The organism is Hyphomonas sp. UBA4494 (assembly GCF_002388935.1).
Lineage (GTDB): Bacteria > Pseudomonadota > Alphaproteobacteria > Caulobacterales > Hyphomonadaceae > Hyphomonas.
Genome location: NZ_DGNK01000013.1, coordinates 73,282 through 130,952, shown reverse-complemented (window position 1 = coordinate 130,952; position 57,671 = coordinate 73,282). Strand labels below are relative to the sequence as shown.

Here is a 57,671-nt window from a genome sequence, read left to right as displayed (position 1 = left end):
GAACGGCTCGCAACGGCCATGAAATCCGGATCAGACCGCGCCATGAACACGGCCGCTGAATGCCCGACGGTCCAGAGCACGAGGCCCGGTATCCAGAGCTGGAGCCCAAGGCCGACCGCGGCAGCGAGCGTCCCGATGGCGATGGCGGCCGTGCGCGGTGCGCCCGCCATCAGGATCGGCTCGGTCAGCGAGCGATGGAGGGGGATTTCATAGCCTTCCGCCACTAGACCAGCGCTCCGCCGCCAAAGCTGAAGAAAGTCAGGAAGAAGCTGGTGGCGGCGAAGGCGATCGAAAGACCGAACACAATCTGGATCAGCTTTCGCATCCCGCCGCTGGTCTCTCCGAAAGCCAAGGTCAGACCGGTCAGCGTAATGATGATCACCGCGACGATCCGCGCGACGGGCCCTTCAATAGATTGCAGGATCTGATCGAGCGGACCTTCCCAGGGCATGCCGGAGCCTGCCGCATGGGCGGGACCGGCGATCATCAGGCCGAGGCCGATACAGGCCGCGACCTGAACCGTTCGGTTTACGGTCTGAAGGTGGGTGTAGAGGGTCATAGTGTTTCTCCATGTTGGACGAGGGACAAAGAGCGGGAGACGAGCGGCTGGGTCTGGTAGCCCTCGCCGTCAAAGCCGGTGACGCGGAGCGCCTCTTCAACGCGGCGCTGGCCGCCCGCGCGGTTCATGAACACGACGACGTCAATCGCCTCTGCGATGAGGTCGAAGGGCGCGCGCGGTGTGGCTTCCAGTGTCAGCTGTTCAAGCCGCGCTAGCGCGCCGTGGGCGGAGTTCGCATGCAGCGTGGTGATCCCGCCGGGATGGCCGGTGTTCCAGGCTTTGAGCAGGTCGAGCGCTTCAGCCCCGCGCACTTCGCCGATAATGATCCGGTCGGGGCGCAGGCGCAGGGTCGAGCGGACAAGGTCCTGCAGGCTGGTGCTGCCGCGATGGGTTCTGAGCTGGACGACATTGGGTGCGGCGCAGCGCAGCTCCCGCGTGTCTTCAAGGATGACGATGCGGTCGTCATGTAGTGAGGGCTCTGCCAGCAAGGCATTGGTAAATGTCGTCTTGCCAGAGGACGTGCCGCCGGCGATCAGAATGTTCGCATGCGTTGCAATCGCGTCCTTGAGCGCTTGGGCCAGCGCAGGCGCCAGCGCGCCCTGGGTGACATAGTCGCCGAGTTCAAACGGTGTGGTCGCAGGCTTGCGGATGGAGAAACATGGCGCGGTTGAGACGGGTGGGAGAAGCCCTTCAAACCGCTCGCCGCTGCCGGGGAGTTCAGCAGAGATAATCGGGGAGGTGCGGTTTGCGGCTACTCCCACCCCAGAGGCCACGAGCCGGATGACGCGCTCGCGGTCGGAAGACGGGAGAGTGTGTTCAGAGATGATGAGGCCGATGCCAGCCTTCTCGATCCAGACCGATCCATCAGGATTGGCCATGATTTCGATCGTATCTGGCGCTTCCAGCGCTTCGCGCACCACAGAACAGAACGCGGTGCGCAGCATTGCGCTGCGACGGTCTTCTGTTTCGCTTTGGTGCGCGGGCTTGTCCATTTCATAAGGCTCCTGTCACTCACGTTTCCGAGTGACCAAAGCCTGACAGCCCATGCGATTTTCGGGGAGTGGGACTGCGGGCCATATCCAGCAACGCCCCGCGACCTGCTGCAGATGAATGCAAACGCGAACCTGTAACTATTGCTACAGGTTGCGACTGTAAAAATCCCTCATGAGGAGAGTTTGAATAGTGATCAGATGCTCAAATTATTCCCGTAAGATGCTGTTCATGCATTAAGTAATCTGCGCGTATGAATTCAGTCTTCAATTTCAGGTTGGCACTCATCTTGCTGAATTCCCCTGTGAAGGGAGCTGATGATGAAGACTTTTACCTTGAGTTCGGAAGGCGTCCTGGCGCGCTACGATTACCTTTCGCGCCTGTCGCCTGATCGCTGGGCATGGGAATATGCAAGGCGCAATCCCGACCTCAGACGCGATGCAGAGGCGCGGTCGGACGACGATGTATCTGAAATGAAAGCGCCTTGCGCCGATATTCGTCTCTTGAAGCCCCGCAACCCGCAGCGCCTCGCTCACCGCTGGGGCCTTATGTTCATGCCCGATCCAGACCTTAATGGGTTTGAAGCCGATGCGGTCTGGAACAAGCATGTGTTTCCCGATCAGGTGGAAGTGAACTGCTCACCACGGGCGCCGGGCGAAAGCTGTGATATCTGGGACAGCACGGTTCCAATTTGCCAAATCACCCACATTACCGATTTGCAGGCCCGCGAATTTCTTCTGATCCGCGGCAAGGGCTGCGTCGTGCAGGTGCGCTGCACCGGCGTTTCGATTCTGGGGCTCGAACCTGTTCGGATGAAACTGACCATCTCTGATCTCAAAGCCTATGAGCGCAAACTGAAAGCGCAGAAAGCCGCACTTGCCCTGATCGAGGAAGGCAGCGTGCCCGAGGCGCCGCTCTGGACCAAAACCACGCAAATCCTGCGTGACGGTTTGGTCGCCCTCGATTGTCTTGAGCTTGGCATGTCACGGCGCGAAATCGCCATTGTTCTCAACGGCAAAGCGGCCGTCGATGCCGAGTGGAGCGATGAAACCGGCACCATGCGGGACGCCATCCGCTACATTATCAAAAAGGCGGAGGGGCTGCGGGATGGCGGCTATCTGGTTGAACTTCTCGGCGCACAGCTGGGGTTTAATCAGCGTGCCGCATGAGTGAAGTCTTCACTCATTGCGGGCAAGCTCTCTTAGAACGTCGCTCTTGCAGGTCTGATATGCCCGTCGCCTGAAGTCTCCGCCGCTCTTGAGTCTGGAAGCCGGTAGGATGAGTCCGCACTCGGCACGGACCGCTTCAGCTTCGATGACATCTAATGGTTGGAAAGCTTTTGGGGCCGACGCGCATCCCGCGAGCGAGGCGGCTAAGGTCCCCGTAATGAACAAGTTCCGCAAATTATTCATCGACATACGTAGACTACTTTTGTGAATGATTACTTTTCAGTTTTAGTCAGAAACACTGAGCCGCGCTGGCGGCACCAGGGCGTTTGATTGAATTCGGCACCAGAAGATCCTCAGTTTCATCAATGTTCGCGATCCTGGAACGCAAGTAGTCGCAAAGCGTTGAACACGACGATCAAAGTTGAACCTTCGTGAATGAGGACAGCGGGCCCGATCCCGAGACCGAAAAGCGTCGCGGGAATAAGAAACGCGACGATGCCGAGGCTGACCCAGAGATTTTGCCGGATAGTGCGACTGGTTGCCCGGCTCAATCCGACTGCAAATGGCAGCGTTTCAAGATCATCAGCCATGAGGGCAATGTCAGCGGTCTCAAGCGCAACGTCTGAGCCCGCCGCTCCCATGGCAATACCGACAGTCGCATTAGCCATGGCAGGCGCATCATTGACGCCGTCCCCAACCATAGCGACACCGCGGCCTTGCTTGAGCGATTTGATCTTGGTGACTTTGTCATCGGGCATGAGATCGCCGAAGGCCTCGTCCAGCCCAACGTCTCGCGCGACAGCATCTGCCACATTCTGATTATCGCCCGAAATCATCATCATGCGGGTCACGCCGATGTCGCGCAGCCGCGCTATGACGGTTTTCGCGGCTTCGCGCGGCGTGTCCATCAGACCGATTACGCCCAGATAGCGCTCACCATGGCGCACAATCATCGTTGTGCGGCCATCGGCCGACAGCGAATTGACGCGCTCTGCCAAGTCCTCGGGCACTGGCTTGCCGTCCACCTCATCAAACAAGGCCGATTTGCCGATATGCACAATCTGGCCATCATACATGGCGGAAACACCGCGACCGGTTATGCTTGTAAAATCGGTTGCGCTGTCGGGGATTGATCCGAGGCGCCTTTTCGCATCGCGCACCACGGCCTCGGCCAGCGGATGATCACTCAGCGTTTCAACAGCGGCGCTAACCCTGAGCAAAGTGTCTTCATCGACATCGCCGAAAGGCACAATATCCACTAGGCGCGGCTCGCCCTCCGTCAGTGTGCCTGTTTTGTCAAAGGCGATGGCGTCGAGCCGTCCGAGCGCCTCAAGCGGCGCGCCGCCCTTGATCAACACGCCGCCGCGCGCGGCGCGGGCCACGCCGGAGAGAATGGCGCTTGGGGTTGCAATGGCCAGCGCGCAGGGGCTTGCCGCCACCAATACAGCCATGGCTCGGTAGAAGCTTTCGGAAGCCGTCTCGTCCAAAACAAGGAAGGCCAGCGACGTAACAACCGCCAGAACAATGACGCACGGCACAAATATGCGCTCGAACTTTTTGGTAAAACTCTGGGTCGGTGACTGGCGTGTTTCAGCCTCGCTCACCATGGTGACAACGCGGGCCAGCGTCGTCTCGCCCGACAATTTGGTCACTTCTATATCAAGACTGCCGGACCCATTGATTGACCCCGCGAACACGCGGCTTTCGGCCTTCAGCGCGTCAGGATTAGCAGCTGCCTTTTCGCGGTCAGCCACGGGTCTTTTGTCTACGGGCGCGCTTTCGCCTGTAATGGGCGCCTGATTGACGGCGCTTTGTCCGCTGACCACAAATCCGTCGGCTGGCAAGCGCTCATTGGAACGCACCACAACGACATCGCCGACAACTAACTCGTCAATCGCAATGGTTTCTGTCGTCTCACCCCTACGGACAAGCGCCTCATCCGGAGTGAGATCCGACAAAGCCGAAATCGCATTGCGCGCCCGGGCCATGGCATAGTTTTCAAGGGCATGGCCAATGGCAAACAGGAAGAGAAGAAAAGCACCTTCCGCCCATTCGCCGAGAATGGCGGCGCCCGTAGCAGCCACCAGCATCAGAAAGTCGATCTGAAACTGGCCTTTGAGTATTTTACCCATGGCCTCACGCAGCGCGAAATAACCGCCGAAAAAGTAAGCCGCGAGCAGGAAGCCAAATCCGATGGGGTCCGGTAGAAACCCAAGTTTGGGTCCGAGCCAGCCTGCCAGCAGGCAAAGTCCAGCTAGCCCGGCAAAGATGATTTCCGCGCGCGGGCCCACTATACGGCTAATGACATCGCCATGGTCATGACCATGACTGTCAGTGTCATGATCATGATTTGAGTGTTTCGGGGGTGACATAAGCGTCTCCAAAAAAGTGACGCCTTGGCGGATTACACCGCCAAGGCGGAGTGATTTATTCCGCTGGCACAGTTTCGGGGTTGTGCCGTGTTTCCAGTAGCGAATGATGCGAGTCAGGTTTTGGCGAGAACCACCGATGCAATGCCGGCATCACGAGCAGCGTCAGCAGAGTTGAAGAGACAAGCCCGCCTGTGACGACAGTTGCCAGAGGCCGCTGTACTTCGGCGCCGACGCCAGTCGCAAACAGCAAGGGCGCAAGTCCCAAAGCGGTTGTCATCGCCGTCATCAGAACGGGTCTGGCGCGCATCCCAGCCGCATCGATTGCGAGCGCATCCCGGTCCCGCCCGGCGCGGGCGAAATCATCCATGAAGCTCACCAGGACCATCCCGTTGCCAAGTGCGATACCAAACAACGCGATGAAACCAACCGTCGCGGGAACCGAGACAGGCAGGCCTGTAATCCAGAGTGCGAGCGCGCCTCCGGTTAACGCCAGGGGGATGTTCAGCAGTATGAGAATTGCCGATTTAAGCCGTCCGAATGTCAGTAGCAGGATCAGCAATACAATGCCGAGCGTGATTGGTATCACAACTGCGAACCGAGCATTGGCCTGTTGCTGCAATTCAAACTGACCGCCCCAGACAACGCGGTAGCCTGCAGGCAGGTCAAGATTGGCGTCCGTCAGAGCTTGCGCCTCCGTTACAAAAGACCCGATGTCACGGCCCCGCACATTGGATTGGACAGTGATAAAGCGCTCGCCATCCTCTCGCGTGATCTGGCGCGGACCAATCACGGTCTCGATAGTGGCCACGCTTTCCAGCGTGACACGTGCGCCGGTCGGCGATTCCAGCACCAAACGGCGGATGGCTTCGGCTGTATCGCGGCTCTCTTCATGAAACCGCACGACGATCGGGAATTGCCGAACGCCTTCAAACAGAGCGCCGGCTTCTGCGCCGCCGACCGAGGTCCGCAAGGCGTCAAGCGCGTCCTCAACATCGAGACCATACCGCCCGAGGGCCGCGCGATCGACACGCACCACGAGTTGTGGCGCCCCTGTAATCTGGTCAGCCTGAACTTCAGCTGCCCCATCGACCTGTTGCAAGATGGCCTGTAGCTCTTGTGACTTTTTCAACAGGACATCACTGTCCGGCCCGAAAATTTTCACGGCAAGTTCTGCGCGCGTCCCGGTCAAAAGCTCATCAACAGACATCGCGATAGGTTGACCGATATTGACGACAATACCGGGCACACCTTCGAGATTTTCCGATATCGCTGTGCGCAAGTTCTCCGGCGACAAGCCTTTGCGCCACTCCGACCTCGGATTGAGTTCAACAAAAGCTTCCGCACTATTGGTCGGGTCGGCGTGGGCCCCGACCTCACCGCGACCGATTCGGGTCACGATAGACTTGATTTCCGGAAAGGCCGTCAGAAGCCTTTTCTCAACGCGGGTGGTCGTTTCCGCCGCTTCTGTCAAAGAGATAGATGGTGCCATGGTCACGCGGAGTAGAACATCACCTTCTTCAAGCGAAGGAGTAAATTCAGACCCGAGGCGCGATCCGGCCAGTCCGCCCGCTACGAGGAGGATGGCGGCCAGAGCAATCGCCGCCAAACGCTGGCGAACGAAGAATCCGGCGGCTTGGCTGACCGTGCGGGCAATCCATCCCGGACGGTCCTCACGCGGCTTTTTGCTCCGACGCATGACCCCATTTGCGAGCGATGGCGCAATCAGCGCGGCGTAGAACAATGACCCCGTCATGGCGAGCGCCGCGGAGGCTGCCAGAGGCCGGAAGGTTTTACCTTCCACGCCTTGCAGCGAGAAAAGCGGCAGAAAGACGACGATCACCACCGCAACGGCCGCAATTAGCGGCGCTATGACTTCCGCAGCCGAGCGCGCCACAACATCTCTCTGATCGACAGACGGATCGCTTTCCCGGAATCCCCGGTCGACATTTTCTGCGATGACGATAGCCCCATCCACCATCATGCCAATGGCAATGGCCACGCCGCCCAGCGACATGAGGTTGGCACTGATGCCGAGCCATTGCATCGCGATGAAGGCAAAGCCCACGGAAAATGGAATAGAAAGGACAACAACCAGGCTTGGACGCCAGCCGCCCAGAAAGACGAAAACGACCAGTGCGACGAGTAGCGCGCCCTGCCACAGCGCCGTTGTCACCGTGGCGGCAGCTTTGTTGACCAGTGTTCCCTGATCATAATAGGGCACGGCGTTGACGCCTTCCGGCAGGTTTTTGTTGATTTCCTCAAAGCGTGTCTGAACGCGCGCAATCACATCGGACGTATTGGCGCCATAGAGTTTGAGCACCAGTCCCGCGACCACTTCACCTTCGCCATTGGCGGTGGCCAGGCCCTGGCGTACCCCGCCGCCGACAATGATTTCACCGAGGTCGCGTACCCGCACGGGGCGGCCATCATCGACATTGACGACAATTTCCGCAAGATCTTCAACCGATCGCGCCAGTCCGACGCCGCGGACCGTATATTGCTCGGCCCCGATTTCGAGAAATTGTGCGCCTTCGGTCTTGTTGCCGCGCTCAAGGGCGGTCATCACATCACCAATCTGGATGTCGTAAGCCAATAGCGCGTCCGGATCGAGCCTGACCTGATACTGCTTTTCATAACCGCCAAGTGACAGCACTTCGGTGACGCCGGGCACAGTCTGAAGCTGGTATTTGATGATCCAGTCCTGGATTTCGCGCATTTCTACAAGATCGCGCGCGCCGGTCTCATCTTCGAGACGGAAATAGAGAATAATCCCTAGACCTGTTGAAATCGGCCCCATTTGCGGGTCACCAAAGCCATCGGGGATATTGCCGCGCGCTTCGGCGAGGCGTTCACCAACAACCTGGCGCGCAAAATAGACATCCGTGCCGTCTTCAAAATAGATGTTAACGACGGACAGTCCAAAGTTTGAGACCGAGCGCATATGGTCTAGCTTTGGCAAGCCGGACATGGCGGTCTCGATTGGATAGGTCACGTAGCGCTCCACCTCTTCTGGGGCGAGGCCTTCGGTTTCTGTGAAGACCTGAACGAGTGAGGGTGTCACATCGGGAAAGGCGTCAACGGGTAGCGCCTTGAACGCGAATAATCCGCCAAGGGTCATGGCGAGCGCCGCGATGGCGGCGAGCAGCCGCCCTCCGGCGATACGGTGCATTAAATTTATCATATCAAATGTCCTAGTGGCCGTGGCCATCGCCAAAGGCGTCTTTTTCGAGTTGAGCTTTGAGGGTGAAGGCACCGTCTGTCACGACTGCCTCACCCGCCATTAGGCCGGAGCGGATTTCCACAAACCCGCCGGATTTGGTGCCTGTCATCACTGCGCGCGGTGCATAGCCGCCCTCGACAGGGACGAACACGGAAGGTCTGTCTTCAACCAATTGAATGGCTGCTTCCGGTACGCGCAAAACCTGCTCAGATGTGCCAACACTGAGATCGGCCGTGACATACTGACCAGGTCGCAGTGTGCCATCCGGGTTGTCAACGATCACGCGGGCCGTCGCGGTGCGTGACGTTTCGCTGATGACCGGCAAGACAAAGGCAATTGTGGACTGCGCAAGGATTTCACCGCTGTCGGTTTTTAGCGCGACAGGAGCGCCGACGCGAATGCGGGCGATGTCCTGTTTGTAAACGGCAATATCCGCCCAGACGACACTATCGTCGACAAGGGTGAACAGCGGATCAGCGCCGGCATCCCCGGCTGAGACCGTTTCGCCCAGCATGACCGTGCGGCGCACCACCGTTCCGGCAATCGGCGCTGTCAGATAGGCATTGGCATTATCGCCGTCAGCCGCCGTGGAAATGCGCTCCAGTGCGGCATGACTGACACCTGCGGCATGGAGCTCATTTTCAGCCGCGTCACTATCGGCTTTCGCAGCTTCAAATTCCGCCCGCGCGGCTTGCAAATCGGCTTCCGAGGTGATCTTGTCCGCAAACAGTTTTTCCTCGCGGGCCAGCGCCTGACTGGCCAGAGCTTTGCGCGTTTCCGCCGTGAGCCAAGCGGCTTTCAGACCTGCGAGTTCACGGCTCTTGATCAGCGCCAGCGTATCGCCGCGTGCCACGTGATCCCCTTCGCTCGCATAGAGTTTGCCAATTACGCCGCTGACCTTGGGCGAGACATTGGCAACACGATCAGCGTCAAAGCGGATTTCGGCCGGAAGGCTGAGAGATTGCGCAATCGCCCCCTCTGCAACAATTGCTGTTTCAATACCGGCCTCAGTGGCCGCGTCCTGGGTTAGTTTTACAACGTCGCCTTCGGATTCACTATGATCATCATGGCCGTCAGGCTCGCCGTCACTTTCCGCATGATCGTCATGCTCATCATCTTGATCGGTCTCGCCATGGTCATCGTGATCCGCTTTTTCTTCGGCATGATCATCGTGATCATCGTGATCAGCGGTCGCGGCGGAGGTTTCGCTAGCGACCCGATTTGTATCCGGGGTTGCATTGCCGCATCCCGCCAAAATCACGGCCAGAACCATCATGGTCGTTGGCAAAATATGTGTCTGTTTCATTGGAAGTCTCCATTAAACGGGGCGGCACCGATCAGGCTTTTGAGACGCATGAGGTCCGCATTAAGGGTACGCCGCGCGTCAATTACGCTGACGCCTGCCTCGATCAGCCCTTTACGGGTATCGAGCGTTGATGTGAGGTCAAACCGGCCTGCCGCGTAGCCTTCAACAGATGCGTCGTAGGCGGAACGGGCCGCAGGTAGCGCCTCCTGTTCGAGTAGCGTCAGCCGGGCCTCGGCGGCGCGCACCCGCGCGGCGGCGGCCTGTTGCTGCGACCGCAATCTGGCCTCAACGGCGACGGCGCTGATACGTTCGGCATCGGCGCGATAACCCGCTGCGCGAGCGGCGTCGCGGTTACGGTCAAAAAGCGGAATCGGCACGGTGACCCCGACCAGGAGCGCATTGTCGCCGGTCTCTTCAAATTGGCGAACGCCCGCACTAACCGTGACATCAGGAATACCGGCCGCGCGGGCGGCGTCCTGCTCAGCGTCGCGGGCTGTTGCTCCAGCTTTAGCCGCGGCGAGCGCCGGGTGCTCGTCAAGCCCGCGCGTCTTTGAGAGTATTTCACTTTCATCAGACAATATGGCGCGCGGGGGCGCAAAAACCGGCGTTGAGCTTCCCCAAAGCGCGGCGAGTTCATAGCGGCGTTGATCAATTTCAGCGTCTGCGGCAAGTGCGGCGGCTTTGAGTGCAGCCGCATCTGCCTCGGCGCGCGAGCGCTCCGGCGGGGCGGCCGCGCCGGCCTCAACACGTTTCGCAACGGTTTCAGCCAAAGACACGGCGAGATCCGCCGACTCCCGTGCCAGCGCTGCGAGTTCTGTCGCGGCGATCAGGTCATGATAGAGCAGCGCTGCTTCTAGCTCGGTCTCTCTTAATATGACGCGGCATTCAGCGTCGGCGAGCGCTGCCCGCGCCCGCGCGGCACGCTCGCGCTTGGCTCTTTTACCTCCAAGCTGGAATGTCTGCTCAATGGCGAGCGTGGTTTCGGTTTGGTCAAACCCGTTGAGCGGTCCGGTGCCTGAGAAGTTTTCAATTTCCAGTCCGATTGACGGATTAAGACGGCGCCCAGCCTGATCGGCTTCGGCTGCGCTGGCGCGCGTCTCCAGTGCGGCCCGGCGGACATCCGGGGACGCATGACGGATTTGCATGAGCGCCATAGTGAGGGTTAGCGGCGCATCGGGCACGATGGTCGGCGCGCTGCCTGTTGGCCCGTTGCACGGGGCCGCGACCGCTGTGCCTGCAAAGGCAGCCGCGATCAGGACGCAGAGTGCGCCCTGTTTGAATTTTGGCATGGGATATTCTTCCTTGTGATAACCTGAATCGACATCAAACCCACGCGCAAAAGGCGCGGATTCAGAGAGTCAGGTTAGGCACGCGGAGGACGATAAAGACCGTGAGGACCAGCGCGCGGAACGTGCTGGTCTGCGCCGGGGCGAAGCCCCGATGTAGCTGATAAAGCGTAAGAGAAGGTCAGGCTGTTCATACCCACCATATGCAAATGGCATGGCCCGCAGCTATGAGTATGATGTTTGTGGGCCGGACGCTGCTCACTATCATCATTTTCAGTGTCACCGATTTCGGCGGCATGATGCGCTTCAGCGTCTGCGGTCATACAGGCAATCTCTTCAGCGTCCACAGGATGAATATCGGCCGCCGTTGCACCCATACCAAGGGTCACGCTCAACATGAGCGCAAGCCAAAACCTGACGGTGCATATGACGGTTACAATTTTCATTCGCTCAACGACTATCCTATTTCATTGTCAAAATCATTAAATCTATTCATTTATTTAGTGCGGCTCAGTGTCATGACCCGTCTTTATCGCAATCTCGCTGCATTTAATGCGTTCCCGAATATCGCCCTTGGCATTTCGGGTGACAAATCTATCAGCGTCCAATGTCATAATACTGAGTTCAACAGCGGGTTTTGATTGCCCGCTGGGATCGAGCGGAAAGTCATTATGCGTCATGGCCAGCACGTCGCCGTTGCGGTCCCAACTGCCAATCGCATGGACCGGCCCTTTGGCGCTGAGGAGGACAAGCACGACCCCATCCGATGAAAAATAAGTAATCGGAGCGGTTTCACAGGCGTCACCGTCGGTCCCGCTGGCCCAGGCCCCGAGCGGTTGTAGCGTCTCAGTGAGCGGATCGGCAAAGCTGGCGCAGCTTGCTACGAGCGCTGAGGCGGCCATTGCGAGGCCAACGCGAAGTGAATCGAATTTGATCATGTCGGTTTTATAGCCCCTACAGTGGCTGTAGGGGCAAGCGAATTCTTACATCGACAACTATTAAGCATGGGCCAGATTAATCAGCCGCTATTTTTGTTCAGCATTATCCGTCCGTCGTGGCTTCGTGAGTAACTCAGAGATCAACAGTAAGCCGACACCGCAGACAATCGCGCTATCGGCGAAGTTGAACGCGGGCCAGTGGTAGTTATTGATGTGAAAATCTAAAAAATCGGTCACCGCTCCATGTCGCACGCGATCGACTATGTTTCCGAGTGCTCCACCTGTAATCAGCCCGAGTGCGGTTGCGATCTGGCGATCAGCGGTGCGCCATAACCAATAGAATAAAACCGCGACGATCGATAGAGCGGCTAGAGTAAGGAGCCAGGGAGGCAGGCTGCCTAGAAGACCAAAGCTGATACCATTGTTCTTGAGCCGCACAATGTTGAAGAATGGAAGGACCGTCACACCGTTATCCAGGGCATCAATATTGAGGATAAGTGCTTTAGTGAGTTGATCTATCGCCAGAACGCCCAGACCAATGATGAATCCAATCTTCTGAATGGTCATATTGCGGCTCTGAGGTCGTTGCGTGCATCGCGAATTATTGCCCATGCAGAATGCAGGAATAGCCCGGCGATCCCGACTGCAACCACGAGATCGGGCCAACCGTGACCGAGCCAGGCGACCAAACCTGCTGCCACAATTACGGCCGCGTTCCCGATGGCGTCATTACGTGAAAACAACCAAACCGCGCGGACATTAGCGTCGCCTTTTCGGTGAGGGAGTAGCGGTAAGACGGCGATGACATTTATGACGAGCGCGATGAGCCCGAACATGCCCATCAGGGCAGCGTCAGGTATCGTTTGATTAAGAAGACGCCACACCGTATTCGCGAGTACGCCGAAGCCAAGCAAAGCCAGGAATACGCCTTGAATCATGGCTGAACGAGCGCGCCAGGCAAGACTCCAGCCGATTGCGAGCACGCCGAGGAATGTAATGAGACCATCACCGACAAAATCTAACGCATCAGCTTTTAACGCCTGTGAACCGGCGAAAAAACCCGCGATCATTTCCACAATTCCATAACCAACGTTCAGGAAAATTACGATCCAAAGGGCGCGTAAATACTCCGGATTCTTTTGGGTTTGTGAGGCGGCGGGGCCATCATCGCCTGGCGCAATTCTCTCGAAGCCGTAACCGGTTTTGGCGACGCCAAGTTCGATTTCTGGAAGTTGGGACTCTGAAACCCATAGCGTCATAATATGTGTCGCAGCCGAAACTTTGACGGCTTTTGGGGCGACACCAGCCGATTGAGCCGCCCGTTCGATTTCGGCAGCATCTCGCGCGCAATCCATTCCTGATACCCGGTAACGAAACGGGAGCGAAGTGTCGGAGCCTGCTGTTGGGGAGGTAGATGTTTTGCTCATGACAATGCTCTCAATTGAGAGACTACACGTATGCTTTGTCGTTGTTCCATTCAGTCTCGCCCATCCAAATTTATCGGGAGGTGCTTTCAATAATGGAAGAGAATTACCATCTACAGTCACTGTAGGGTCAAGCGGTTTGCTCAAAAGGTCGAAAGCCGCTCATGCGCATCTGCGATGCATTCGCTATGATCATTGAGCGTTGAAATGATCCGACACGTGTCAACCCGGCCGCCCTCGCAGCACGTAATCATCCGTTTGAGCTCCGCCTCAAGCGCTTCAAGCTGCGTCAGGCGTTTGCGCACATCTGCAAGCTGTTCACGGGCTATCGCGTCCACGGCCGTGCAATCCTGATCCGGCTGAGTTTGCAGATCAATCATTTCACGAACGGCCTCCATCGGAAAACCAAGATCACGGGCATGCCGTATGAACGACAAACGCTGCACGGCCTCATCGCCATATAGCCGTTGGCCGCTCGAACTTCGGTCCGGCTCGCCCATCAAATCAATCGATTCATAATAGCGTATGGTTGTCACTTTCACGCCCGCCGCTTTCGATAAACGACCAATGGTCATCTGCGTCATTCCGGGCTCCAAAGAAAAGTCTTGCCTCTATAGTCGCTGTAGACTGTAGGGTTTCTTCGAGAATCGTCAATGGGGAATAGGATTAGAAGATGTCGGGTTGCTGTGAGGACAAAACATTTGATGGGGTTTCGCCTGCTTATAAGCGGGCTCTGATGGCCGTCATCGCCATCAATGCGGTCATGTTCTTTGTTTGAAATGACGGCGGGGATAATGTCGGGCTCTCAGGCCCTCAAAGCCGACGCACTCGACTTCGCAGGCGATACGGCGACCTACGCGCTCAGCCTCTTCGTTATCGGGGCGAGCCTGAGGACGCGGGCGCTTGCATCGCTGATCAAAGGCGCCTCGCTCGCAGCGATCGCGATCGCCGTCCTCGGCATGACCGTGTTGAGGGTCATGAACGGCGCGCCGCCGGAAGCCGCAACCATGGGAGTGGTCGGCTTTCTGGCACTGTCCGCCAATGTCGCGAGCGTGCTGATACTGCTGCGCTGGCGCGACGGCGACAGCAATGTGCGTTCGGTCTGGCTCTGCTCGCGCAATGACGCCATCGGCAATGTCGGCGTGATCGTCGCTGGCGGGGTTGTCGCGCTGACCGGAACGGCCTGGCCGGACCTGCTTGTCGCCGCCCTTCTGGCGGGCCTGTTCCTGAAATCGGCGAGCGCCATCACGCTGCAGGCCCTGCGGGAACTGAACACAACCGGCGCGTCGCATGCGACTCCGGTCGAATCGTCCTCATGAGCCTGCGCATTCCACCTCTTGTTCAGGTCCTGATCTGCGGTGCGATCGGCTGGGGACTGTCCTCTGTCACGCCTTTTCTGGCGTTCGAAGGCGTGTGGCGTTCTGCGGCGGCGTTGCTTTTCATCGCTGCTGGCATGGCCATTCTGGCGCTCGCGCTCGGCGCATTCATCCGCGCCCGCACAACCGTCAATCCGCTCGCCCCTGAAGAGGCTGCCACGCTGGTCACCACAGGGCTTTACCGCATCAGCCGCAATCCGATGTATTTGGCCATGGCGGCCATTCTGACAGGCGGCGCGTTTCTGATGGGCAATTTGTCCGCTTTCGTAGCTCCAATTCTCTTTGTCTGGCTGATGACTGAGTTTCAGATCAAACCGGAAGAGCGCGCGCTGCAGGCGAGATTCGGTGAAGCGTTTGACGCCTACCGTATCCGCACGCGGCGCTGGATTTAGGAGGCGCGCCTGTGTTCAATACACCCCTATGGATGGAATGGCTGGCGTTCGGATTGTCAGTGTCCGGAGCGGCAGCGATCTTTTCGCTGTGTGCGGTATCGCTGTTCCGACGCGATTTTCAGTTTTTTCCGCCTCCGGAAAAACGGAGCTGGCAATACCGGACGTTCTGGGCCTTTTTTCGTTTGTTTCTATACCCGCTTGTTGCGCTCTCCATCCTCGTTTTTGAGCCGGCGGAGGATGCGGGGGCCATGGCCCGGCAAGGTGTCGGCGGCGTGCTGGCGGTCACGGGTATTGGCCTTGCCTTCTGGATCTCAATCCAGATGGGCTGGCGCAATGCCTTCGGCGAAGCGCGGGGGCTGGTGACAGATGGCTGGTTTCGTTTCAGCCGGAACCCGATCTATGTCGTGACCTGGCTTGGTCTGCTGGGCTGGGCGATCATCTTGAACGATTTGCGCGTAACGTTTCTGCTGTCTTTATGGGCAGCGATGTACTGGCTCGCTCCGAGGATAGAAGAGCCCTGGCTGGAACGCCAGTATGGGGATGAGTATTGCGCCTATAAGCAGCGAACGCGGCGTTTTTTCTAAGGGCGGTGTTCGGCTGTTCGACCAAGGAAAGGGCGCCCCGGCCTTCGCCGGCCGGGCTGGCGTGAACCAGGCCATCGCTGCGCGCCGTCCCGGCCCTTCGGGCTTTCATCCCTGGCGCAGTTTTTAAGCAGTGTTGTGAAGGATTCGGTCGGCGCTGGCGCGCCGGCATGTTTGCTTCTTTTTTCCCTCTCAGGCGGGGGCGGAGGCGCGCATGCCAGATGGCGGCGCTCCCGGAAGGGGGGCGGCGTCTTGAAGATCGTCTATGTGCCTGCGGCCTCCTACCTGACCCCTTCCGCTCACGCCTGACGCCATCTGGCCAGCGGCCTCTCACCGCCCCCGCCTTGCGGGAAAAAAGCGGGGGTCAGAGGAGGCAGAGATGGCGCAGCGCCGCAGACAACGAAACACGCGGAAAGACCTTTATTCAGAGGTCACGGATAACATCATCGCGGAACTGGAACAGGGGCGCGCGCCTTGGGTGCAGCCTTGGGGCGGGGTGGAGGGGGCTACTCCGCTTGGCTTGCCCGAGAATGGCGCGACGGGCAGGCGCTATTCCGGAATCAATATTCTGCTTTTATGGGGCGCGGCGATTGAGCAAAGCCGTTCCTGTCAGACATGGCTGACCTTCAAACAGGCGCTGTCACTTGGCGGGTGTGTTCGCAAAGGCGAGCGCGGCACGACGGTTGTTTATGCCGACCGCTTCACCCCGAAAGCCGAACGGGAACGTGTGCGCGAGACGGGCGAGTCGCCGGGCACGGTGCCGTTTCTCAAACGCTATACCGTGTTCAATGCAGACCAGTGCGACGGCCTGCCCGAAGACCTGACCGCCAACGCGCCCGACTTGCCGGAGCGCGAGATTATCCCCCGCGCCGAAGCGCTGATTACAGCGACGGGCGCGGATTTCAGGATTGGCGGCGACCGCGCCTACTATGTTCCGTCCAGGGATTTCATTCAGGTTCCGCCGCAGCCTGCTTTCTTTGACCAGATCAATTATTACCGCACCTGCTTTCATGAGCTTGGCCACTGGACCGGGCACCCGAAACGCCTCGCCCGCGACCTGAAAGGCGCATTCGGCACCAAAGATTACGCCCGCGAGGAACTGGTGGCGGAACTCGCCAGTGCGTTCATCTGCGCGGACCAGTCCATCGCCCCGACCGTGCGGCATACGGATTACATCGGTTCTTGGCTGGAAGTATTGCGCGAGGACAAGCGCGCCATTTTTCGCGCCGCGTCGCTCGCTTCCAAGGCGGCTGATTACATTCTCGCTTATGCCGCGCCGGACCCCTGCAGCGCTGCCGCAGCGATGGAAGCGGCGCCATGGTGAGGCAGATAAACAAAAGGTCCGGGGGACATTTTGTCTGCCGAACGAATCCGCCCTTTCGCATCAGCCGACTCGACGCGGCGCTTGCATCGCTTGACGCCGAAGACATTGGCGCATGGGCCGTGCTGGTCTGCGGCTGTTTCCACATTTTCGAGAGCGAGGGGGCGGCGCATCGCGCCTACCGCCTCTGGCTTGAAAACCGCCCTGTGCGCTGACGCACGGGGCATCCCACCAACTGCACATCATGAAGGAGGCAACGCCATGCAGTTAAAACATATCCCTATCACCGACATGAAAGTGTCCCGGCTCAATATGCGCCACGGGCGCAAAGCGCCCGACATTTCCGACATCTATCCGTCGATAAAGTCGCGCGGCGTCTTGCAGACCATGCTGGTCCGCAAGGAAGGTAGCAAGTATGGCGTTGTCGCCGGACGCCGCCGTTTCTTCGCCCTCAAACGCCTCGCCAAGGAGACAGGCAAGGCGCAGAAAGCGCCCTGTCTCGTTATGCAATCCGGCGATGACATTGCCGCGCTGGAAGCGACCCTTGTCGAGAACACCACCCACCTTCCAGCCGACGAGTTTCTGCAATATGACGTCTTCGCCCGGCTTGCTTCAAAAGGCGAGACCGTCACGGTGATTGCAGAGCGCTTCGGCGTCACCGAACTCATGGTGCGCCGGGTGCTGGCGCTGACGGCGCTCACCGATGATATCAAGGCGCTCTACAGGGCCGAAATCATCGACAAGCGGACGCTTTACGCCCTGACGCTCGCCACAAAAGAGCAGCAGGAAGACTGGCTGACCCTGTTGAACGCGGAAGACGAATACGCCCCGCGCGGCGAGCAGTTGAAAGACTGGCTCACAGGCGGCGGCCGCATCACCACCGACAAGGCGCTGTTCGATTTGGAAGCCTATGACGGGACCGTGCTGACCGACCTGTTCGGCGAGACTGCCATTTTCGGGGACGCTGACCTGTTCTGGACTTGCCAGAATGAGGCCATCGCCGACATGGCCGAACGCTACCGGAATGAGGGCTGGGCCGAAACCGTCGTGCTGGAACGGGGCGCGCACTTCCTGACATGGGAGCATGGCAAGCGCAGCCGGAAAGACGGCGGCAAGGTCTATATCGAGACCCGCCATGACGGCTCTGTCACGGCCCATGAAGGCTATCTGCCATCAAAGGACATCGAGAAAATCGAGCGTATCCTTGGCCGGGGCGGCGATGGCGAGAACGGCAAGCCCGCCCCAAAACCGGAAATGTCCGGTCCCTTGGCGGAATATGTCGCGCTGCACCGTCACGCCGCCGTCAGGGCGAGTCTGTGCGATGCGCCCGGCGTCGCGCTGCGCCTCGCCGTCGCCCATCTTGTCACCCGCTCGGATAACTGGCGGCTGGACGTTGAGCAGCAGCGCACACGGAAGGAAGCGACCGCGGAAAGCCTCGCGGCTTCGGCAGGGGAAGTGAAGTTCGCCGCGCACCGCGCCAAGGCCAAGGCGCTGATTGGGCAGGATGACCAAGACGGTTCGCTGGTGGCGGAGAATGCTTTTCCCGCCGACCCTTGCGAGACCTTCGCCCGGCTTCTGGCGCTCAGTGATGAAGAGGTGCTGCATGTTCTCGCCGTCGCAATGGGCGAAACCCTGCAGGCAGGTTCGCCCGCCGTCGAAGCCGCCGCACATGTGACGGACACGGATTTTGCCGCGCTGTGGTCGCCCGATGAGGCGTTCTTTTACTTGCTGCGCGACAAGCGCGTCATCAATGAAGTGGTCGCTGAAATCGCCTCGCCATCCACGGCCCGGTCTGTCCTGACCGATACCGGAAAGGCGCAGAAATCCGTCATCCGCAACCGCATCGCCGGGCATGGATGCGACCCCGACCCGGACTGGCGGCCCCGCTGGATGCGGCAGTCGCCATCCTCTTATCTTGACGGCGCGCCATGCCCGCCCGCCGAAGCGTGGGAGGCCGTCAGGGGTCTGTTCGAGGACAGCGAGGACAGGGCTTCGCTCGAAACCCCGGAAGCAAAGACAGCCATCGCCGCCTGACACGCCTCCCGTAAGCGGCATGGTTCGGGACCGTCCGGCAGTTTTGCCGGGCGGTCTTTTCCTGTTGGTGGCGCGGAAGCAAGCTCGCGAAACGACATGGGTGGTTTCCTTACCAACTGCCCTGTTTGTTCCTGACATATTGGCGTGCCTGCCAGTTGCAAACACCTCTGGCATTGCACGAAGGACGCCCCGAGCGGCCCCGTTTCCTTGCCTGACCTGGACGACCGCCTGCGGGCCATGAAACCGCCCATCGCCAGAAATTTCCTCTGCTGTTCGGTCTGAAGAAGACCGAACGCGCATTCACCGCGAATCAAATTTCCGCCACCGGGCGGTGCTCCGCTTTGCTGCGCCCGCTTCGCGGTTCAGACCTGCCGCCCGCCGTCCCTTTAGGTCAGCGTCAACGGAGCCATCGGGGCGCCCGCGACACGAAGCCAAAAGGAGATATGAAAATGGCTAACGCACTTGGATATGTCAGCGAAACAGACACAGGCTTTGAAGGCGCACTTGCCATGATGAGCCTCAACACGCCGATCCGCATCATCAAAAATGACGAAAAGACCGCCGACAAACAGCCCGATTTCAGGGTCTATGCCGGAGAGAAAGGCTCCGATATTGGCGGCGGCTGGGTCCGCACCGCGAAGTCTTCGGGCCGCGAATATGTCTCGCTCACCCTCGCAGACCCGATGATCGGCCCGCGCAAAATCTATGCGAACCTCGCCCCGGTCAAGGATAAGGATGGCCGCCACGTCATCCTCTGGAACCCGCAGGGCTAGACGCCGAAACACCAACCATAACGCCGCCCCGGAGGCTTTCTCCGGGGCGGTTTTTTTATGCTTTTTCCTTGGTTAAAACGTCGGGGGAAAATTCATGTGATCCATTTTCCCTCTGCAAAATCCCGCAATCTCCGCCAATCCTTTCGTCTCAAAAGTGATGAAAGGACACTGTGTACAATGACGAAAAACAGACGAAATGATCGCCGAAACGATGGCTGGCCGGAGCTTTTGAGTGTCGAGGAAGCGGCAGAATTTCTGAGGCTGAAACGCTCAACGCTTGACCATTATCGCTGCGAGGGACGCGGGCCGATTTACCGCAAACATGGCGCGCGGGTCTTCTATCCGAAACCCGATCTCATCCGCTGGTCAGAGCGCAATTCCTATGCGTCCACATCCGAACGCCTGCAGAAGCCGGAATGAAAAAGCGCACGCTTTGGATGACAGGATTTAGCGCCGGTCTTGTCTTTTTCGGTCTGGTTCTCGACCCCGCAGATCGCTTGATCTGGAACCGGACCGCGAGCGCACCGACAGGGCTTTACTGGCTGAGCGACGCGCCCTTCACCCCTGGCCGATGGGTCGTCGTCTCCAGCCAGAGCGTGCAAGCGAACTGGGCGCAGGAGCATGAATTTGTTGGCGAAGACTGGCCGTTATTGAAACAGATTGCCGGGGGTCCCGGCGATGAAATCTGCCGGACCGGACGCGACATTCTGATCAATGATGAAGTTGTGGCGGAAGCGCTGATTGTCGATTCCAGTGGCCGAAACCTGCCTGTGTGGGATGGCTGTGTCCGGCTTGAAAGCGATGAGCTTTTCCTGCTGACGCCGCATCCGGCGTCGCTTGATGGCCGGTATTTCGGTCCCGTAAAACAAACAGACCTGGATGGCGTCGCCATCCCCGTTTTCGTGGCCCGGGACAGACAGGGCGCAAGCGGATGCAAAGCGATACATGCGGATGCAAGGGAATCAGAAGCGAACCCGGTAGGGCAAGATTGAAGCTATGGCACCACATGGCGCCTAACCCCTTGTCTGCACATCTGTTTTTTGGCGCCCTTTGCACAGCATTGTGGTGCATGCGTTTCTCGAAACGCGTTGAAATTACTGAATATTCCTTGGTGCACGGATTGAGTGACCTCCGATGAGCGAGGAAAGACCCTTCACGCCGCGGCTCGGACGTATACGCGATCAAGGCGCGCCCGCAGGCAAGCGCTTGTCACGCCAGCTGAATAAGGCCGGAGCGAGACTTTCCAAAGCCTCTCGCAAGTCTGCCTTTACAGGCGCGCGTTATGGCACGGGCGGCGCGGCCCGAACCGGTGGTTCTCGCCATAGGCATTTGTCTCGCCAACACATGCGCCGCGTCATTGTCAAAGTGCATATCGCAAGAGCGCGCGGCGCAGGTCCCGGACTCTTTCGCGCCCATGTCAGCTATCTGCAGCGCGACGGTGTCGATCGCGAGGGAGAAGGAGGCATTCTTTATGATCGCGATCAGGAGGGGATCAGCCCCCGCGAATTTCTGGAGCGTAGCGAGCATGACCTCCACCAGTTTCGGATCATCGTCTCGCCGGAAGATGGCGCACGTATGGGGGACCTCAAACAGGCCACGCGCGAACTGATGGCGAGAATGGAAAGGGATGTCGGGCGGCGTCTCGATTGGGTCGCCGTTGATCACCACAATACAGGCCATCCGCATACCCATATTGTTGTGCGGGGTCGCGACGCCCGGATGAAGGATGTCGTCATCGCGCGGGACTATCTCACAAAGGGCCTCCGAGAAGCTGCCGAAGAACTCGCCACGCAACGGCTCGGACCGAGGCGAACATTGGAGATCGCGGGTGCGCGTCAGAAGCAGGTGGATCAGGACCGCTGGACAGGGCTCGATTCCGAGATCGAAACGCGATTGGAGAACGGCGCATTCAGGCTAGGTGATGCAAGCTCGAGCAAAGAGCGGTTTGATCGGTCCTTGCGCTTCGCGCGCATCAGGCACCTTGAATCTCTTGGCCTGGCTGAACAGGACGGCACGCTCTCCTGGCGAATGAAACAGGGCTGGCAAGAGCAGCTAAAACGCAGAGCACGGCGCGGCGATATCATCCGCACACTTGCCGCTGAATTCGGCGAACGAGAGTCCGACATTCGATTTGTTCAGGACCGCGCGAAAGACGCCGCCCCCATTCGCGGGGTCGTGAAGGCTTATGGCCCGGAGGATGAACTTCGCGATACGCGCTATCTGCTTATTGAAGATTTTGACGGTGGCATCTGGCATGTGCCTTCTGCAGCGGTCGATGTTCACGCCCGCCCGCCGCAAGGCGCAGTGGTGGAGCTCTCCCGCGCGCGAGCCGTGGCGCGTTCCTCGGACAAGGCCATTGCTGAGGTCGCAGAGCAAACCGGCGATATCTGGTCGGAAGCCCTGCACGCCCGCCACGATCCCGGATCAAAACCAGCCTATCATCTGACACTGAAGCGGCGGCTCGAAGCTTTGCGGCGTGTGGGTATTGGGGAGCGCCTTGCGACCGGTGAATGGCACATTGGCGAAGACTTTCTGGAGCGCGCAGCGGCATATGAGGCGGGCCGATCCGGCGGCGTCAAATTGAGTGTCCTGTCCTGGCTTTCACCGAAGATGCAGATCGACCGCCTCGGCGAAACATGGATCGACGACCTGTCAGAGGATGCAGCAGCGCAGCAGCAAACCTTGAAGGACTTGAAAGCAAGTCGGCAGATCTGGCTCCGCGAACAAGGCTATCTGGGTGCGGGCCAATCAGAACTCATGGAAGAGCAGAAAAGCAAGCTGCGCGCTCTGGAACTGAAGCGTGAGCGGGACACCATCGCAGTCGCTTCAGGCCGAACCTCTGTTCAGCTGGCGAAAGGGGATCGGTTTGAGGGCAAGCTCGAAGGGCATGTCGACCTTGCAGCCGGGCGTATGGCGATCATTGGCAACGCAAAGGAATTCGCGCTGGTGCCATGGCGTGGCAGTCTTGGTCGGCAAATGGGACGAGAACTGACCATAAAACGCACCGCGTCGGGTATTGGCTGGAGCATGGATATGGGGCGTTCCAGAGGGCTGTCTCGCTAGACGGCTTGGATGGCTTTGCAAGGCGCTGCGGGAATTGGCGCAGAATCCCGCTGGTCCAAGACCAGTCTCAGCAATCATTCTTGGGAGACGACAAATTGCTCTTTCAAGGAGGCACGCCATGACCGGCACAAAGATACTCATTGGCCAGATCATGGTGGTGTTCGCGCTGATCATCGGAGCGGTCTGGCTCGCCACACAAATGACCGCTGACGCGCTTGGCCATCAGGCAGCGCTTGGCGCGCCCTGGTTCATCGCAGGCGAAACACCAATCTATAAACCGTGGCGGCTGTTCCAATGGTGGTACGCCTATGAAGCCTATGCGCCGGAAGTGTTCGCACGTGGCGGGCTGATCGCGGTCTCCGGTTCGGCGCTCGGCTTTCTGGCGGCGATCATTGGTTCTGTCTTGCGCAGTCGCCACGAGCGCCATGTCACCACTTACGGCTCGGCGCGATGGGCCAGCGCACCCGATTTGAAACGCGCCGGATTGTTTGCGGATAAAGGCGTGTTCCTGGGGCGTTGGCAAAAGCGCTATCTGCGTCATGACGGCCCTGAACATGTCATGGCGTTTGCACCAACGCGTTCAGGCAAGGGCGTGGGGCTGGTTGTACCAACCCTGTTGTCCTGGACCGGCAGCGCCGTCATCCACGACATCAAGGGCGAGAATTGGGAGCTCACGTCTGGCTGGCGATCCGGATTTTCCCGATGCGTGCGGTTTGATCCAACCGACCGGCGATCCCCGAAATATAATCCACTTATGGGCGTGCGCCGCGGCGAGCATGAAGTACGCGATGTTCAGAACATCGCTGACATACTGGTTGACCCTGAAGGCTCGCTGGAGCGCCGAAACCACTGGGAGAAGACCGGACATGCCTTGCTCGTCGGTGTCATCCTGCACGTGCTTTATGCAGAAGCAGACAAGACACTCAGCGGCTGCGTGCGGTTCCTGTCCGATCCGAAACGCTCCTTCGCCGTCACACTCCGTATCATGATGACAACGCCTCATCTGGGGGAGAGAGGGGTGCATCCGATAGTTGCGCAGGCCGCTCGAGAACTTCTCAACAAATCAGAGAATGAGCGCTCCGGGGTTCTGTCCACGGCTATGAGTTTCCTGTCGCTTTATCGTGACCCCGTGATCGCAGAAATCACCAGCCGGTCGGACTGGCGCATTGAGGACCTGGTCGAAGAGGAGAGCCCGCTATCGCTCTATCTGGTCGTCCCCCCGTCAGACCTCTCACGGACGAAACCGCTGATCCGGCTGATCCTCAATCAGATTGGACGCAGGCTGACAGAAGACTTGCCCGAAAAGAACCGCCGAAAACTCCTCTTCATGCTGGATGAGTTTCCAGCGCTCGGACGGCTCGACTTCTTTGAAAGTGCGCTCGCCTTCATGGCAGGCTATGGCATTCGGGCCTATCTGATCTCGCAATCCCTAAACCAGATCGAAAAGGCTTACGGGCCGAACAATTCGATCCTCGATAACTGCCATGTCCGAATTGCCTTTGCGACCAATGATGAGCGCACAGCCAAACGTGTCTCTGATGCCCTTGGCACGACTACCGAGCTTCGTTCCCAGAAAAATTATACCGGCCATCGGCTAGCGCCTTGGCTCTCCCACATGATGGTTTCGCGACAAGAAACTCAGCGCGCTCTGATCACGCCGGGTGAGGTCATGCAGCTGGCTGCATCGGATGAAATTGTCATGGTGTCAGGTGCGCCGCCCGCACACGCGCAGAAGCTGCGATATTTCAAGGACCGAAATTTCACCAAACGCGTCTTGTCACCAGCGCCAGTCGAATGGAGCGGCCAAGCATGTGACGCCGAATGGACATCCATTGTTGCGGCCCCGCCGTTCCAGGAGCCGGAGGCTAAGAAAGATATCGGACAACCCGATAGTGTGTCACTGAAACGGACGAGAGAACCTGAGTACACGAATGATGATACGCGTGAAAAATGCGTACGCGAGCCAAGTGCTGACGCCAACATAGACGATGAGATTGATCCGACCAGCGATCAAAATCTGGAAACCGTAAGACGCGCCGTAGCGGCAGATCGCGGCGATCCTGACGTCCTTCCGGGGTTCTGAGTGGATGGGAAAGCCGCGCGTCAACATACGGATTTCGACAAAGCTCTATGCGCAACTGTGTGAGGCAGCTGACAAGCCAGGGGTGACAAAAACGGCGATCGTTGAAGACGCACTGAGAGCATGGTTCGATCCAGAAGCGCGTTCAGTGCTGGAAGAGCGTTTGCTCGCCCGCATGGACGCCTTCGATCAGCATCAGGCGGATATGGAAAAGGACCTAGCCTACACTTACGCCACGCTGTCGCACTTTGTGTACTATTGGCTTACGCGGACCGAACCTATTCCTGAGGGGGAGCGTGATATCGCGCATGCGCTGGGGCAGAGGCGATTGGAGTATTTCAATGAGCAGGTGAGCAGCAAAATGTCTGCCGCGCCTGAGCCGGCCGCCTAGACGGGAGAAATGGACCCATCATAATTCTCGGTTCAGAAGTCTTGATTCGGAAGTATGGATACATTTCACACGAGCAGGCGCTGGCTCGATGGTTTCGTTGCGGTGCGAGTTCCGTACATGCCCACCAACCGAGACAACAATATTACCGTATACAGAACACCAATGACCGCCTCGAACGCGGCGGCGGCTTGAGGGTAATGCCCTTGAGGGGTGATATCGCCATATCCGAGTGACCTAGCCCCCTGAACTGCAGCCATGTTTTAGTTATAGAACTAGGCTGTTCAGGGGGCTAGGTCATCTGGTCGGACGATCGCGGATGTCGGGCATGGAAGGATTTGAGCAGGATAAGGCCCTCTCGTATCGCGGAATGACGATCTGTTGGCGTGAACTGGTATGACTCTAACAGAGCCATCTTTCACCAGAGTTCATAATCTACTTTCGCGTCCTTGTGCATCATAGCGGGAACGGAAACACGGAGCACAAAAGGGCTCTTGGGAGGATATATATGAACCAGAAGTTTAGACTCAATTTGAGCGGCGCAGCAATTTTGCCGATCGCCATTGCCCTTGCCACGCCGGCCTATGGGCAAGTGGCAGATGTCCCTGCCGAAACAGAAGCGGAGCGGGAAGCAAGACTGACAACAGTGACTGTTACGGCACGTAAACGGGACGAGACGCTGATCAATGCGCCGGTGGCCGTGACCGCCGTTTCCGGAGCAGAGCTGGAAGCGCAAGGGGTCACGAACCTTGAGCAGATTTCCGCGCGCGTGCCGGGCCTGCAGGTCGGTCGGGGAGCGCAAACCTCGAACATCTTTATCCGAGGTGTCGGATCTGGTATCAACAAGGGATTCGAGCAATCGGTTGGCCTTTATGTGGATGGCGTTTATCAGCCGCGCAGCCGCCAATTCTCACAGTCCCAGTTCGACCTGCAGCAAGTCGAGGTTCTGCGTGGGCCCCAAGGCGTTCTATTCGGTAAGAACACGGTTGCTGGCGCGATCAAGCTTGAAACGGCCTCGCCAGAAGTCGGAGAGGAACTCAATGGTTGGGTCGGTGTCACCTGGGAACCAGAATTCAATACGCAAAGCTACTCGGGCGTCTTTTCCGCGGGCTTGGCGGATAATTTGGCAGGCCGGTTGGCAATTCGTTATACGACAACTGACGGATATGTTGAGAACCGTGTCTTTGATCGCGACGAAGCCGAGCGCGAAGACATGTTCGCCCGGGCGACGCTCGCCTGGCAACCAACGGAGAGTTTAAACGTTGAGACGAAACTGAGCTATCTTGAAATGGACGGGGTCGGTAAGGAGCTTACCATTAATGCGATTGATGATCGCCTGCCGACGCCTAGCACGATAGCGCTCTCACAAATGCTTCATCCAGACTTTGGAGTTTCTACTGGCGATACCGCTTATGTCAGCTTCAGCGGCAATCCCGCATTCCGTGTCGGCGATCCTCCAATCTCCGACACGGAGACAACCGAATCATTGAGCGGATCTGTGAAGGCAGAATGGGAGTTCGATAACTTTACCCTCACTTCGATTACTGGCTACTCCTCTTTCGATTTCGCTCAACATCACGATGTGGATTTTCTGCCTGTCAGCTTCATTCACAATCTTGATGAAGAAGAACTGGACATGTTTAGCCAGGAACTTCGCATTGCCACAGACTGGGATGGGCGCATAAATTTCTTGGGCGGGCTGTATTATGAAAACCAGGATGCTTATATTGAAGAGACAACGGCGTTCAATGGCACATTTGGCGTTTTGCCAACATCGATTTTGCCCGGCGGTATTGTTAACGTTGCTCAACGCACTTTCTTCGATCAACAAGCCGAAACGATTGCGCTTTTTGGCGAGCTTGGCATTGACCTGACCGACAGCGTCACACTTGAACTAGGTTTGCGTTACTCCGAAGATGAGAAGAGCATCGATAAGAGTGTTGTTGTTGGAGCCGGCACACCCCGAGACTTCGTTGGCCTTGTCACACCCGCAGACACGATCGGGTCTGCCGATCTAACCGAATATCTAACCGCCGCCGCTACTGTTGGGGGTGCAGATGGATTGAACTCTGCAACGACTTTTGCCGCATTGCTCAACCGCTTTGCTGCTGACCTCAACGATACGCGAACAGAAGATCATCTTGATCCATCTGTAAAACTGCGCTGGCAGTATGCTGACAACGGGTCGGCCTATATTTCCTATTCCACTGGCTATAAATCTGGTGGTTACAATTTCAGTCCTGACACGGCGGAACCGGATGGGAGCCCGCGTCCGGGTCATGAATTTGAGGATGAGAAAGTCACGGCTTGGGAAGCTGGTATCAAGCACCAGTTCATGGGTGACCGTGCTCGCATCGGGGCAATCATTTTCCGAAGCGAGTTAGAAGACCTGCAGGTAACCTCGTGGAGTGGGACAAGCTTCGTGGTTGGGAACGCGGCTGAACTTCAAGTGCAGGGGCTGGAACTTGATGGCCAGTTCCTTCTCAGCGACGAAATCGAGATTGGCGGTGCGTTCGCCTATCTCGATCACGAATTCCAGTCCTTCCCAGGGGCAGGGTGTTCAGTGATCGAAACGGGCTTGGGCACATGCCCGGATTCTGCAGGTGTGGGTACCAAGGACCTTGCCGGCGAACGCGGGGCCTTTGCGCCCGAGTTCAGTGGTAACGTCTATCTCGCCTTCAATCGCAGTTTCGAGAATTTCGATCTGAATGCCCGGATTGGAGCCAACTTCAAGGACGAGATGTTCCTGGATGGCGACCTCGACCCGAACGCGTTTCAGGAAGGATATACGAAATTCGATGCTCATGTCGGGGTGGAGTTTGGCCGCTACGAATTCCGTGTATTCGGTCGCAACCTAACCGATGAAGCCACCTATACCGCCTCGGTCGACGCGCCACTCAGCCCGGGCGTGTATGTTGGCTGGATCGAAGAGCCGCGCGTGATTGGTGCCGAAGGCCGTATAAATTTCTGATCGTCTTGTAGCAGCCTCCTTTCCATCGAAGGGAGGCTGCTCCAGACTTGAGCAGTTGAAAGCTGACAATAGCAGGTCAGGAGCTTGCGAACATGAAACTCGATGGAAAAGTCGCTGTGGTTACAGGTGGTGCCTCTGGACTAGGCGCTGCTGCGGCGCGCAGTTTTGTTGAGCAGGGCGCACGCGTCGCGCTCTTCGATCTGAGCGAAGTCGCAGGAAACGCGCTCTGTGGCGAACTTGGAAACAAGGTCTGCCAGTTCTTCAAGGTCGATGTGACCGATGATCAATCGGTTGCGGATGCGGTGACAAATACCGTCGAGAAATTCGGGGCCATTCAGATTGCTGTCAACGCGGCAGGCATTCCGGCACCGACCAAAATTCTCGACCGGGACGGCAACCCTTGTCAGCTCGACAAGTTCACCAAGGTGATCATGGTCAACCTCGTCGGCACGTTCAACGTCATGAGTAAATGCGTCGCCGTCATGGCGAGGAACGCACCAGACGATCTGGGCGAGCGGGGAGTCGTTATCAATGTGTCATCCGGTGCCGCCTATGAAGGGCAAATAGGTCAGGCCGGCTATTCAGCGTCCAAGGCGGGTGTGATCGGTATGAACATGCCGGCGGCGCGGGAACTCGGAGCCGTCGGCGTCCGTGTCAACGCGATCGCACCGGGGCTGTTTTTGACACAGATGGTGAAGAGTCTGGGTGAGAAGGTGGTCGTTTCACTGGTCGACACTGTCGAGGCGCCACGCCGCGCCGGAGACCCCATGGAATTTGCACACGCATGCCAGTTCATCGTCGAGAATGGATACTTGAATGGTGAAACAATTCGCCTCGATGCGGCAACACGTTTGAGGGCGAGATAGTGGGGATTGAAACCGGCATCACCGAGCTTGAGAGGATATTCACCCTGCAGCGTTCCCTCACGCGAGAGCAGGTGTCCTGCAGCTATGAAACCCGGATGGACCTGCTGGCTCGTCTTGGGAAAATGTTCGAGACGCATGAAGACGAACTCATTAACGCGGTTACGGCTGATTTCGGAATACGCAGCCGGTATGAAACCATCCTGACAGACATCATGCTGGTTCTGTCGGATGTGAAATTTGCACGGCGCCATTTAAAACACTGGATGAAGCCGCGCAGTGTCAAAACTGACACGTTTGGATTGCCGGGATCTTCGCGGCTAATTCCGCAACCCCTTGGTGTCGTCGGCATTCTCGGAACCTGGAACTATCCCTATGGCACAGTATTCGCCGGTGCGGCGGGTGCGTTGGCGGCTGGCAACCGGATTATTGCCAAGCCAAGTGAAATTTCGGCTCATTCAGCTGAAATTTCGCAGCGTCTTGTTCGCAAGTATTTTTCAGAAGAAGAGATGGCAGTGGTAATCGGCGGCCCGGATGTCGCGCAGCAGATGACGTCTCTTCCATTCGATCATATTCTCTTCACCGGTTCGCCCAATACAGGTAAAAAAGTCGCCCAGTCGGCCGCAGCCAATTTGACACCAGTGACGCTTGAGCTTGGCGGCAAGTGCCCCATTATCATTGATAAAAGTGCTCATTTTCCAGAAGTCGCGCAGAGCCTTGTTTTCGGCAAGCTCCTCAACGCAGGACAAACGTGCATCGGTGTCGACTACGCATTCGTTCCAGAAGGGAGTGTAGAAGACTTTGTGTCAGCGCTCGCCAGGCAGGTGCACAAGTGTTTTGGCGAGATCGAAGCCAATCAGGACTATACAAGCATTATAAATCACCGGCAGTTTGACCGTTTGCGGGGACTGGTTGAAGACGCCCGCGCAAAAGGTGCCGGAGTGACCAATCTCGCAGGCAGTGGCGATGGCATGTTCGAGGCTGCTCATCGAATAGCCCCGCTGGCTGTGACCAATGTTGCAAGCGATATGGGGCTGATGCAGGAAGAGATTTTCGGGCCGATTCTGCCGATCCTGACCTATCGTACGGAAGACGAAGTAATCGAGTACATCAATGCTGGCGAGCGGCCACTGGCACTTTACTATTTCGGTAAAGACAGTGCAGGTCGACGAAAAATCCTTGGCGAAACCCATGCTGGCGGCGTGACCCTGAACGGCACGGTGATGCACGTCTTCCAGCGCCGTCTTCCATTTGGCGGCATCGGGCAAAGCGGGATCGGATCCTATTTGGGGCCGGGAAGTTTCGAGCGGTTCAGTCATTTGAAGCCGGTGTTCTCACAATCGAAGATCAGTGTGCTTAGCCAATTGCTGCCTCCCTATTCTTCGAAGACGGGCTGGTTGCTGAATCTATTTAAAAAGCTGCTTTAAATCGATCCTGTACGCAGCAATCTTAGGGTGGTGTAGACAAAAGGGAGGACAGTCTCTGTGTTCGGAATTTTCTCAAAAAAGCGCAATGACCGTGAACTGATGCCTGTTGACGTCGCTCCAAGTTCTGCTGCAGCATTGGTTTCGACAGAAGGCGGGCGGGTAAATTACAGCCGTGTCATGCAAGGGCTCGCGGAATCCTTCGGAGATCGTGAGGCGATTGTGAATCTTGAGCGTGGCCGCCGGCTGAGTTTTCGTGACTATCACATCATAACCAATCAGATTGCACATATTCTCAATGGAAACCTGAATCTCGGCGCGGGCGACCGATATGTCTGTATGCTGCAAAATGACAATCTCTCCCTGTTCCATTGGGGGTCAGCTGCAAAAGCTTATGCAACATGTTGTCATGCCAACTACCTCGACAGCCTGGAAACGCATCTTGGCCAGATCGACATCGTCAAGCCCAAAGTCGCGTTCATCGAGAATGACCTCCTAGCCTCCCATGCTGGCCCGCTTACCGAACGCGGCATTCAGATTGTTGTGATGGATGCTCTGGTCAAGCCATATTCAGGCGTGTTGGCCCTTCCCGATCTTTTGGCGAACGCGTCGACAGAGAACACAGATATTGAAATCGATGATCGAACGCACGTCGTGCTCATGCGCTTTACAGGAGGCACGACTGGTGACAGCAAGTGCGCGAAGTATTCAATCGACAACATTCTGGGGTGCCGCGATAGTTTCCTGACACTTCCAGACCCGGATTTCTTCGATGGCTGCCGCATGCTGCATATAGCTCCCATTAGCCATGGCAGCGGTATGATGCTTTTGCCGGTTCTGTTCAGCGGTGGTTGCACGGTCACAATGAACGAGCCCAGTCTGGAGAACTGGTGCCGCTATATCCAGCAAGAGAAGATTTCTCACGCCTTCATCGTACCGACTCTGGCGTACCGCCTTTTGGAAATGCCCGAAGCACGAGAGTATGACCTATCCTCATTGCGCACGGTGTTGTATGGCGCGGCCCCCATGAGCCCGGCCAAGGCCAAGCTCCTGGTTGAGCGATTCGGTTCAATATTCACACAAGTGTACGGCTCCACGGAACATCTGGCGGCAACCCTCTGCCTGAGCAAGAAAGATCATATCGTGGACGCCGAGACTGAAGGCCGACTCGCGTCCGCGGGTCGACGCTCAACCGGGATCGAACTGTCGGTTTGCGATGATGACGGTAATCCAGTTCCTGTAGGCGAACTCGGCGAGTTCTATTTGCGATCGCGCTCAACCTGTCTTGGCTATGAAGGCAATCCAGAGAAGACGAAGGAGGAATTCGTCAACGGATACTGGAAGTCAGGGGATATCGGATATACGGACGAAAACGGATATTGCTACCTGGTTGATCGGAAGAAGGACATGATCATCACGGGTGGTTTCAATGTCTATGCGACTGAGGTTGAGGCCGCAGTCAACTCCCATCCTGGCGTTTTGATGTCAGCGGTTGTCGGTGTTCCCCACGAAGAATGGGGCGAGGCTGTACATGCGGAAGTCATCCTTAACGACTCTGTTGAGGTGGCCGAATCTGACCTGATTGCCTATGTAAAAGAGCAGATCGGATCTTTCAAAACACCAAAATCCGTGTTGTTCGTGGAGGAACTGCCTCTGAGCGTCGTTGGTAAGGTGTTGCGAAAGGATGTACGTAAGAAATACTGGGGCGGCCAGGTCCGCAGTATTGGCTGAAGCGTGTACAATCCTGTTCAAAAATTGGACAAACCGTCATGAACCGATAAAGCTTGTCATCGAAGACGGTCGTACAGGACAATCGATATTTGAACCACACATCATCAGGTAAGGCGCAACCAGAATTGAGTGAGACGCGGTCAGTCATTGCATCCTGGCTCATACAGATTGTGGCCATATTGGACGAATTTGACTTTTCCATTGATGTACCAGATCTACTGCGGCGTGCGGAAGTTGATCCTGATATTCTCCAGGACCCGAATGCCAGGGTGCGGTCTAGACGATTCAGTCGCTTCATTGAGCTCATCGTAGAGGCGACAGGTGATGAGACGATCGGGCTGAAGCTGGCCGAGCGAAATACGCCCGGCTCAATGCATGCGCTTGGGTATTCATTGTTCTCAAGCCGAACGCTGGAAACATTCTTCCACCGGTTTGATCGTTTTTTCAGGCTAATTTCTCATTCTGCTGAGACAAGGTCTGAAATCAGGAAGGGGTGCCTCATTCATTCCATTGAACTCAAGGAAGACGTGCCGCCGGTCCGCCAGGATGTTTTTTTGGCGACGGTGCTTCGCTTCGTCAGAATGGTTTACCGAGCGGACTATTCTCCTGTTTTGGTAAGAATGCGTCGTCCGAAACCTGGTAAGGTCGCGATGGATGAATTTGATGCCTTTTTCTGTTGTCCGATCGAATATGGTCACGACAGTCTAGAGCTGCATGTGGCCGAGAAGGACTATACGCGCGTGCTGCGCGGCGCGAATTCCGACATTGTTCGAAGGAATGACCAGATTGCGATGGAATACATTGCCCGGTTCGATGAACAACAAATTATTCCGCGGATCCGGGCGGCGATTGTCGAAATGCTACCGGATGGAGCTGTCTCCCTGGAGTCGGTTTCAAGAGAGCTAAATACAAGTAACCGAAGTCTTCAGCGCCAATTGCAGGATGAGGGCACAACCTTCAACACCGTGCTCGACGATGTTCGCCAGCATCTCGCTATCGGCTATTTGCGGACAGGTCGTCGGTCCATCAAGGAGATATCGTATCTGTTGGGATACAAGGACCCCAGCAATTTCTCCCGTGCGTTTCGCCGGTTAACGGGGCAGTCCCCGCAGGAATTCCTCGAGAATGAGCGCCAGCTGGACGATAGCTGACATCGCTAGAGCTCTGCATTGCCTTGGGAGGCTCGACTGACGACGCTTTGGCGCACGGTGACATGCGTCTGATGTTCAATAAGTTTTCTGGCCCGATAAAGTGAAGCCTCATCTGGAACGGGCCAAGTTTTGGAGCGAACGCGGCCCAATGCTTGGAATTGGACAATTGTCGTTTGAAACCCTGAAATTTGAGGCGGAAGATTCGTGTGCACGAATTACCCTGACGCGTCCGAGCAGCATGAATGCACTGTCCGCTCTAATGGTGAATGAACTTGCGCAATGTGTGAAAGATGTTGCCGAGCGCGATGAGATTCGAGTGCTGACTATCACTGGGAGCGGGCGCGCCTTTTGCTGCGGTGCTGACCTGAAGGGCGTTTTGGGGGAAGTTCAGGCTGGTGACAATACCGGGTTTCTTGGCTTCCTTCGCGACATTCAGAACGTGTTTTTGGCTATTCGTGCTTTGCCGAAGCCGACAATTGCAGCGCTCAATGGATTGACTTTGGCCGGCGGACTGGAGCTAGCCATGACCTGCGATGTCGTGATGGCGGCGCGCAGTGCGCGGCTGGGCGACGCCCATTCCAATTTTGGTGTTCTGCCGGGCGGCGGGGGATCTCTCTTGCCGAGGTATGTTGGCGAAAAGAAAGCGAATTATCTCCTATTCTCCGGCGATCATTGGTCGGCGGAAGCGTTTCGTGAAGCCGGATTTGTAAGCCAAGTTGTTGAGGATGACGACTTGTCATCGGTTGCAGAGGCGCTTGCTGCAAAGCTGGCGGAGAAAAGCCCGCTTGTACTTCAGCGTATGAAGGAGATGGTTGCCGGAAGCGCACACTTGTCCGCGCGCGAAGCCATCGCGTTGGAAATGCGCCATCTCGAAGCGCATGCAAAATCCGCTGACTTCCTCGAAGGGCTTTCAGCCTTCAGTGAGAAACGAACACCGAAATATTCAGGCCAGTAGCGGCCATCTGTAGATGGGGAGAGAGTCTTGTCGGATAGTAAGATTTATATTGTAGGCGTCGGCATGACGCATTTCGGGCGGCATCTGGAAGCAAGTATTTCTGAATTGCTGGACACCGCCATTTTGCGTGCGGCGGATGATGCAGGCTGCACCAAGGCCGCCGTGGAGGCAGTTTACCATTCCAGTGCGACCCAAGGGTTCTTGCAGGGACAAACCTTTGTTCCTGGCCAGGTTGCGCTCAGCAAGATCGGGCTGACAGGTATTCCCGCATTCAATATTGAAAACGCCTGTGCGTCCAGTTCATCCTCCTTTCACCTTGCTGTTCAGGCGCTTAAGGCTGGTATGCAGGACGTTGTCCTGGCGGCGGGTGTCGAGAAAATGAACGTGCCTGACAAGGCGAGGATGTTCGCTGTGTTCGATGGCGGTTGGGATGTTGAGACACCTGAGGAGAATGCCAAAAGGCTTCTCCAGTTGGGCGAAGGTGTTGCCGAACCGGAGGGATCGGAATCTGAACGCCCTTATAGCGTATTCATGAAAATCTACGCAGCGTTCGGCCGGAACCATATGAAGCGCTATGGCACGACTCAGCGCCAGATTGCTGCGATAGCCGCGAAAAATCATCAGCATTCAGAGCACAATGAGTATTCGCAATACCGTCAGCCTTACACGATTGATGAAATTCTTTCAGCACCTCCCATCACTTACCCTTTGACGCTGCCAATGTGCTCACCGATCTCGGATGGTGCTGCAGCGGTCATCCTTTGCAATGAGGAAGGCTTGAGGAAGATTGGTGCCACTACGTCACGAGCCGTCCAGGTTATGGCCAGCGCCGTTGCAAGTGGAAACCCCGCGCGCAGCGCCGATGCACCGGAACGCCATGTTGCGCGAATTGCCGCTGAGAGGGCGTATGAAATGGCCTGCCTTTCACCAGAAGACATGGACGTTGCCGAGGTGCACGATGCAACCGCGATTGGTGAGTTGATGCACGCCGAGAACTTGATGTTAGTTCCGATCGGTGAAGCAGGCCCGGCAGCGGAACGCGGGGACTTCACGATTGGCGGCTCAATCCCGATCAATCCGTCTGGCGGGCTGGAGTCCAAAGGCCACCCCATCGGCGCAACCGGGCTGGGGCAAATTCATGAGCTTGTCACCCAATTACGCGGCGAAGCTGGAAAGCGCCAGGTTGATGGTGCCCGACACGCTATCCACGAAAACAGCGGCGGCCTAATTGGCATTGAGGAGGGTGTTGCTGTGGTCAACATTTTCAAGAGGGCAAATGCATGATTGGGGGATTAGATATTTTCTTTGACAAGGCTGAGCTCGCCGCAATCGAAAGCCTGCGTCGCTATCTTGATGAGCAGCTGGAGCCGGAACTGGCTGCGCATGGGGAAGACTTCGTTCCAAAGGACAAAATGCAAAGCTGGACGCAAAAGCTGGCAGAATTTGGTCTCGTCAACGCCCCACAGCCGGAATCTGCCGGCGGGCTGGGGTTGTCCTGGAAGCTGCACGTTCAACTAATTGAAGAGCTTGCCTATAGTTCGGGAGACTTGGCGATAGCCGCACTTGTTAATGGCAGCGCAGCGTCGATGCTGGTCAAACTCGCGCCGGAGCACATCAAGACACGTTACCTGCCTAGATTGTTGGCGGGGGAACTTTTTGCGTCTGTCGGCATTTCCGAGCCGGATGTCGGTTCGGATGTCGCGGCGGCGAAAACCAGGGCTGTGCGAGATGGTGACCATTGGGTGATTTCTGGTGAGAAAACATGGATCACCAATGGTGAGTACTCAGATTTTTTCATCTGCACCTGCCGAACTGGCGAGAACGAACTGACCCATATCCTGCTCGATCGCAATGAGCATCCTTATGAAGTCCGCGGTATTCCAAAGATCGCGCTCAATCGACAATCAACATCACAGGTTTTTCTCGATGATGTGCGCGTTCCGGTCGAGAATACTATCGGTGAAATAGGCTCGGGTCTGAAGAACACGCTCACCCTGTTCGAACGCGCGCGAGTTCACGTCGGGTCGTGGGGCTATGGCATGGCGCGGCGCGCGCTTGATGAGTCAATAAAATATGCAATCGACCGTTCGCAGCATGGCAAACCAATTGCCGGCCACCAGCTCATTGCAGAAAAGTTAGCTGTAATGGCCACAGAGATCGATGCAGCGCGCCTGTTGTCTTTGCGCGCAGCGGGCATGATTGACGCCGGACAGCGCTGCGACAAGGAGTGCGCAATGGCAAAATGGTACGGTACCGAAATCGCTGTCAGTGCAACGCGCCAGGCAGTACAGATTCACGGCGGTAATGGCGTCACGAAGGAGTTCATTGTCGAGCGCCTCGCCCGCGAAGCGATGATCGCACCCATTCCGGATGGAACGACTGAGATCCAGAAACTCCTTATCGGGCGGAGCCTGACGGGCGTCTCGGCGTTCAGGTGACGTCCCGTGTCTAAAGGGCCTCTGCAGGGCATTCGGATTGTCGAAATCGAGGGCATTGGGCCGGCGCCCTTTTGTGGCATGCATCTGGCCGATCTGGGCGCGGATGTCGTTCTCATAGAGCGAAAGACCAAGGGCTCCGATCCGGGATCGACTTTGCCTGTCGGCATTCTGAAAAGAGGCAAGCGCTCGATCGCTCTGGACCTGAAAGACTCTGAAGATCGCGCGGTCGCGCTGGATCTGATTGCGACGGCGGACGCCCTGATCGAGGGCATGCGGCCGGGAGTGATGGAACGCCTGGGCCTTGGTCCGGAAGTTTGTCTGGGGCGGAACCCACAGCTTGTCTTTGGTCGCATGACGGGCTGGGGGCAGGCGGGACCGCTCGCCCAGGCGGCTGGACATGATATCAATTATGTATCCGTCAGTTCAGCTGCCTGGTTTGCAAGCCCAACTGGAACGCGATCACTGCCGCCACCAGGCTTGGTCGGGGACATTGGCGGCGGTGCGAACTATCTGACGATTGGCATTCTCGCGGGCATTCTAAAGGCCAGAGCCACCGGTGAGGGCGATGTGATTGATGCAGCGATTGTCGATGGGTCGGCGCATATGATGAACCTCATCTTCGATTTGCTGCCCAGCGGCATGATGCAAGCCGAGCGCGGGCGCGGCTTTCTGGATGATTCCCCTTGGTACAGTTCCTATCGCTGTGCAGACGGGCGTGACATCACGCTTGGCGCGCTAGAACCGAAATTTTACGCAGAACTTCTACAGCGCCTCGGTCTTACAGGCGATCCCGACTTCGAAGACCAGTATGATCGTGATAGCTGGTCGAAGCAGTCAGAGAAGTTTCGTGCTCTTTTCGCAACCGAACCATCTGCATACTGGCAAGACTTACTAGAGGGGACCGATGCATGCTTTGGCCTTGTGGAAAGTCCGATCAGTGCACCTTTGCACCCTCATAATCTGGCGCGCGGAATCTTTGAAAACAGCCAGGGTTATGTTCAGGCTGTTCCGGCCCCGCGTTTCCAATCGAACGTGCAGGCAATCCCCGGTCCAGCACCTGAGCATGGTCAGCACCAGCAAGAGCTGCTCAAGGAGTTGAAAACCCGCAACTAGATCCGTTGCAAGTAGGTGTCCCAGGCTTTGTCGCTGGCACAAAATGACGGAACATTGGCGTTGCGCGGGGCTTGAGAAACTTCGCCGTTCCAGTGCAATCTTGCTTGGTATGAGAAAAAATCCAGAACCTCATCCACTGGGGTGTCCGGGAGGACAAAATGAACGGCAAAAAAATGCCCGCTACAGCGCTGAAAGTCATTCTGACGGGCGCTACGATCGGTCTTCTGGCTGCCTGTGGAGGGGCGGTCGACTCTGGCGACGCTTCCACACAAGCCTCCCAGGGGATCAATGAGGAACGTTTGCTCAATGCCGCAGGCGAACCACATAACTGGCTTACTCATGGTGGCACGTTTTCAGAAACGCGGTTTAGCGCGCTTGACGCCATTAATCTGGAAACAATCGACCAGCTGGATCTTGCCTGGGCGGCACCGCTTGGCAGCTATCGTGGCGTAGAGGCAACCCCGATCATTGTTGATGGTGTCATGTACACTACGGGTTCGTGGAGCGAAGTGCTGGCGCTTAATGCTGCCACAGGAGAAATTCTTTGGCGCTACGATCCGGAGGTTCCCCGATCAAAGGGCGCACATGCTTGTTGCGATGTCGTCAATCGCGGCGTGGCTGTCTATAACGACAAGGTCATATTCGGGTCGCTGGATGGTCGTCTGATCGCTCTTGATTCAAAGTCAGGCGAACAGATCTGGGAGACCCGTACTGTACCGCTCGAAGAACCCTATACGATCACAGGGGCGCCTCGCATTGTGAAAGGCAAGGTCATCATCGGAAATGGCGGTGGTGAGTTCGGCGTTCGCGGATTTGTTGCAGCCTATGATGCTGAAACAGGTGAACAGGCCTGGAAGTTCTACACTGTGCCGGGAAATCCGGATAATGGATTCGAAAACGAAGCCATCGAGATGGCTGCTGAGACCTGGACAGGCGAATGGTGGAAGCTGGGCGGTGGCGGGACTGTCTGGGACAGCATGGCATTCGATCCTGAACTGGACCTCCTCTATATCGGCGTTGGAAACGGCTCGCCCTGGAATCAGAAAGTACGAAGCCCGGACGGCGGCGACAATCTGTTCCTGTCATCAATCGTCGCGTTACGTCCAGACACAGGAGAATATGTCTGGCACTATCAGACGACGCCGGGCGAAACTTGGGACTACACAGCTACGCAGAATATCATTCTAGCTGATCTTGAGATCGAGGGAGAGCTTCGTCAGGTGCTGATGCAAGCGCCGAAAAACGGCTTCTTTTATGTCATCGACCGAATAAGCGGCGAACTTATTTCCGCAGAGCCATTTGTTCCCATTAACTGGGCCACACATATCGATATGGAGACCGGGCGTCCTGTTGAAAACCCCGAGGCGCGCTATCTGTCTGGTGGACCTGCGCTCGTCAAACCCAGCCCATTTGGTGCCCACAACTGGCACCCCATGTCATTCAATCCGGAAACAGGGCTGGTATATATTCCCGCACAAGATGTTCCTTTCCTCTATTCCGATCAGATCGAGGGCGAGATTGCCCGCTTTGACCGAGACGCATTCAATATCGGTGTCAGCCTGACAGACGCATTACCGGAAACAGAAGAAGCACGTCGCACACTTCTGCGCCAACTTGTCCAAGCACATCTTGCTGCCTGGGATCCGGTAGCTCAGAAAGAAGTCTGGCGTGTTCAGCATGAGCGAATGTGGAATGGAGGTACGCTGACAACGTCTGGAGATCTGGTATTCCAAGGCACGACGAGCGGCGTTTTCAATGCTTACAACGCCAAAACAGGCGAAGAACTGTGGTCGTATCCGGTTGGTGTCGCAATGGTCGGTGGACCTGTGGCGTATGAGGTCAATGGCGAGCAGTATGTTGCTGTATCAGCTGGTTGGGGCAGTGGTGCCAATTTGCTCGCCGGCTTCTATGTCGGGCAGACAGGAGGCCCGGTTGAAGGCCATGTACTTGCCTTCAAACTTGGCGGAGAGGGCGAGCTAAACGTCGCCGCGCTTCCGCAGAAGGCAACGCCTGAGCCAGCGCGACAGCCGCATTCGGCTGAAGCGGTTGTACGGGGCACAGACCTCTACGGTCGATTCTGCGGTGTCTGCCATGGCGGCGCGGCCATTTCGTCCGGAACGCTCCCCGATCTGAGGCAGTCAGCGACTCTCGGGATAGACACTTTTGATGCTTTCCTCCTTCAAGGGGCCGGCGAAGCGATTGGCATGCCCAACTTCGCCGGCCGCCTAAGCCAACAGGAAGTCGATGATATTGAGGATTTCATCCTCTCTCGAGCCTGGATGGCGTTTCAAGACGAGCAACAGTCGACGTCTCAAGCTGAATAGTATTCTGACAATTCGCTAAACCAGTACAAATCTGTCACTCTGGGAGACAACAAATGAAACCTCATATCGCTGCTGCTGCAGTCGCAATCGTAGCCGTGCTTGGTGCATGCTCCACTATCCCAGTCTTTGATGCGTCGGGTCCGGAGTTTCCTCCAATGAACCCAAATCTGGTGGACAGCGAGCTTGCCACCACGCATTTTAATCCGGCTCAACAGGATTCCCTTCCGTTTGCTGGGCCGGTCGGTATTCACGAGATTGATGATGAGGGTATTCAAAGGGTCCCGGCAGGGTTGGTGAACCTCACGCTTATGCAATTACCAACTTATCCTTCAGGTGAGCAGGTGGCCATCTCCGCCAACAATAATCGTATCTCCAAAATCCTGATTAGCGATGGCAAGTTTCAACTGATCAATGCTCTGCCTGTGGAAGGTCAACCCTTCATGTCTGTCGAGGATGCTGAACGTATCGCCGTCGAAATGGATAGTACGGCCTCAGAAGCTGAACTGCTTGGCTATCTCAATCGGAACTATCCACGTTATGTTGAGCGGGTCGTCGCCAGAGCAGCAATCTATAATGTCGTCGACCGCAATGGTGACTTCTACACTGTCGTCAACAACGATGTCGTCGTTTATGGTGATGCCGAACCCGGCAATCCGCTGTCACCACTGGTGGAAAAGCGCCGCTTTCAGCTGCCGCGCGAATATTTCAATCCAACACTGGAAGACCCTGATGCTGTGTTCGGATTGAATCTGACTTATGATGGCATGCTGGCGCTGGTGACGATGGGCGGCGTTGTCGTCATCGTAGACCGAAATTTTGAACAGGCACCGATCATTCATGAGTTGGCTGACGATGAGCAGGTTACGAACTCGATCGCCATTGATGAGGGTGGTGGCATTTATGTTCTCTCAAATAGGAGGCTCCATAAACTGGTTTGGGACGGGGAAACACTTCACTCTAGAGGGTATGGCGCGTGGTCATCAGAATACGATTCCTTCACCGGCAAACTTGGCGGCGTGAGTCTCGGCAACGGATCAGGCTCTACGCCCTCACTTATGGGCTTCGGAGACGAGGAAGACAAACTTGTTGTCATCACGGACGGAGAGTTGATTATGAATGTCGTCGCCTTCTGGCGCGACGATATTCCAGAGGATTTCGTCCAGAAGCCAGGGACCAAATCGCGTCGAATTGCCGACCAGATTCAGGTTAGTTTCGGAAAGTCTGACCTTGAGCGCGCCCAGTCTGAGCAATCCGTTGCGGTATATGGCTACGGTGCCTTGGTGGTAAACAACACATTGCCATCGCCATTGCCAACAATGCTGGAGAATGTTGTCATGTCTGGTAGACTACGCAAAGGACCGACGGGTGCTGAAAAGTTTGAATGGGACGTTGAAGCTGACCGCTGGGTGCGTGCCTGGGCAAATCCCACTGTATCGAGCCCATCAACCGTCCCCATGATTTCTGGCGGCGCCCAACAGGTCTATGTCAATGGTTTCGTAGACGGAAAATGGGAGGTCACAGGTCTTGATTGGGAGACGGGTGAAGCCGTTACACGGCTTCGCCTTGGTGATAGCCACATTTACAATGGCGCTTACTCTGTCATTCACCTCCTGCCGGGCGGCGATATCGTTCTTGGAGGATTGCTGGGCATGATGCGGATATCGGTCGAGCGCTAGGTGTTGACTTTAGTATGATGTGTTGAGTTTCGGCGCTCTGTGCATTGTAGTTAGCGGTGAAATCTAGTTCTATAGATCAAGCTTGATTTGGCAGGGAGTACAATCCGCGTTAACTATGGCTATCGGTGCCGGTGAGCGGCGTCGAACTCAAGCGGTCTACAAAACTGTGGACCAAAATCAGACCGAGCTGAGGACCAAGAATCGATTACACTTCCCGTAAGTGATTGAAAAATATGGATAAAAAATATGGAATGTGGCACGTCACTCGCGCCATTTCTTTCAGGGTGACGCCTGACACCTCCTTTGAAATCATTGAAAATACTTGGGAAAGCTCAGGCGCTCCAGGCCTTTTGCTGATCGTGCACTACAATTTGCCCCACAAAATGCAAACTCGTTGCACAACAAACGGCGATGAAGCATTTCTCACTTGGATCAAGATTTCTGAAGGATCGCAGCGGTTGGTGTCACTATGTCCGGCGTGTCCCGACCCGCTTCAAAGATCTCGACAGACGCGGCGTGATCCAGGTCGCCCTGCGTACCCGATCTCTGGAAGTTGCCATGATACCCCGCAACGGTCTGGCTGAAGCGGACGAGGCGTTGTGGAGCAGTCTCGCGCTCCAGGCTGAAGATACTGATGAAACAGTCTAAGCTGAAGCCTCAAAGACGGGCCAGGAGTCCACAATTTCTCCGTCTTCGTAAACGGCGATATCCCCGAATTGCAGGAAGACTGCTTCGCTCTGGTGCGGACGAAGAAATACGAACTCGTCTGGCGCGATTTGCAGCTCCGGCCCACCATTCAGCATTTCCTGGTTGGAGGAGCGTCCGAACGTCGAATTGTATTCCAGGCCGGGCGGATCAACCGGGTCGGCGAGCCAGTGGCCTCCATAAATGAATATGGTCTTGCTGTAGTTTGGATCCCACACCCGTTTGGTTTTGTCGGCGAACTCGAGGCCGGGCATCCGTGTTTTGGCGACAGATTTGATGACCGGTGTTGCAATGAAGCTCGCGGGCGTATGGGGCTCCAACAATTCAGTGTCAAAATGCGTTGGCTTCATCAGGCACGACCCTGCAGAGACTTCATTCGCAATCGAAGTGTACTCGTAGTAGCGATAGGTCGGACTGCCTGCTGCGTTTCGGGTGATTTGCTCTATGGCTGCCTTGCCAAACACCTCAGCGGCTTGATCAAGCGCCGCCCTGTATGAACGCCAAGCTCCTGCGAGCGCCTTGTCGCGCCAGCCCAAGCTTGTGGGCAGGCTGGGAATATGCGGTTCGTAACCCATGAAACCCGCAAATTCCAAACTCGGATCCAGTTCTATTTCGTGCAACACGCTCCCCAACTCGGAACCTAGTTCGAAGCCGCCCCTGTGGAGTCCCACATCCAGTTCCAGATTAATATTCAGGGTGCGACCAACATCCTTTGCGAGATCCTGGTACTGCTCAAGTCGCTTCGGAGTATCTATGAGCCATTGGACGCGGCCTGCCGCATCAGAGCGCTCGGGCGGTAGTTTGTGAAAATATTGGCGCGCAGCCTGAATGGGCAGGGGTTTGCCAAGCAACTGGCTGGCTTCGGGCATTTCTGTGCTCAGTGCCAGCAGCATGGGTAAATTGAATGTCATCAACCGATCCGTGCCGGTTCGCTTGCGAATATGGTCAATCAATCGAAGCGATGGCAGGGACTTGGCGACAATACGATATCCCATGCCCTGCGGCAGGTGGTGTTTCAGCGTATCAATATTGGCGTTGAGCCGTGCGCGATCGATCACCAGGGTCGGTGTTGCGATCCCTGCATCGGTGAGAGCTTTTTGCATTTGCAAGAAATAAGGATCTCTTGGTCCGCTCTTGTCACTGGGTTTCGACATGAGAGTTGCTACTCCTGCTAAAGCTGTTCCTCCGATCAAGAGTGTCCTTCTGCTAAGTTCAGGCATTGAAGGGAACTCCAAACACATCGGCGAGATGGGGGTTCAGGAATTTTCCAGTCGGATCGAGCGAACGGCGCAAGTCTGCGAACTTGGTAAAGTCCGGATAGAGAGCTTCCAAATCTTTGCGTTGCAGGCTGTGGTGTTTGCCCCAATGGGGGCGGCCGCCATACATTTTGAAAACTGGTTCGAACTCGCTGAAGAAATAATCATAGGCTTCGTCGACTGCCGCATGGATCGCGATGGATATTCGGGGGCCACCAAGGAACGGGCTAAGCCAGGCATCGTCGGGAGCGGTAAACCGGACCTCCATGGGAAAGAAGACGTGCTTTCGCTGATCCATCATTTTGATGATCTGCCTCAAGGCCTTGAGACCATCGTCCCAAGGGAGGTGATACTCCATCTCATTGAACTTTATCGGGCGGGTCGTGGCCAGGAGCTGGAGTGAGGTATCGGTGACATCTTCAATCGTGCCGCTGGGAAGAGCAGATTGCGCAATGCGTTTTCGCAGCCAGGGCCACCACCCGAATTCATTCCGTAACTGTTTAAGGCCCTCCAACATTTCATCGTCATCGTTGGAAGGTTCCAGACCGGTCGTCTCTCCGTGATGCAGATCGTGAGTGATACTGGCAGCGAGTCCCGTACCTGGAAGATAATAGAATTCGAAATTTCGATATGAGCTGGCACGGGAAAAAGCGTCATCGAGTACGGCATCTATGGGCTCTGCACTGACGATACGCCTCAGATTGAAGGAGGGGATGGTCTCAACCGTGTACTCGCTGATCACGCCCAGCGCACCGAGAGAGACTTTGCCCGCAGAAAACAGATCGGGGTTGGAATCGGCCGTGACGTCCAACAGACTGCCGTCGGCAGTTACCAGTTTGAAGGAGTGGATGTAGTCATGAAGTGCGGTCAGGGTTTGGCCTGTGCCGTGGGTGGCGGTCGAGAAGGATCCCGCGAGTGTTTGGTCGACGATGTCGGGAAGGTTTGGAAAGGCCCGATCAATCTCATTCAATTGGGATGCTGCCTGGAACAGAACGGTTCCAGCGCCAAAGGTCGCGCGCTGAGTTACAGGGTCATAGGCTTTCAAGCCGGCGAGCTGCCCAACATCCAGAATAACTCCTTCACTGGGTACGAGCCCCGAAAAAGAATGGCCGCTGCCTCTTGGGCGGATGTGTCCTAGCGTAGTTCGGATGATTTCCGAAAGTTCGGCAGCTGACGCTGGAGACTGAAACTGTTTGGGCGTAGCAGTTTGCGCGCCTGACCAGTTCCTCCAACTCTCTTCGCCAATAGGTGGCTCAGGATAATCTGGAGCGTAGTCTTCGCGGACATAGTCTCTCGTGCCCCACGCTACGTGTTGAACTATTGGAACGGCAGATACTGCCGTGAGTCCAAGGCCAGCTTGAACCACTCTCCGTCTGGATACTCCCATTGCGCCAACCTCCCCAAAATGGTAGCGATGACTATCGATAGGCAGCCGTCCTTGAACTGTCAATGAAGTACGTTTGAGTGATGACAACGAAGATCGAACCCAACACCACAAGACGATCCGCGCCTAACCAGCAGCGAAGTCGAGACACGCTTGAGCAGATTTTGATCGCCGCGGCTGACTTGATTGAGGAGGTCGGGTTCGAGAAGCTCTCGACAAACATGATCTGTAGACGAGCTGAACTCACGCCGCCGGCATTGTACCGTTACTTCCCGAACAAATATTCGGTCCTGAAAGAACTGGGCGAGCGACTGATGGCTCAGCAGAATATTTTGATGGAGAATTGGAGCCTCGACGCAGGTGACTTGAGCAATCTTGAGGCCGAAATCGAAACGCTACTCTTCGAGACAATACGGGTAACTCGACAGACCAAAGCAGGCGCGTGGATTATGCGGTCCATGCATGCCACGCCTGTATTGGCGGGTGTCAGGGTTGAGTCTCACCGACATGTTGCGCGATTGTTGGCGGAACGGATAATCGAAACACGACCTGATCTTGATCATGGACGTATCCTGCCATCAGCGAGGCTGAGTGTTGAGATCGGGTATGCGGTGGTCGAGATGGTGTTTGATGAACGGTCGATTGATGAAGGCGAGATCCTTCGGCAGACGGCTTCCATGTTGGCCTTCAGTTTGCGACAAGCGATGAGCCATCAAGCTTAGTGCGATAGCTGGCGGCGGACGTCGCCCTTGTGATGTGCTGTTGACCCAAGGTCGAACTCAAATCTCTCAGACGTTATTTGAAGGCGTTGCCGCTCCGTATGCCGATAGCCTTGAAGACCAGTGCGGCCGGACAAAAACCGGTAAAGGCGGCCTGAAACATGTTAAGCCCCGCAAAAGCAGTCAGCAGGAACCAATAGGGGGATACCCAGTATCCCAATGCGAGGCTGATCAGAACGACCAATCCGGCAAAGGCGAGTACGGCACGATCAAGATTCATATCTGTTTCCTTTCGTCAGATACTGTCAGGCGCTGGTTTTCAGAATATTCAGGCTATTCACCCACTGGATGATTGTGGGCGCAGTCATTACACCAGACCGCTGATCAATCACGCTGCCGTCCTGGAACAACAGGAGGGCAGGAATGCCGCGAACATTCAATGCGGCTCCACCTTCCGGATGGGCTTCCGTGTTGAGTTTGAAGAAGCGAAGATTGCCATCAAAGTGCTTTGCGGCCTCAGCAAATGAAGGCGCCATCATCCGACACGGTCCACACCAAGGGGCCCATACATCCAGGAGAAAACTGCCTTCGTCACGGGACATGAGTCGGTTGAGAATCTTCGTGTTGATCTCGACGGGAGCATCGCTCGCAAGGTCACCCTTGCACGATCCACAATGGCCTCTCGCCAAGCTACTCCCTATGGGCGCACGATTTACGGCGCCACATTTGGTGCAAACAATATGCTGGTGATCAGGCATCAGGAATGGTCTTTCAATTTATGAGTCTTCAGCAGACCCAACGCTGCATTTTCATAGAAGGTTTCAGACTGGCCTGTACGCAGCTTGTGTAGGAAATACTTTTCGAATCCCGCCTTGGCCAAGTGTACCCATCCCCCGGAAGCCGACCAGTTAACATTGCGAGGGGGGATCTGGGGCTGCGCAACGAAAGCTACGCCGCCATCGCCGAAGTCAGCGAGACAGATCGCATTCCAGCTCGCCTTGTGTGTTGGCTGGGTTCCTTCGATCAGCTGCGCGATGTTGCGGGCGGTTGCTTCCACCATGGATTCGATCATGAAGCCTGTTTTGGGTACGCCAACTGGCACGGGCGTTTCCCCCATGGGCGGAATCGCGATGCAGACGCCGATACCAAAGATATCCGGCCATTCTGGATTACGCTGGAAGTCGTCCGTAATCACGAAACCCTTGGGGTTCACCAAGCCCTCGACATCACGCACGGCTTCGACCCCCCTGAAAGGTGGCATGAGCATAGTGTACCGGGTCGGCAGTTCATGCGTTTGCTTGACAGAGCCATCTTCGTTCAACTCCTCAACACTTACCATGTCGGCTTCGGCGCCAAGAACTCTGGCGTTGGTTACCCATTTGATATGGCGATTGCGCATCTCGCTTTCGAGCAGACCTTTGGTATCGCCCACACCATCGAGGCCGAGGTGACCGATATAGGGTTCGGGGGTGATAAAGGTGATCGGCACCTGATCGCGAATCTTGCGTTTGCGCAGTTCGGTCTCAATGATCATCGCGGTTTCATAGGCTGGCCCGAAACAGGAAGCCCCTTGTGCCGCTCCAATCACGATTGGGCCCGGGTTCTTGCAAAAGGTCTCAAAGGCCGAGGCTCCTGCTTCGGCATGGTCGATGTGGCAGACCGATTGAGTGTGGCCGTTCGGGCCCAGGCCTTCGACATCATCGAAGGCGAGTTCAGGGCCCGTGGCTATGACCAGATAGTCGTATTCTACCTGCGACCCATCCGGCATACGCACGCATTTGTTCGCGGGATCAACTTTTTCTGCCCTGCCGACAATCAAGTTGACGTTTCGCTTGCGGAGGGGTTTTGCCAAGTCGACCGTGATGTCCTTGCGGTCCCGCCACCCCACCATCACCCAGGGATTGGAGGGTTGGAACTGGTAGTAGTCCGTTTCGCTGATGATCGAAACCTGATGGTCCCGCCCGAGGGTCTTTTTGATTTCGTAGGCGGCGATCAATCCGCCTAGGCCCGCGCCGAGAATTACAATGTTCGCCATGACCAATCCTCCTTGCCGGAAACATGTTGTATATTAGCACTTTCGCAAATACGCAACATTACCTATATAGGTCACGATGGCATTGAGCTAAATCAAAGACCGACTGCGCGAATGCGACGGGTGGCTTGGCAGAGGAAAAAATCATGGCTGATAAATATGACCTGACACCGCAAAGTGTCTTTACAGACCTCAAGGCTGGCAAGATCGTATTGGTGGACGTCCGCGAGCCTGCAGAATTCGCAAACCAACGCATTCATGGCGCATTGCTGCACCCTCTATCCACGTTTGAACCCAAAGCGATTCCTGTGGATGGAAGCAGGCGGATCGTGTTTCAGTGTGGATCTGGCAAACGGTCCAGAATGGCGCTCAACACTTTCATGAAGGAAACAGGCGCAGACGCGGCTCATCTGGCGGGAGGCATCGCGGCCTGGACGTCGGCAGGGCAGCCCTGCATTCGGCTGGACCCGGCGACGGGTGCGATCGTTGACAAGGGAGACTATTGAGATGATCGCCCGACATATCGGTGGTCTCATTGTTGGCTTGGCGCTGAGCATGACTGCCACCGCGCAGACACTGACCATTCAGGAGTCCATCATCACGGATTTTCGTCCGGTTGTGGGGCGTATTGAGGCGAGTGATACAGCTATGGCGCGGTCTCGCCTTCAGGGTGTCATCACACAGTTGAGCATCGATGAGGGCCAAACGGTCAAGGCTGGTGAGGTGCTCGCCTTCGTGGCTGACGACACGATAGCGCCGCAAATCAATGCACTCCAATCTCGCGTCGATGGATTGACGGCGCAAATGACACAACAGGAAGAAGACCTCGCCCGCGCGAGCAAACTGTTAGCAGATGGATTTTATCCCAAAGCCCGGTTCGAGCAGGAAAAGGCCGCTCTGGATGTTGTGAAGGCCAATCGAGCCTCCGCAGAGGAAGAACGCCGCAGTCTGATCGCCCGTCGGGCGGAAGGGTATGTCCGCGCGCCAGTTGACTCACGAGTGACAGATGTACTCGTGGTTGAAGGCAGTGTGGTATCTCCGGGGCAGGTCGTTGCCAACCTCGCGACGCTCGACGGGCTGGTGCGATTGTCCTTGCCGGAGCGGCATCTGAACTTTCTGGCTGAAGGCGGAGAAGTTTCGTTACGCCTGCCCGCGCGCGACAATGACGTGCGCACAGCACGCATTGAGAAGATTTATCCAGCGCTGCGAGACGGTGCAGTGGTCGCGGACGCAGTTGTGGATGGCGGATTGAATGCGCTGGTGGGCGAACGGGCCGATGTGCTCGCCCCGGTGGGTGATCGCCGCGCGATCATTCTGCCACAGGAATACGTCACCACGCGCTATGGAGTAGACTTTGTGCGCGTAAAGGTGGGTGATCGCTTCGTTGAGGCCCCCGTCGTGCTGGCGGAGCCATTGGTTTCCAATGGGGTCTTTGAGGTGCTCTCCGGACTGAGACCGGGCGATGTGGTCACATTGCCGGGAGCGGAGAACTCATGAAGGCCGATGTTTCCGGCTCCATCACCCGAGCCACGATCCGTTCACCGCTAACGCCTCTGGTTCTTCTGGCAGCGCTGGCTGTTGGTCTGATCGCCCTGTTGACTATACCGCGCGAGGAAGAGCCGCAGATATCAGTGCCGATGGTGGACATTCTGGTCCAGTCGCCCGGGCTGCGAGCGGCTGATACGGTCGAGCAGGTCACTGAGCCGCTGGAAGAAATCATCAAGGCGATTCCCGACGTAGAACATGTCTACAGTCAGAGCCGCGATGACGGCGCTATCGTCACGGCGCGGTTCATGGTCGGTACCGATGCCGATGACGCAATTCTGAGAATTCACGAAAAGATTCGCGCCAATATCGACCGCATCCCACCTGAAGTTCAGATGCCGCAAGTCGTGGGGCGCGGTATTGACGATGTTCCCATCGTTACATTGACGCTGTCCCCGGAAACGTGGACCGGAAATGTCTGGAACGATACCAGCCTGCGGATGCTCGCTGATGAGGTTCTAAAAGAACTCTTGAAGGTGGAGGATGTCGGCCTGACTGACGTCATTGGGGGACGTAGTCTCGAGCTCCGTATCGAACCTGACATCGAAGCGCTGTCTTCCTATGGCGTCTCGCTTCAGGCGCTGGTCGATGTGACGGCGCAGGCCGTTCAGGCGCGTCCCATTGGTACGGCTCGCGGCTCTGGCGACTCGATCATCATTCAAGCCGGTGACCGGATTGCCGCCGTGGGCGATCTGGAACGGCTAGAAATTCAAGCTCCCGATGGTCGCATGGTATATCTTTCCGACGTCGCGCGGGTTCGTGTCGCTGGCATTGAGACTGAAGCGCGAGCCTGGACGCTGGAGCGGAGTGCTGAGCGTTCGGAGTTCGAATCATTTCCTGCCGTTACGCTTTCACTGGCGAAACGACCAGGCGCCAACGCGGTGGTCGTTGCGGACCAGATCCTCGAGCGTCTTGAGCTATTGAAACGTGAAATGATACCTGAAGGGGTCCATATTGCCGTCACCCGCAATTATGGTGAAACGGCAAACCACAAGGCGAATGAATTGCTGTTCCATCTTGGGCTAGCGACCGTTTCGATTGTTGTGCTGATCGCGTTTTCCATTGGTTGGCGCGAAGCCTTGGTTACCCTTATTGTCATCCCCACGACCATCCTGCTGACCCTGTTTGCGGCACTGATGATGGGATACACGATCAATCGGGTCAGCCTGTTCGCGCTGATATTCTCAATCGGCATTCTGGTTGATGATGCGATCGTCATGATTGAAAATATCTCCCGGCACTGGGCGATGAAGGACGGTCGAACACGCGCACAGGCCGCCATTGATGCGGTATCGGAAGTGGGAAATCCCACTATTGTGGCTACACTGACCGTTATTGCAGCCCTCTTGCCCATGATGTTCGTGTCGGGACTCATGGGCCCTTACATGGCGCCCATTCCAGCAAACGCGTCGGCCGCCATGCTGTTCTCTTTCTTCGTCGCGGTAGGAATCGCGCCTTGGTTGCTGATGAAGATTGCCGGGCAGGCACCTGTCAGTGGTCATTCGAAGCATGAGGAAACCCGCCTGGGTCGCTTCTACCGATCTGTTGCCGGTCCGATTGTTGCCAGCCGGAAAAATGCCTGGATTTTCCTGGGCCTTGTCGGTGTTGCAACGCTGGCATCACTCACTCTATTTGCCACTAAGGCTGTTACCGTCAAGCTGCTGCCCTTTGACAACAAATCGGAAATTCAGATCGTGCTGGACATGCCCGAAGGCACGACGTTGGAAGAAACTGAACGCACGCTGTTTGCCCTCGCTGCGACGATGTACGATGTAGAGGAAGTTGAATCGGTTCAGGCATATGCTGGCACAGCCGCGCCGTTCAATTTCAATGGGTTGGTACGTCATTATTTCTTGCGCACCGCACCCGAATTGGGGGATTTGCAGGTCAACCTGCTGGAAAAGAGCCACCGAGACCGATCCAGCCATGACATCGCTCTTGTCTTGCGGGACCAGTTACATGTCGTTCCATTGCCCGAAGGGGCGAGTGTGAAAGTGGTGGAAGTGCCGCCCGGTCCGCCAGTCCTTTCGACACTGCTGGCCGAGATATACGGCCCGGATGCCGAAACGCGGCGCAAGACGGCCGATGTGATTGAGCAATTGTTCCGGGACACGGAGTACATTGTCGATGTGGACAATTCCTTCGGAGGACCGCAACCGCGTCTCGTCCTTTCCGTGAATGAGACGATTGCGGCTGATCAGGGCGTCGCTGAGCAGGATATACTGGATTCGCTGGCGTTGATCTATTCGGGTCAGATTGTAGGTGTGGCACCCCGCGGCGAAGGACGTGACCCACTCTCCGTATCGATCCGTCTACCGAAATCTGCGCAGGTCTGGTCCGAGCGCACGGCCAGTTTGCCGGTTCCCATACAGTCGGGCGCGCAAGCTGTCGAACTGGGCACGCTCGTGGACGCCCGGATGGAAGCGGGGTCATCGACGATTTTCCGGAGAGATGGCTACTTCGCTGACATGGTCATGGGTGAGCTCGCCGGTCGGTTCGAGGCGCCGATATATGGCATGCTGGAAATTCAGGATCAGGTAGAAGCGTATGATTGGGAAAGCGCAGGGCTGGAGCAGCCTGCCATCCGACTCTATGGTCAGCCATCTGATGAATCGAAACCTTCCTTGCTCTGGGATGGCGAGTGGGAAATCACCTATGTCACCTTCCGTGACATGGGTGTGGCGTTTGGGGTGGCTCTGGTCGCGATATACATTTTGGTGGTCGCCCAGTTTGGCACGTTCCGGACACCCCTCGTTATCCTGACACCTGTGCCGCTCACTCTTATCGGTATCATGATTGGGCATTGGCTGTTCGGCGCGGCCTTTACGGCGACCTCCATGATTGGCTTTATAGCCCTTGCCGGAATTATTGTTCGAAACTCCATTTTGTTGGTCGACTTCGTTCGGCATGGTCAATTTGCGGACAAGCCATTGAAGGAGGTTCTGCTGGATGCCGGCGCGATCCGTTTCAAACCAATCCTGCTCACGGCCTTGGCGGCGATGGTTGGTGCGGCGGTGATTCTGACAGATCCAATCTTTCAAGGGCTCGCGATTTCGCTTCTTTTCGGGCTTGCCTCCTCAACGGCTCTGACGGTGCTGGTGATTCCGGCCATCTATGTGGCGCTCAAGGGCCCGGATTGGGTGGCGCCAGCGGTTTCTGATGGCAATGATGATCTTTCCACAGAAGGCCGGACGGCATGAGCGGGCCTGCTGACCCACGTCCCGATCCTGATTTGGTTGAGGCGCTGTCAGATCAGGTATCTGAAGTTTGTGCGACACTGCGGGCGATGGCCAACGAGACCCGTCTGCGCATTCTCTGTGAACTGTTTGACGGTGAAATGCCGGTAAACCAGATTGCCGAGGCAGTGAACCAATCGCTATCAGCCGTGTCGCAACATTTGTCGAAATTGAAGGCCGAGGGGCTGGTTGCGTCGCGACGGGACGGTCAGGCGATATTCTACCGTTCGACCGGAGGCGTTGGCACGGCAGTCATAGAGACTTTGTGTAAGTTCTACGACCAGTAATTCCCATGGGAGCCGAGACGGACCTAATGGAGTTGCTTCGTTGCTTCTGACAATCGGTCCAGGATTTCCTGAGGAGCAGAAGATTTTTCGACAACAGCGGCATATCCAGCCTTGAGCGCGCGGTCCTTAAGCGTTGTAGAGTAAAAGCCAGTGATGAGGATTGCGGGTGTCGTATCACCAGCCAGCCTCATTTTCTCGAGAAGATCCACACCATCAAATCGCGGCAGCTTGTAATCGATCAGCAGGCAATCAACTTGCAAACTTGGTTGATTCATCAGGATTTCCATGCCGTTCCGATAGGAATCTACGGCAAACCCGCGCGATCGCAGGAGCATCATGAGGGAGTAGCGTACCTCCTCATCATCCTCGACAAGTGCAACCCTCAGCAGGTCGGGCTGTGAAACGGACTGATTCATTTAGGCGTGGTCTCGATAGTTTCGGAGTCACACATCTATGATCGCAGGAGTATGACGTCTCTAAGTAGACCTACTTAGCGCGCCTCTTTGCGGCCTCGTTCCGCCATGAATGCAACGCGCAGCGCTGCAGACAAACTGTCGGCTTCAAGTTTTTCCATCAGATTTGCACGATGAATCTCTACCGTACGTGGGGAGATCGATAATTTTTCGGCGATGGCCTTGTTGGTCATGCCCTCAACAAGGCAGTCGAGCACCTCGGATTCTCGAGTCGTTAGCCGGGTCAGTTTCGCGACCGCCTCATTTTTCAACCCTCTTTGGGCCTCGTCGTCGGAAATGCGGCTGAAACCGGTTTCGATGGCTTCAAGCAGAGCCTTTTTCTCATAAGGCTTTTCCAGGAATTCGATGGCGCCATTCTTCATGGCCTGAACGGCGACCGATACATCTCCATGCCCGGTGAGCACAATGATGGGCATCTTGTTGCCGCGTTCGGACAAGGCCTGCTGTACAGTCAGGCCATCCATCACCGGCATGCGAACATCCAGAAGTATGCAGGCGGAGTCGTTCGGCTCATATGCGTCCAGGAAGCTCACGCCATCCGGATAGGTCTTCACCGTGTAGCCGGCATGCCGCAGCATGAAGCTGGCGGAATGCCGGATGGCATCATCGTCATCTACGAGGAAAATGGTCTTCGTCATCGCATGCTCACCCTGCCACGTTCGTGGCTACTCTTAAAGTAAACGTAAACGATGCTCCAGCACCAGGTTCGGACGAAACCGCGATCGTGCTGCCATGCGCCTCGATTATGGTTTGGCAAATCGACAAGCCAAGCCCCATGCCACTGGCTTTGGTTGTTTGAAAAGCATCGAATGGGGAATGGAGCAACTCCTCTGAAAGCCCCGGGCCATTGTCCTTGACCTCGATCGTCACTTCCTCGCTGGAAGACTGCGTATAGATCCAGATCTGAGGTGTTTCTGTTCCCGAAAGCGCCTCAATGGCATTCCTGATGAGATTGGCGAACACCTGTCGCAACTGGAGCCTGTCCGCCATGACAATGATCCCGGGATCTTCCATTCGAAGAATTACACGGGTGAGGGGGCCTTCGATGCCGACCTTGGCGATGGCCGCAGCGTCGTCAATCACACCCTTCAGGGGAGCGGGCCTGAGATCGAGTTCCCCGCGTGAGACGTAATCGCGCAACCGGCGAACAATCTGGCCAGCCCGGATTGATTGTTCTGCAGCGGCGGACACCGCTTCCTGAACCATGGCTAGGTCATTCTCGCTCGGTTCATCCAGCAGGTCACGTGCGGCTTCGAGATAGTTTGCGACGGCTGTGAGCGGCTGATTGAGTTCGTGAGCCATGGCGGAGGCCATCGTGCCGACCGCGCTCAGCCGCGAGAAGTTTCCGAGTTCCGCCTGGAGCTCCCCGATACGATGCATGTTGGCCTGTTTCTCGGTGATATCACGGATGAACCCCGTAAACAGCTTGCGGTCGCCAATACTGGCTTCGCCAATCTTCAATTCGACCGGTATGGAATCGCCATTTGCGAGACGCGCTTCAACGATCCGACCAATACCGATGATCTGGCGCTCTCCCGTGGTGAGGTAATTACGGATGTATTGGTCGTGGTGCGCTTGGTCAGATTGAGTCATCAGGCATTTGATGTTCGTACCAACGACATCTTCCGACTTGTAGCCGAACAAGTTTTCAGCCGCCCGGCTGAACGCCATAATGACTCCCGTGTCATCAATCACGATCATGGCATCTGGGACCGACAGCAGGATGGATCTCAGAATCGACTGGAGCGAATCCGAATCCTGAAAGTCGGTATTCTTCAAGCGCCAGAGGTCAGACAGGGGATTCGGCATGATCCCAGCACTGTAGGTGCGGCTGGGCATTTAGGAAAGAACAGACCTCGTGCGGAGACGTGAATGACGCAGGTCGTTCAACAGGAGCGCACCGAAAGCCAACAGCCCGAGCAGAAGCACGTAGCATCCCCAGCAATGCGTCAATTGTGCGCCGGCGCTTTCAATCGGAATAGTCACAGACTTTCCAAAACAGGTCGGCAGGATGAGCGTGGATTGCGCAGAAGCCTGCAAGACCATCTTGGTGATGCCCGCAAACACCAGCGCGGCGGCGGTGGCATAAGAATGAATTCGTTTCACAGGCAAGACCCTCCAATTTCCGCCCTCGTTTAAGAGAGGCGGACGAACTGTCCCATACGGGAAAGCCCCTATACGCGCCGCAAAGCGATCACCGTAATCAGGCCCCATACGACGCAACCGCAACGCTCTGCGGAAGGGGCTAAACAGAATGATGATATCACGAACCAATTCATCGAATGCCAGCGGGGGGAGCATCGCAAGTGTCTCCGCGCTGGTTGCGATCTTCGGGGTGCTCGCCCTGATCATCGCAGGACGCACGATTGATCACGCCATGGGCATCCAGGCGATGACGTTCATCGCGCTGGCCACGGCGTTCCTGGTGGGCACGGGTTTGTGGGCTGGCAATTTGCTCGACCGCAATCCATTCGATGAGTCGCGCTATGAAGACACGCTGGTAAAATATGGTGTGTTCGCGTCCATGTTCTGGGGTATTGCCGGACTATTGGTTGGCGTCATCATCGCGCTTCAACTGACCTTCCCGAACATCTTCTACTTCCCTGAACTGGGATGGACGAATTTTGGGCGATTGCGGCCGTTGCATACCAGCGCCGTGATCTTCGCCTTTGGTGGAAACGTGCTGCTAGCGACAAGCTTTTATGTCGTCCAGCGCACCTGCCGCACGCGCATAGCGGGCGGTATGTGGCCCTGGTTTGTTTTTTGGGGCTACCAGATATTCATTGTGCTTGCGGCGACTGGCTACCTGATGGGGGTGACCCAGTCGAAAGAGTATGCAGAGCCTGAATGGTACGTAGATCTGTGGCTGACGATTGTGTGGGTTGCCTACCTGCTCGTGTTCCTCGGTACGCTGTGGAAGCGCAAAGAGCCGCATATCTATGTAGCGAACTGGTTCTACCTTTCCTTTATCGTGACCATCGCGATGCTTCACATCGTAAACAACTTGTCCATTCCTGTGTCATTGACGGGCACAAAGTCAGTGCAGGTATTTTCGGGTGTTCAGGATGCGATGACGCAATGGTGGTACGGTCACAATGCGGTCGGCTTTTTCCTGACCACAGGCTTCCTCGCCATCATGTATTATTTCATTCCGAAGCGAGTTAATCGACCAGTCTATTCCTACCGGCTGTCCATTGTTCACTTCTGGAGCCTTATCTTCATCTATATCTGGGCGGGGCCGCATCACCTCCATTACACGGCGCTGCCCCAATGGGCGCAAACGCTTGGGATGACCTTCTCGATCATGCTCTGGATGCCCAGCTGGGGCGGCATGATCAACGGCGTCATGACCCTGTCTGGTGCCTGGGACAAGCTGCGCACGGATCCAGTGGTTCGCATGATGGTCGTGTCGTTGGCGTTCTACGGCATGGCGACGTTCGAAGGTCCGCTTATGTCAGTGCGTGCCGTCAACTCACTCAGTCACTATACGGAATGGGGAATCGGGCATGTTCACTCCGGGGCGCTCGGCTGGGTTGGGTATATCAGCTTCGGGGCGCTCTATTGCCTCGTGCCGTGGCTCTACAAGAAGAAGGCTCTGTTCTCGAAGTCTCTTGTCGAATGGCACTTCTGGATCTCCACGATCGGCATCCTGTTCTACATGATCTCCATGTGGTTTGCCGGAATCATGGAAGGCCTGATGTGGCGTGCCTATAACGAGTATGGCTTCCTCGAATACAGCTTCGTGGAAACCGTCGAAGCCAAGCACATCAGCTACATGATCCGTGCGCTGGGCGGCAGCCTTTACTTCAGCGGTGCCTTGATCATGGCCTACAACCTTGTGCGTACCGCACTTGGCCATGGCGCTGCCGAGCCGGTCGAGGCCAAGCCCGACCCATACGCAACTCCCGAACCACGCACGACGCTGGTTCCGGCTGAATAGGAGCGAATCCATGAGTATTCTGAACAAACATGGATTGCTGGAGCGTCACTCGCTTCTGCTCACCATAGGTATCTTGATTGTGGTCTCCATCGGCGGACTGATCCAGATGGCACCGCTTGCCTATATGGACAACACGATCGAGAAAGTGGACGGGATGCGTCCCTACACCCCGCTCG

52 protein-coding genes and 1 pseudogene (1 of these 53 running past the window's edge) are annotated in these 57,671 nt (G+C 56.5%); 31 read left to right on the top strand and 22 right to left on the bottom strand.

What is annotated here, in order from left to right:
- The 3 genes in view from B2P82_RS05640 to trbB are tightly spaced (each overlapping or abutting the next) and all read right to left on the bottom strand, a layout consistent with a single transcriptional unit that may run on beyond the window.
- Window positions 1-224, bottom strand: partial view of a VirB3 family type IV secretion system protein gene (locus tag B2P82_RS05640; protein WP_035549555.1) — the 5' portion only. The gene continues 31 nt to the left of window position 1, outside the view; only the first 224 of its 255 coding nucleotides appear in the window; its start codon is at window positions 222-224; the stop codon falls past the left edge of the window.
- Window positions 224-559 carry a TrbC/VirB2 family type IV secretion system protein gene (locus B2P82_RS05635; protein WP_035549557.1) on the bottom strand — a complete coding sequence of 112 codons (336 nt, stop codon included), beginning with the start codon at window positions 557-559 and terminating at the stop codon, window positions 224-226. Before B2P82_RS05635 ends, B2P82_RS05640 begins: the two co-directional genes overlap by 1 nt.
- Window positions 556-1,551 carry a P-type conjugative transfer ATPase TrbB gene (trbB, locus tag B2P82_RS05630; protein ID WP_290495700.1) on the bottom strand — a complete coding sequence of 332 codons (996 nt, stop codon included), beginning with the start codon at window positions 1,549-1,551 and terminating at the stop codon, window positions 556-558. The genes B2P82_RS05635 and trbB overlap by 4 nt, the downstream gene beginning before the upstream one ends.
- 315 nt (window positions 1,552-1,866) lie before the next feature.
- Between trbB and B2P82_RS05625 the strand changes: the two genes are divergently transcribed.
- Window positions 1,867-2,718 carry a DNA -binding domain-containing protein gene (locus B2P82_RS05625; RefSeq protein ID WP_034827835.1) on the top strand — a complete coding sequence of 284 codons (852 nt, stop codon included), beginning with the start codon at window positions 1,867-1,869 and terminating at the stop codon, window positions 2,716-2,718.
- Between the two features lie 362 nt (window positions 2,719-3,080).
- On the opposite strand, the gene B2P82_RS05620 is transcribed toward B2P82_RS05625, so the two are convergent.
- The 9 genes from B2P82_RS05620 to B2P82_RS05580 all read right to left on the bottom strand — a co-directional run bounded on the left by B2P82_RS05620 (window position 3,081) and on the right by B2P82_RS05580 (window position 13,848).
- Window positions 3,081-5,090, bottom strand: a complete 2,010-nt coding sequence (locus B2P82_RS05620; protein WP_290495699.1) for a heavy metal translocating P-type ATPase — start codon at window positions 5,088-5,090, stop codon at window positions 3,081-3,083.
- Between the two features lie 55 nt (window positions 5,091-5,145).
- Window positions 5,146-8,271 (bottom strand): efflux RND transporter permease subunit, encoded by a 3,126-nt coding sequence (locus B2P82_RS05615; RefSeq protein ID WP_034827860.1) that lies wholly within the window; start codon window positions 8,269-8,271, stop codon window positions 5,146-5,148.
- 10 nt (window positions 8,272-8,281) lie between these two features.
- Window positions 8,282-9,616: an efflux RND transporter periplasmic adaptor subunit gene (locus B2P82_RS05610; RefSeq protein WP_034827838.1), complete on the bottom strand. Its 1,335-nt coding sequence runs from the start codon at window positions 9,614-9,616 to the stop codon at window positions 8,282-8,284.
- Window positions 9,613-10,905: a TolC family protein gene (locus B2P82_RS05605; protein ID WP_034827840.1), complete on the bottom strand. Its 1,293-nt coding sequence runs from the start codon at window positions 10,903-10,905 to the stop codon at window positions 9,613-9,615. The genes B2P82_RS05610 and B2P82_RS05605 overlap by 4 nt, the downstream gene beginning before the upstream one ends.
- A gap of 74 nt (window positions 10,906-10,979) precedes the next feature.
- On the bottom strand, window positions 10,980-11,348 hold the full coding sequence (locus tag B2P82_RS05600; protein ID WP_290495698.1) for a DUF2946 family protein: 369 nt from the start codon (window positions 11,346-11,348) through the stop codon (window positions 10,980-10,982).
- Window positions 11,349-11,402: 54 nt separating this feature from the next.
- On the bottom strand, window positions 11,403-11,840 hold the full coding sequence (locus B2P82_RS05595; protein ID WP_034827842.1) for a hypothetical protein: 438 nt from the start codon (window positions 11,838-11,840) through the stop codon (window positions 11,403-11,405).
- Between the two features lie 87 nt (window positions 11,841-11,927).
- Window positions 11,928-12,407 (bottom strand): signal peptidase II, encoded by a 480-nt coding sequence (gene lspA, locus B2P82_RS05590; protein WP_051594959.1) that lies wholly within the window; start codon window positions 12,405-12,407, stop codon window positions 11,928-11,930.
- Entirely contained in the window at window positions 12,404-13,195 is a 792-nt protein-coding gene (locus B2P82_RS05585) for a cation efflux transmembrane domain-containing protein (RefSeq protein WP_112061941.1), read from the bottom strand. The genes lspA and B2P82_RS05585 overlap by 4 nt, the downstream gene beginning before the upstream one ends.
- Window positions 13,196-13,407: 212 nt before the next feature.
- Complete coding sequence (locus B2P82_RS05580; protein WP_051594960.1) at window positions 13,408-13,848, bottom strand: MerR family transcriptional regulator; 441 nt, start codon at window positions 13,846-13,848, stop codon at window positions 13,408-13,410.
- An 89-nt stretch (window positions 13,849-13,937) separates the two neighbouring features.
- Here B2P82_RS05580 and B2P82_RS05575 point away from each other — a divergent pair.
- The 11 genes and pseudogenes from B2P82_RS05575 (at window position 13,938) to B2P82_RS05525 (ending at window position 25,275) form a co-directional block, all read left to right on the top strand.
- Window positions 13,938-14,583: pseudogene (locus B2P82_RS05575) on the top strand (cation efflux transmembrane domain-containing protein).
- Window positions 14,580-15,032, top strand: coding sequence for a methyltransferase family protein (locus tag B2P82_RS05570; RefSeq protein ID WP_034827847.1), 453 nt, complete (start codon window positions 14,580-14,582; stop codon window positions 15,030-15,032). The pseudogene B2P82_RS05575 and the gene B2P82_RS05570 overlap by 4 nt, the downstream one beginning before the upstream one ends.
- 11 nt (window positions 15,033-15,043) lie before the next feature.
- Window positions 15,044-15,616 (top strand): methyltransferase family protein, encoded by a 573-nt coding sequence (locus B2P82_RS05565; RefSeq protein ID WP_139068905.1) that lies wholly within the window; start codon window positions 15,044-15,046, stop codon window positions 15,614-15,616.
- A 376-nt stretch (window positions 15,617-15,992) separates the two neighbouring features.
- Entirely contained in the window at window positions 15,993-16,937 is a 945-nt protein-coding gene (locus B2P82_RS05560) for an ArdC family protein (RefSeq protein WP_051602529.1), read from the top strand.
- Between the two features lie 258 nt (window positions 16,938-17,195).
- The gene (locus B2P82_RS05555) at window positions 17,196-18,968 is read left to right on the top strand and encodes a ParB/RepB/Spo0J family partition protein (RefSeq protein ID WP_035549568.1); all 1,773 of its coding nucleotides are present in this window, start codon (window positions 17,196-17,198) and stop codon (window positions 18,966-18,968) included.
- Window positions 18,969-19,417: 449 nt separating this feature from the next.
- Window positions 19,418-19,741 carry a DUF736 domain-containing protein gene (locus tag B2P82_RS05550; RefSeq protein ID WP_035549592.1) on the top strand — a complete coding sequence of 108 codons (324 nt, stop codon included), beginning with the start codon at window positions 19,418-19,420 and terminating at the stop codon, window positions 19,739-19,741.
- A gap of 177 nt (window positions 19,742-19,918) precedes the next feature.
- Complete coding sequence (locus B2P82_RS05545) at window positions 19,919-20,161, top strand: helix-turn-helix domain-containing protein (protein WP_051602531.1); 243 nt, start codon at window positions 19,919-19,921, stop codon at window positions 20,159-20,161.
- 17 nt (window positions 20,162-20,178) lie between these two features.
- Window positions 20,179-20,733, top strand: a complete 555-nt coding sequence (locus tag B2P82_RS05540) for a S26 family signal peptidase (protein WP_158535336.1) — start codon at window positions 20,179-20,181, stop codon at window positions 20,731-20,733.
- 142 nt (window positions 20,734-20,875) lie between these two features.
- Complete coding sequence (locus tag B2P82_RS05535) at window positions 20,876-22,804, top strand: DUF3363 domain-containing protein (RefSeq protein WP_272981634.1); 1,929 nt, start codon at window positions 20,876-20,878, stop codon at window positions 22,802-22,804.
- A 118-nt stretch (window positions 22,805-22,922) separates the two neighbouring features.
- Entirely contained in the window at window positions 22,923-24,887 is a 1,965-nt protein-coding gene (locus B2P82_RS05530; protein WP_290495695.1) for a conjugal transfer protein TraG, read from the top strand.
- Between the two features lie 4 nt (window positions 24,888-24,891).
- Window positions 24,892-25,275 carry a hypothetical protein gene (locus tag B2P82_RS05525; protein ID WP_035551450.1) on the top strand — a complete coding sequence of 128 codons (384 nt, stop codon included), beginning with the start codon at window positions 24,892-24,894 and terminating at the stop codon, window positions 25,273-25,275.
- A 65-nt stretch (window positions 25,276-25,340) separates the two neighbouring features.
- Here the strand turns inward: B2P82_RS05525 and B2P82_RS16955 are convergent, their stop codons facing one another.
- Window positions 25,341-25,532, bottom strand: a complete 192-nt coding sequence (locus B2P82_RS16955; protein WP_081806120.1) for an ion channel — start codon at window positions 25,530-25,532, stop codon at window positions 25,341-25,343.
- A 248-nt stretch (window positions 25,533-25,780) separates the two neighbouring features.
- On the opposite strand from B2P82_RS16955, the gene B2P82_RS05520 reads away from it, so the two are divergent.
- From B2P82_RS05520 to B2P82_RS05465, 12 genes are all read left to right on the top strand, one after another.
- Entirely contained in the window at window positions 25,781-28,243 is a 2,463-nt protein-coding gene (locus B2P82_RS05520) for a TonB-dependent receptor (protein WP_065382680.1), read from the top strand.
- 92 nt (window positions 28,244-28,335) lie between these two features.
- Entirely contained in the window at window positions 28,336-29,109 is a 774-nt protein-coding gene (locus tag B2P82_RS05515) for an SDR family NAD(P)-dependent oxidoreductase (RefSeq protein ID WP_034763796.1), read from the top strand.
- Window positions 29,109-30,533 (top strand): aldehyde dehydrogenase family protein, encoded by a 1,425-nt coding sequence (locus B2P82_RS05510; RefSeq protein WP_233348649.1) that lies wholly within the window; start codon window positions 29,109-29,111, stop codon window positions 30,531-30,533. The genes B2P82_RS05515 and B2P82_RS05510 overlap by 1 nt, the downstream gene beginning before the upstream one ends.
- Window positions 30,534-30,632: 99 nt before the next feature.
- Complete coding sequence (locus tag B2P82_RS05505; RefSeq protein ID WP_290483407.1) at window positions 30,633-32,261, top strand: class I adenylate-forming enzyme family protein; 1,629 nt, start codon at window positions 30,633-30,635, stop codon at window positions 32,259-32,261.
- Between the two features lie 89 nt (window positions 32,262-32,350).
- On the top strand, window positions 32,351-33,412 hold the full coding sequence (locus B2P82_RS05500; RefSeq protein ID WP_175354394.1) for a helix-turn-helix domain-containing protein: 1,062 nt from the start codon (window positions 32,351-32,353) through the stop codon (window positions 33,410-33,412).
- 148 nt (window positions 33,413-33,560) lie between these two features.
- Window positions 33,561-34,367 carry an enoyl-CoA hydratase/isomerase family protein gene (locus tag B2P82_RS05495; protein WP_083180593.1) on the top strand — a complete coding sequence of 269 codons (807 nt, stop codon included), beginning with the start codon at window positions 33,561-33,563 and terminating at the stop codon, window positions 34,365-34,367.
- A gap of 27 nt (window positions 34,368-34,394) precedes the next feature.
- Entirely contained in the window at window positions 34,395-35,651 is a 1,257-nt protein-coding gene (locus B2P82_RS05490) for a thiolase family protein (protein WP_233348651.1), read from the top strand.
- Window positions 35,648-36,805 (top strand): acyl-CoA dehydrogenase family protein, encoded by a 1,158-nt coding sequence (locus tag B2P82_RS05485; RefSeq protein WP_051599724.1) that lies wholly within the window; start codon window positions 35,648-35,650, stop codon window positions 36,803-36,805. Before B2P82_RS05490 ends, B2P82_RS05485 begins: the two co-directional genes overlap by 4 nt.
- Before the next feature lie 6 nt (window positions 36,806-36,811).
- Complete coding sequence (locus B2P82_RS05480) at window positions 36,812-37,918, top strand: CaiB/BaiF CoA transferase family protein (RefSeq protein ID WP_035551462.1); 1,107 nt, start codon at window positions 36,812-36,814, stop codon at window positions 37,916-37,918.
- A 158-nt stretch (window positions 37,919-38,076) separates the two neighbouring features.
- Window positions 38,077-40,242 (top strand): PQQ-dependent dehydrogenase, methanol/ethanol family, encoded by a 2,166-nt coding sequence (locus B2P82_RS05475; protein ID WP_233350862.1) that lies wholly within the window; start codon window positions 38,077-38,079, stop codon window positions 40,240-40,242.
- A gap of 53 nt (window positions 40,243-40,295) precedes the next feature.
- Window positions 40,296-41,918: a hypothetical protein gene (locus B2P82_RS05470; RefSeq protein ID WP_139068737.1), complete on the top strand. Its 1,623-nt coding sequence runs from the start codon at window positions 40,296-40,298 to the stop codon at window positions 41,916-41,918.
- 411 nt (window positions 41,919-42,329) lie between these two features.
- Window positions 42,330-42,566 carry a hypothetical protein gene (locus tag B2P82_RS05465; protein ID WP_290479300.1) on the top strand — a complete coding sequence of 79 codons (237 nt, stop codon included), beginning with the start codon at window positions 42,330-42,332 and terminating at the stop codon, window positions 42,564-42,566.
- Here B2P82_RS05465 and B2P82_RS05460 read toward each other — a convergent pair.
- Window positions 42,563-43,843, bottom strand: coding sequence for an alanine racemase (locus B2P82_RS05460; RefSeq protein WP_290495689.1), 1,281 nt, complete (start codon window positions 43,841-43,843; stop codon window positions 42,563-42,565). The genes B2P82_RS05465 and B2P82_RS05460 overlap by 4 nt on opposite strands.
- The gene (locus tag B2P82_RS05455; RefSeq protein ID WP_290495720.1) at window positions 43,836-45,266 is read right to left on the bottom strand and encodes an FAD-linked oxidoreductase, L-gulonolactone oxidase family; all 1,431 of its coding nucleotides are present in this window, start codon (window positions 45,264-45,266) and stop codon (window positions 43,836-43,838) included. The genes B2P82_RS05460 and B2P82_RS05455 overlap by 8 nt, the downstream gene beginning before the upstream one ends.
- A gap of 80 nt (window positions 45,267-45,346) precedes the next feature.
- Between B2P82_RS05455 and B2P82_RS05450 the strand changes: the two genes are divergently transcribed.
- Window positions 45,347-45,985 (top strand): TetR/AcrR family transcriptional regulator, encoded by a 639-nt coding sequence (locus tag B2P82_RS05450; RefSeq protein WP_051607684.1) that lies wholly within the window; start codon window positions 45,347-45,349, stop codon window positions 45,983-45,985.
- Between the two features lie 73 nt (window positions 45,986-46,058).
- On the opposite strand, the gene B2P82_RS05445 is transcribed toward B2P82_RS05450, so the two are convergent.
- From B2P82_RS05445 to B2P82_RS05435, 3 genes are read right to left on the bottom strand one after another with little or no spacing between them, the layout of a single operon-like run.
- Entirely contained in the window at window positions 46,059-46,262 is a 204-nt protein-coding gene (locus B2P82_RS05445) for a YgaP family membrane protein (RefSeq protein ID WP_034813564.1), read from the bottom strand.
- A gap of 25 nt (window positions 46,263-46,287) precedes the next feature.
- On the bottom strand, window positions 46,288-46,740 hold the full coding sequence (locus B2P82_RS05440; RefSeq protein WP_349678095.1) for a thioredoxin family protein: 453 nt from the start codon (window positions 46,738-46,740) through the stop codon (window positions 46,288-46,290).
- Complete coding sequence (locus tag B2P82_RS05435; protein WP_290495687.1) at window positions 46,740-48,017, bottom strand: NAD(P)/FAD-dependent oxidoreductase; 1,278 nt, start codon at window positions 48,015-48,017, stop codon at window positions 46,740-46,742. The genes B2P82_RS05440 and B2P82_RS05435 overlap by 1 nt, the downstream gene beginning before the upstream one ends.
- Before the next feature lie 143 nt (window positions 48,018-48,160).
- Between B2P82_RS05435 and B2P82_RS05430 the strand changes: the two genes are divergently transcribed.
- From B2P82_RS05430 to B2P82_RS05415, 4 genes are read left to right on the top strand one after another with little or no spacing between them, the layout of a single operon-like run.
- Window positions 48,161-48,520, top strand: a complete 360-nt coding sequence (locus B2P82_RS05430) for a rhodanese-like domain-containing protein (protein ID WP_290495685.1) — start codon at window positions 48,161-48,163, stop codon at window positions 48,518-48,520.
- 1 nt (window position 48,521) lies between these two features.
- Entirely contained in the window at window positions 48,522-49,511 is a 990-nt protein-coding gene (locus B2P82_RS05425; RefSeq protein ID WP_206992944.1) for an efflux RND transporter periplasmic adaptor subunit, read from the top strand.
- Window positions 49,508-52,759, top strand: coding sequence for an efflux RND transporter permease subunit (locus B2P82_RS05420; RefSeq protein WP_290495683.1), 3,252 nt, complete (start codon window positions 49,508-49,510; stop codon window positions 52,757-52,759). Before B2P82_RS05425 ends, B2P82_RS05420 begins: the two co-directional genes overlap by 4 nt.
- Window positions 52,756-53,082, top strand: a complete 327-nt coding sequence (locus B2P82_RS05415) for an ArsR/SmtB family transcription factor (protein WP_290495681.1) — start codon at window positions 52,756-52,758, stop codon at window positions 53,080-53,082. Before B2P82_RS05420 ends, B2P82_RS05415 begins: the two co-directional genes overlap by 4 nt.
- Before the next feature lie 23 nt (window positions 53,083-53,105).
- Here B2P82_RS05415 and B2P82_RS05410 read toward each other — a convergent pair whose 3' ends face one another.
- The 4 genes from B2P82_RS05410 to B2P82_RS05395 all read right to left on the bottom strand — a co-directional run bounded on the left by B2P82_RS05410 (window position 53,106) and on the right by B2P82_RS05395 (window position 55,661).
- A complete protein-coding gene (locus B2P82_RS05410) occupies window positions 53,106-53,498 on the bottom strand; it encodes a response regulator (RefSeq protein WP_290495679.1) in 393 nt (130 codons plus the stop codon).
- Window positions 53,499-53,572: 74 nt separating this feature from the next.
- Entirely contained in the window at window positions 53,573-54,193 is a 621-nt protein-coding gene (locus tag B2P82_RS05405; RefSeq protein WP_290495677.1) for a response regulator transcription factor, read from the bottom strand.
- A 7-nt stretch (window positions 54,194-54,200) separates the two neighbouring features.
- Entirely contained in the window at window positions 54,201-55,364 is a 1,164-nt protein-coding gene (locus B2P82_RS05400) for a PAS domain-containing sensor histidine kinase (protein ID WP_290495675.1), read from the bottom strand.
- 30 nt (window positions 55,365-55,394) lie between these two features.
- Window positions 55,395-55,661, bottom strand: coding sequence for a hypothetical protein (locus B2P82_RS05395; protein WP_290495673.1), 267 nt, complete (start codon window positions 55,659-55,661; stop codon window positions 55,395-55,397).
- A 151-nt stretch (window positions 55,662-55,812) separates the two neighbouring features.
- On the opposite strand from B2P82_RS05395, the gene ccoN reads away from it, so the two are divergent.
- Together ccoN and B2P82_RS05385 are read left to right on the top strand one after the other, a co-directional pair.
- On the top strand, window positions 55,813-57,495 hold the full coding sequence (gene ccoN, locus B2P82_RS05390; RefSeq protein ID WP_349679730.1) for a cytochrome-c oxidase, cbb3-type subunit I: 1,683 nt from the start codon (window positions 55,813-55,815) through the stop codon (window positions 57,493-57,495).
- Window positions 57,496-57,505: 10 nt separating this feature from the next.
- Window positions 57,506-57,671: cbb3-type cytochrome c oxidase subunit II (locus B2P82_RS05385; protein ID WP_290495718.1), on the top strand; the 166-nt coding region annotated here is incomplete at its 3' end.

What these genes read in the sequence shown, in the direction of transcription:
- B2P82_RS05540 (WP_158535336.1), top strand. Translation starts at nt 20,179, where the DNA reads ATGACAGGATTTAGCGCCGGTCTTGTCTTTTTCGGTCTGGTTCTCGAC.
- lspA (WP_051594959.1), bottom strand. Translation starts at nt 12,407, where the DNA reads ATGACCATTCAGAAGATTGGATTCATCATTGGTCTGGGCGTTCTGGCG.
- B2P82_RS05425 (WP_206992944.1), top strand. Translation starts at nt 48,522, where the DNA reads ATGATCGCCCGACATATCGGTGGTCTCATTGTTGGCTTGGCGCTGAGC.
- B2P82_RS05635 (WP_035549557.1), bottom strand. Translation starts at nt 559, where the DNA reads ATGACCCTCTACACCCACCTTCAGACCGTAAACCGAACGGTTCAGGTC.
- B2P82_RS05440 (WP_349678095.1), bottom strand. Translation starts at nt 46,740, where the DNA reads ATGCCTGATCACCAGCATATTGTTTGCACCAAATGTGGCGCCGTAAAT.
- B2P82_RS05535 (WP_272981634.1), top strand. Translation starts at nt 20,876, where the DNA reads ATGAGCGAGGAAAGACCCTTCACGCCGCGGCTCGGACGTATACGCGAT.
- B2P82_RS05405 (WP_290495677.1), bottom strand. Translation starts at nt 54,193, where the DNA reads ATGACGAAGACCATTTTCCTCGTAGATGACGATGATGCCATCCGGCAT.
- B2P82_RS05610 (WP_034827838.1), bottom strand. Translation starts at nt 9,616, where the DNA reads ATGAAACAGACACATATTTTGCCAACGACCATGATGGTTCTGGCCGTG.
- B2P82_RS05625 (WP_034827835.1), top strand. Translation starts at nt 1,867, where the DNA reads ATGATGAAGACTTTTACCTTGAGTTCGGAAGGCGTCCTGGCGCGCTAC.
- B2P82_RS05600 (WP_290495698.1), bottom strand. Translation starts at nt 11,348, where the DNA reads ATGAAAATTGTAACCGTCATATGCACCGTCAGGTTTTGGCTTGCGCTC.
- B2P82_RS05580 (WP_051594960.1), bottom strand. Translation starts at nt 13,848, where the DNA reads ATGACGCAGATGACCATTGGTCGTTTATCGAAAGCGGCGGGCGTGAAA.
- B2P82_RS05525 (WP_035551450.1), top strand. Translation starts at nt 24,892, where the DNA reads ATGGGAAAGCCGCGCGTCAACATACGGATTTCGACAAAGCTCTATGCG.
- B2P82_RS05550 (WP_035549592.1), top strand. Translation starts at nt 19,418, where the DNA reads ATGGCTAACGCACTTGGATATGTCAGCGAAACAGACACAGGCTTTGAA.
- B2P82_RS05475 (WP_233350862.1), top strand. Translation starts at nt 38,077, where the DNA reads ATGAACGGCAAAAAAATGCCCGCTACAGCGCTGAAAGTCATTCTGACG.
- B2P82_RS05445 (WP_034813564.1), bottom strand. Translation starts at nt 46,262, where the DNA reads ATGAATCTTGATCGTGCCGTACTCGCCTTTGCCGGATTGGTCGTTCTG.
- trbB (WP_290495700.1), bottom strand. Translation starts at nt 1,551, where the DNA reads ATGGACAAGCCCGCGCACCAAAGCGAAACAGAAGACCGTCGCAGCGCA.
- B2P82_RS05400 (WP_290495675.1), bottom strand. Translation starts at nt 55,364, where the DNA reads ATGCCGAATCCCCTGTCTGACCTCTGGCGCTTGAAGAATACCGACTTT.
- B2P82_RS05615 (WP_034827860.1), bottom strand. Translation starts at nt 8,271, where the DNA reads ATGATAAATTTAATGCACCGTATCGCCGGAGGGCGGCTGCTCGCCGCC.
- B2P82_RS05415 (WP_290495681.1), top strand. Translation starts at nt 52,756, where the DNA reads ATGAGCGGGCCTGCTGACCCACGTCCCGATCCTGATTTGGTTGAGGCG.
- B2P82_RS05410 (WP_290495679.1), bottom strand. Translation starts at nt 53,498, where the DNA reads ATGAATCAGTCCGTTTCACAGCCCGACCTGCTGAGGGTTGCACTTGTC.
- B2P82_RS05530 (WP_290495695.1), top strand. Translation starts at nt 22,923, where the DNA reads ATGACCGGCACAAAGATACTCATTGGCCAGATCATGGTGGTGTTCGCG.
- B2P82_RS05620 (WP_290495699.1), bottom strand. Translation starts at nt 5,090, where the DNA reads ATGTCACCCCCGAAACACTCAAATCATGATCATGACACTGACAGTCAT.
- B2P82_RS05515 (WP_034763796.1), top strand. Translation starts at nt 28,336, where the DNA reads ATGAAACTCGATGGAAAAGTCGCTGTGGTTACAGGTGGTGCCTCTGGA.
- B2P82_RS05485 (WP_051599724.1), top strand. Translation starts at nt 35,648, where the DNA reads ATGATTGGGGGATTAGATATTTTCTTTGACAAGGCTGAGCTCGCCGCA.
- B2P82_RS05505 (WP_290483407.1), top strand. Translation starts at nt 30,633, where the DNA reads ATGCCTGTTGACGTCGCTCCAAGTTCTGCTGCAGCATTGGTTTCGACA.
- B2P82_RS05420 (WP_290495683.1), top strand. Translation starts at nt 49,508, where the DNA reads ATGAAGGCCGATGTTTCCGGCTCCATCACCCGAGCCACGATCCGTTCA.
- B2P82_RS05605 (WP_034827840.1), bottom strand. Translation starts at nt 10,905, where the DNA reads ATGCCAAAATTCAAACAGGGCGCACTCTGCGTCCTGATCGCGGCTGCC.
- B2P82_RS05545 (WP_051602531.1), top strand. Translation starts at nt 19,919, where the DNA reads ATGACGAAAAACAGACGAAATGATCGCCGAAACGATGGCTGGCCGGAG.
- B2P82_RS05435 (WP_290495687.1), bottom strand. Translation starts at nt 48,017, where the DNA reads ATGGCGAACATTGTAATTCTCGGCGCGGGCCTAGGCGGATTGATCGCC.
- B2P82_RS05520 (WP_065382680.1), top strand. Translation starts at nt 25,781, where the DNA reads ATGAACCAGAAGTTTAGACTCAATTTGAGCGGCGCAGCAATTTTGCCG.
- B2P82_RS05450 (WP_051607684.1), top strand. Translation starts at nt 45,347, where the DNA reads ATGACAACGAAGATCGAACCCAACACCACAAGACGATCCGCGCCTAAC.
- B2P82_RS05465 (WP_290479300.1), top strand. Translation starts at nt 42,330, where the DNA reads ATGAAGCATTTCTCACTTGGATCAAGATTTCTGAAGGATCGCAGCGGT.
- B2P82_RS05560 (WP_051602529.1), top strand. Translation starts at nt 15,993, where the DNA reads ATGGCGCAGCGCCGCAGACAACGAAACACGCGGAAAGACCTTTATTCA.
- B2P82_RS16955 (WP_081806120.1), bottom strand. Translation starts at nt 25,532, where the DNA reads ATGGCTGCAGTTCAGGGGGCTAGGTCACTCGGATATGGCGATATCACC.
- B2P82_RS05470 (WP_139068737.1), top strand. Translation starts at nt 40,296, where the DNA reads ATGAAACCTCATATCGCTGCTGCTGCAGTCGCAATCGTAGCCGTGCTT.
- B2P82_RS05555 (WP_035549568.1), top strand. Translation starts at nt 17,196, where the DNA reads ATGCAGTTAAAACATATCCCTATCACCGACATGAAAGTGTCCCGGCTC.
- B2P82_RS05595 (WP_034827842.1), bottom strand. Translation starts at nt 11,840, where the DNA reads ATGATCAAATTCGATTCACTTCGCGTTGGCCTCGCAATGGCCGCCTCA.
- B2P82_RS05455 (WP_290495720.1), bottom strand. Translation starts at nt 45,266, where the DNA reads ATGGGAGTATCCAGACGGAGAGTGGTTCAAGCTGGCCTTGGACTCACG.
- B2P82_RS05585 (WP_112061941.1), bottom strand. Translation starts at nt 13,195, where the DNA reads ATGGATTGCGCGCGAGATGCTGCCGAAATCGAACGGGCGGCTCAATCG.
- B2P82_RS05460 (WP_290495689.1), bottom strand. Translation starts at nt 43,843, where the DNA reads ATGCCTGAACTTAGCAGAAGGACACTCTTGATCGGAGGAACAGCTTTA.
- B2P82_RS05570 (WP_034827847.1), top strand. Translation starts at nt 14,580, where the DNA reads ATGAGCCTGCGCATTCCACCTCTTGTTCAGGTCCTGATCTGCGGTGCG.
- ccoN (WP_349679730.1), top strand. Translation starts at nt 55,813, where the DNA reads ATGATATCACGAACCAATTCATCGAATGCCAGCGGGGGGAGCATCGCA.
- B2P82_RS05495 (WP_083180593.1), top strand. Translation starts at nt 33,561, where the DNA reads ATGCTTGGAATTGGACAATTGTCGTTTGAAACCCTGAAATTTGAGGCG.
- B2P82_RS05430 (WP_290495685.1), top strand. Translation starts at nt 48,161, where the DNA reads ATGGCTGATAAATATGACCTGACACCGCAAAGTGTCTTTACAGACCTC.